Below are 57,234 nucleotides of genomic sequence, written 5' to 3' on the forward strand. Positions count from 1 at the left end.
CCACGATACCTTTTCGATTGGTACGGTAAAGGGTGGCTACAGCACCTATTGGAACCGGGGCAAAATCCATGAAACGCAGGCCGGATCGGTGGTGATCCTGAACCCCGAAGATGTGCATGGTTGCAACCCGGTGGCGGGGGCGGACTGGTGTTATGACATGCTGTTTGTCGACCCGGACTGGCTTTTGGATCTCCAGATTGAAATTGATGCCGATGCCGCGGGAAAGTTTGCGATGTTTTCCGATACGCTCAGCCACGATCCCTGTCTTTATGCCGGGTTGCTGGGGCTTGCCGATACGTTAAGTGATCGCGATACAGATGTTCTGGGCAAGGAAACGGCACTGGTGTCGTTCTTTGGTGATTTGCATGTGCAGCTTGACGGTACGGGCGTTCTGGACCGTCAGGTCAGCCTGCGGACCGGGGGCAAGATGGCCGAGGTTTGTGATTATATCCGCAGCCGATGCCATGAAAATGTCAGTCTGGATGATATTTGTGGGGCGGTTGGCTATTCACGGTCTTATTTGGTACGGGTGTTCAAAAAGACATTTGGCATGACGCCATATGCCTATTTGATCAATTGCCGCGTTCAACGGGCCCGCCATGCGTTACGGCGTGGGCAAAAGATCGCCGATGTCGCCCTTGAAACCGGCTTTGCCGATCAGGCCCATTTTCAACGGATGTTTAAACGCCTGATGGCGGCGACCCCGCGCCAATATGCACGTGCGCAGGAAATGGCCGCCTGATTTTCCCGACATAAAGTACATGGATGCCCGCCTTCGCGGGTATGACAAATTTGAGGGACGTTTCAAGTTCCCGTCATTCCCGCGACGGCGGGAATCTTTTTTAGGCTTGAGCTGTGTTGACGGTCTTCGGGATTATCCCAAAATCAAATACACTGCACTGGCCGCCAGCAATCCGGCCATCACGCGGTTAAAGGTTTTGATGCGGTCCGGGTTGCCCAGAAAACGGCCCAGAAACGCCCCGGCATAGGCCCAGCAGGCGACCGAGGCGAAGCACACCACAAAGTAAATCGCGGTAAATTCCCAGATCAGGGTCGGCGCACCAGACGCGGCATAGGCGCCCATCCCGGCGATGGACGCCAGCCAAGCCTTGGGATTAACCCATTGCATCAGCGCCCCGGTGATGGCCGAGGGGCCGGACCCAGCATCGCGTTTACCAAGTTCGCCGCTGCTGACAAACAGCTTCCACGCCATGAACAGCAAAAACGCCACCCCTGCCCATTGAATGATCGTGGTCATTTGCGGGAAGGCGGTTAGCAATTCATGCAAGCCCAGCCCGATCAAAAGCAGCAACAGGCAAAACCCCGCCGTGGCACCAAACACCAGACGCAGTGACGCACGGAAACCAAACTGCACCCCGGAGCTTAGAACGATGATATTGACCGGGCCGGGGGTGATGGAGGCGGCAAGGGCGAAGGCCGCCATCGACAGATACAGGCTTATGGGGATTGTACTGGTGGCGGCAAACATGGGGCGTTTCCTCTGATCGGCGTGGTGGTATTCTTTGCTGTCAGAATGGCGCATCGGGTGCCGGGTTTATTGAACGAAATTGCTCTTTTGCTGTTTTCATTCGGACATTCAGATCCCAGGTCAAAAAAAGCGCAACGGAACGATGGGTTCGGTTGCGCTAGTTTTTGGCCGTCAGTGGTCTGAACCCATTCGGGTTCGTTGGTAGGTCGGTCGTAGACTGGTTCTAACTCAGTTCCATCAACAGGCTTGCGCATGAGGCGGCAATTTCATCTGTTGGTGCATCGCTGCCGGGCATGGTGGCCCAGCCTTTGGCGATGACGAAATCATCCCGCTTATATGAGCTTTCCTCCTTTAAGGCGGCAAGCTGTTCGGTTTGATTGTTGGGTGTGAGCATTTTGAACTGGGCAACGCAAATAGGGGCCATAGCCGCGATTGCCGATTGTTTGCCGCTGTCGTCTGCCATCTCTTGTGCTGTACTGCCCGATACGACTGTATCGGTGCTAAAGCCGACAATCGTGATGAGGGCCGCACCGATAATGCCGCCCCATATTCCGGGTTTGACCCATGCGGGGATTGTAACTGGCATAATAAAAATTCCTTACTTCAAACGATGATAAAGTATTTTACATCGCGATATGAAATATAAGGGGAACATGATTTTAAAATAATAGCGAAAGAATTATATTTTTATATTAAATGAACCAATGTAATTGGCGAAAAATTATTTTAAATGAAATCAAAATTACTTAATTTTATTTTCGATTATTTTTATGTTTTTGATCAGTTTGAAATGATCGACGCGATCCATGTCGCGCCCCCGGCAATCAGAGTATAGCGCACTGCCTTGCCAATGGTGACAAGGATCAGAAACGGTACAAAGCGCACACGCATGACACCGGCAAGCAGGGTCAGCGGATCGCCAATGACCGGCAACCATGCCAAAAGCAATGACCAAAGCCCGTATTTGCCAAACCAGTGTGACGCCCGATCCAGCGCATCGGGGGAGACCGGAAACCATCGGCGGTTTTTGAAGCGATCAACAAAAAGGCCGAGGGCCCAGTTGACCGTTGATCCCAAAACATTCCCGGCTGTTGCAACCGCCACCAACCCCCACACAGCATGATCGCCCGATGCCACCAGTGCGGCCAAGGCCGCCTCGGACGTGCCGGGCAGGAGGGTGGCGGATGTGAAGGCCGACAAAAACAGCCCGACCATCACTGTGAATGTTGTGATCATGAGGTTCGATTAGCGCGGATTGGCGCACCCGTCCAGTGATTAGAATTTCACGCCAGCCCGTTGCGTGCGTCATTCAACCAACCAGGATTTAAATCGTGTGAGGATTGAGACATGCAGGTCACCCGGGCCAATAGTAATGCGCAATTCCTGTTGGACGGGAATGCGTATTTTGCACGGCTTCATCAAAGCCTTGATGGTGTGATTGCGGCGGGTGTGGGCGGCAATCGGTTCGTGCGATTGGCATTTTGGCAGATTGCACCTGATGCTTTTCTGCCCGGTTATGGCGGGGGTGCTGGCGCACTTTTGATCGACAAGCTTGAGGCCATTGCACGTTTGGGCATTCGGGTAGAAATCATTGCCTGGGCCGGGGCGCAGGTTCTCAATAACGTTGTGCCTGAGATGAAATCTGGCTGGAAGACGCGTGCATGGGTTCAGCAGGTCAATAATCGCAACGCGGGTGCTGGCGCCTATCGGCCCATTCAGATCTATATGGAATCATATGGGCGGCGGACTTTTGGGATGAGTACGCATCAAAAAATTGTTGTTCTGTCGAATGGTGCTTTGAAAGAAGCCTATGTCGGGGGCATGAACATGGCGCACAAATATCTGTCGTCAGATGTGCATGATCCGGAAAACTGGTGGCACGATGCGGCTGTTCGTGTCACCGGTCTGATTGTCGATGATATTGAAGGCGAATGGGTGCGGCGCTGGAACAAACAACAAGCGTTGCTGGCACCTGCGGCAACAATCGGTGTAGCCGGTGCTGACCCTGCCAATCTGACGATTACGATGATGACGACCAACTCGGAAGCCAACCCGGCGGAGCGTGATATTCGCGCAGGATTGCAAGCAAGGATCGCTGCGGCTGCGAACTATGTCTATCTTGAGAACTATGCCTTAACCGATCCATCTATTGTCGAAGACCTTGCGACCTTTAAGCAGGGCGGGGGAACCGTCATTCCGGTTGTTAACCATCCGGCAAACACGACGATGGACGGTTTCGAGGCGTTTTCCTATCTGATGTATTACACCTATGTGGAGTTGGCGCTGGCCGATTTGAACGCGTTTGATGCGGCAGACAGCTGGCGCGGACGCCTCGGCCCATTAACCAACTATGTCGCCGCCGGTGTGGTTGGCGCACATGTTGATAAGGCGGGCTACAACCCGGCCAACATGGCGACACTTAATCCTGCGACGTCATATAGTGTCGCTTTTAATGCTGGGCCAGGGGGGGCGCCAAGGCGTATTGGGCTTCGTTATATCTGGGATATTACGGCCAACAATGACGTGATGTTCGCGCCCAAGACATATCGACATAACGACCCGACGAAATGGACATATCCGCATTCGAAAGTTGCAATCATCGATGATCAGTACGTGATGGTCGGTACCAGCAACTGGACCTATCGTTCCATGCAGTATGACGGCGAAATCATCCTTGAAATTGATGATGGGGCGTTTGCGCAAGCCGTCCGTGCGCAACTGTTTGCACACTGGCAGATGCCCGGTGCGGCTGCTGCTGGCGGGGCTGCGGGTGTTGGGGCTGCTTGGTTGCTTGATGCTACGGCAAATCAGGTTGCATGGACGGGGAATGCATTCGCCCTGAGTGAAACGCGGCTGGTTCCGTTGGCGTTTGACGATTTTATACATCCGATTTCCCGGGAGGCTTGGAGAAAGAGTCTTTCTTCCGCCAGCCTGGCATCAATCGGATCATCGTTTTTCTAAGGTTTTATCTGAACACGGCAAACAGATTTAAGAGGAGAAAGTCATGGCGGATGGTCTTTTCGTGCAATTGAGCAGCCAAGCTTGGTCGCAATACAAATCGGTGACGTCACGCGACACCAGTTATCTCACGCTGCTTGAGCCTAAGTATCAGACCTTTTTGTCTGCTGCGGGCAAGGTCGATGCGTCTATGGCAAAACTGACGACACCGCCAAAGGCCGATCAGATCAGCCCTGTTGCGGATGCTGTCACCCTGATGGAATCGGCTCAATCCGGAATTATCCAGATCATCGAGAAATTTGTGCAAATGGATGCGCAGGCTGTAAAAAGCACCGGGACGGTCAATCAGAAGACCCTGTCTGACAAGAATGCGCAGGAACAAAGCACAGATCAGGACTTTCAGCTCGCGATTGATGGTGTCGTCTATCAGGCGCAAGTGCGGCTGGCCGCCGCAAGCGCAGAAGTGTAAGCAACTGCGATAGGGCGGCCAAGACCCAAGCCCAATACACGAGCCCGGCTCGCTTGAAGAATTATGATTTCAGCGAAAACTTACGCACATCAAGCGGTTCGGCAAGGATTTCATCTTTGCTGTCGGCAAAGGCGCGCAGGTAAGGTTGTTCGAAGTGAAGGGCGAGATCTTCTTCGGACCGCCAGTTTTCATAGGCCATCCAGACCGCAGGATCGTCCTTGGACTGGTGCATGTCATAACTGATGCAGCCTTCTTCGGCGCGCGATGGTTCGACAAGGGCCAAAAGGCGTTTGCCAAGTTCTTCTTCCATGCCCGGTTTTGCACGTGAAAAGACGACGAGAGTAAGCGGGTTTGACATACGGGTTTCCTGATTCTGAATAGTATTTTTTGATGGGCAGGATCATCGGGCGACACCGCTGATCGGGCAACTGTTATTTGCCAACCGGCAAAAGAAAGGCCCGGTGCAGGGGAACACCGGGCCTGTAAGTGCCGGTCGGCTGTTGGGGGATGCCGACCAGCAGGGGGGAACTTTAAGGTTAGGCAATGGTGGTGGTTACATCGACATTGCCGCGTGTTGCGTTTGAATACGGGCAGATGGTGTGGGCGGTTTCGACCAGTTTTTCTGCATCGGCCTTATCAAGCCCCGGAAGGGATACCTTTAGCGTTACCGCAAGGCCAAATCCACCGGCGGCACGCGGGCCAATGCCAACTTCCGCATTGACCGATACGTCGTTCGGGACCTTGATCTTGGTCTGGCCGGAGGCTGCTTTCATCGCGCCGATAAAGCAGGCGGAATAGCCCATGGCGAAAAGCTGTTCGGGATTGTTGCCCTCACCGCCAGCACCACCAAGTTCCTTTGGCGTGGTCAGTTTGACATCGAGACTGCCATCATCGGTTTTCGCACGGCCATCACGGCCACCGGTGGCAGAAGCATGCGCGGTATATTTGACTTCAACAGACATGGTTTTCATCCTTTGTTTGAACAGTGGTTCGGTGGTGGTGAGCGCCCGGCTGTCTAGGTTCGTTCCCAGATGATATGTCGCCGGGAGGCGGCGGGCGCAACTGCACCCGCCTGAATTAATGTGAAACTTTCGTGATCACTTCCCGTGAAGGGCGGTGTGCAGATACTGTCCGGCCTGGGCAATCGCGCCTTTGGCGGCCGGGGTGTCAGCCAGTACATTGAGCATGACAAAGTCGTGGATCGTACCGTTATAGCGGGTCACGGTCACATCAACGCCAGCCTGTGACAGTTTCCGGGCATAGGCTTCGCCTTCGTCACGCAGAACATCATTTTCAGCCGTGATCACGAGTGCTGGTGCCTGACCAGAAAGTTGTTCAGATGTTGCATGGATCGGGGTGATTTTCGGATCCGTGCGATCAATTCCTTCGGGCAGATACTGGTTCCAGAACCAGTCCATTGCCGGTTTGGTCAACCACGGGCCATTGGCAAACTCGGTATAAGAGCCATTGTCAAAATCGGCATCGGTGACCGGATAAAACAGGACCTGTGCCGAGATGTCCGGCCCGCCGCGTTCCTGTGCCAACAGGGAGACGACCGCTGTCATATTGCCACCAACACTGTCGCCGGCAATCGCCAGACGGGTCGGGTCAACATTAAGCTGTTCGCTGTGCTCGGCGACATATTTGGTCACCGCATAATCCTGTTCGATGGCGACCGGATAGTGGGCCTCGGGGGAGCGTTCATAATCAACAAACACAAGGGCTGCATTGGCACGGACAGAGAGTTCACGCACCAGTCGGTCATGGGTGCCAGTATCGCCCATTACCCAGCCAGCCCCGTGGAAATACACAATCACCGGCAGGCGGTCGGTATTGCCCTGTGGGCGGATGATCCGGACCTTGGTCGCACCCGTCGGGCCAACGGCAAAGGTGGTGTCGGTGATGTCAACGGCCGGTTTGGCAATCTCGCCGGACTGGGCACCCGACAGAACGTCGCGGGCCTCGGCCGGGGTCAGGGTGTAAATCGCCGGGCCACCTGATGCCGACAGGGCATCGATGAATTTCTGGGTGGTGGGTTCAAGAACCGGGTCGGCCAGTGCGGTGGTGGCAGACAGGGCGGTGGTCAAGGCAATCGCAGCAGAAGCAACTTTGGTTTTCAGCGGGCTCATGATTTCGATCCTTTTAAGGGGCCGTCTTAACCGGCCGGTGTTTCGTTTTGATGATTGTGTTATCGCATACGATTTAATCGTGAACGATATAAAAATGAGAATGCCAGCTATGCGAATAAATCGTTTGTAATTTAATCGTGTACGATTTAAATTAATCGGCTTTGAGTCGTATAGCAGTTGCCGGTGCGGGTCTGTCTGGTCATTTTTGGTGACCTGTACAGCCCGGATTTCCCAGCATCAGGTCGGCCGGATATTTCAAAAACGGGATGAAGCCAATGGATGACGCGTCAAAAGAAGACTTTCTGGATCTTGAAAAGTTTCTGTGCTTTTCGGTATATGCGGCCAGCCATGCCTTTAACCGCATCTATAAACCGCTGCTTGATCGGCTTGGCCTGACCTATCCGCAATATCTGGTGATGGTCAGCCTGTGGCAGGAAGACGATCAATCGGTGCGCAGCATCGGGCAAAAGATGTTTCTTGAGTCCAGCACGCTGACCCCGCTTCTTAAGCGGCTTGAGGCAAATGGCCTCGTCGTGCGCAAGCGTGATCCGGAAGACGAACGTTCGGTGCGGGTGCGCTTAAGCAATGAAGGCAAGGCATTGCGTGAAAAGGCCGAGGAAATCCCGGCCTGCATCCTTGATGCGACCGGGCTCGACATTGAAACCGCAAAACGGTTGAACCGTGATTTACAGGAACTTCGCACGCAGCTTGAAAGTGGTGCGAAGAAGCTTTAACGGACCTAGGACGCCTGTGCCTTCTTACGGTCGCGGTGATAGGTCAGCGCCCAGCCAAGGGCGGTTTTAAGTGCTGCTTCGGGCAGGGGGGTGCTGATCGGTAAAATGATCGCCCGATTGCCCTCGCAAGCAAGATCGGCTGATAAAAGACTGCGTGTGCGGTCAATCAGGTCGGTCTTGCAATCAAAGAACACCATCACCTGATTTGGGGACTTTTCCTTCCAGTCGGCGCGGATGGTGATACCCGATCCTGATTTTGCTCGCCATGCCGGTTCACCCCATTTCAGGCTTTCGTCCAGCGTGCCGATACTTGCCTCATCCCCGGCGATCTCAAAGATCCAGCGCCGGAGGGTCAGAAGCATCTGACGCGGTTTGTCGGGATATGTGGCAAATTTCGCCGCCACATCGGTGGTGGCGAAATCAGGGGGCATCACCATAATCATTCTTTCCGTGCTGAGTTACATGCTGCCTATCTGGTTGCTCAGGGTTTGTATCAGCAACCAGACACCGACCACGACAAAGGTAAGATGCTGCATCAAGACCGCTGGTGCGACCAGGCTTCTCATTGATCGTGCAAGAGTGCCAATGGCATGAAGGGCACGGGCGACAAACAGAATAAGTGCAACCAACCAAATGGTGGTTGAGGTTGCAAGCACCGCCTCAAGGGCCAGAACAAGCAGAATGCACATCGGGGCATTTTCGATGAAATTGCCGTGCGCGCGGATACGGCGGCGCAACACCAGATCATCGCCATCGCCATGGGCAAGGCGGAGTTCAAGGCGGCGCAGGGAAACGTACAGGCTTAACGCTGTCAGCATCAATGCAAAAAGTGCGGTCAGGCAGATCGTCACGGGAAGCGGCAACATGATGCGGTGTCCTTGTGTGGATGGGGCGAAATGGTTGCGGCAATTCAACCACCGAATGGTTCAGGTATCAACAAAATGAAAAAGGCGGCACCGTCACATGGTGCCGCCCTGATAAAATGTTTGGTCCTGACCTTAGATATTGCGCAGGCGATCAAGGAAGTTTCTGACCTGTTCGTCAAGGTTGCGCGCTTCTTGTGCCAGTTGGGTTGCCCCGGCCTGGACATTTGATGCGGCATCCCCGGTTTCGCGCGATGTATTGCGCACGATTCCGATGGAGGAGGATACTTCGTTTGTCCCCGCTGCGGCCTGTTGAATGTTGCCAGAAATTTCGGCGGTGGCCGCCCCTTGTTGTTCAACCGCCGATGCAATGGCCGTGGCAATTTCATTGATGCTTGAAATCGTTTCGGTGACCCGGCCAATTGCCCCGACGGTATTGTGGGTTTCTGACTGGATCGAGCCGATTTGCTGGGCGATTTCATCGGTGGCCTTGGCCGTCTGATTGGCAAGGTTTTTGACTTCTTGTGCGACCACGGCAAACCCTTTTCCCGCTTCACCGGCACGGGCGGCCTCAATCGTGGCGTTCAGAGCCAAAAGGTTGGTCTGGGCTGCGATATCACTGATCAGGCTGACGACTTCGCCAATGCGATCGGCTGCCTCGGCAAGGCCGGTCACCATGGTGTTGGCATTGGATGCCTCGGTCACGGCGGTATTGGTGATGTCCGATGACTTTGCCACCTGGGAGCTGATTTCCTGAATGGAGGCAGACAGTTCTTCTGTGGCCGATGCGACGGTTTGAACGTTTGCACTGGCCTCATCGGCGGCTGCGGCAACGACAACGGCCTGTTCGGAACTTTGATCGGCCGCCGTACGCATCCGACGCGAGACCTGTTCCATGTTTTCGGCACTGTCAGACACATTGACAACAATACCGCCGACAGACTTTTCAAACTCGTCGGCCATCTGATGGCGGGTCCGGTTGCGTTCATCGCTGGCACGTTTTTCGGCGTCGAGCTTTTCCCGTTCGGCTTTTTGCATGCCAGCCGATGCTTCCTTGAACGATTCAAGTGCCTTGGCAATTGCACCGATTTCATCGGATCGATCCAGATAGGGAATCTGGACGGAAAAATCACCCTGTTGCAGATGGTCAATAACACCCGCCACACGGGTCATCGGACGGGCAACAAGACCTTTGGTTAAGAACAGAATGACGCCAATCACAATCACCAACAAGACCACCCCGCCAATCAAGGTCGCGTTGCGCAGGTCATCGGCCGGGGCGAAAACGGTGGCCAGCGGTACATTGACAACCACACCCCACTTGTTCGGGTATCCGTCAATTTCGACGGGCACAATCATGTGCATGGTCGTGGCGTCATCAATTCGGCGCGGTTCGCCCGACTGCATGGCATCTAGAATGGCAGTCTGAATCGCGTCACCCGGATCAAGTTTGGTGCCGCGAATGTCGGCATTTTCATGTGCAACCCATGTGCCTTGCGCGGACACAAGATTGACCGTGCCGGTACCAAACGGGGTCAGTTCGGCAAACCGTTCCGACAGGGCGTTGAGTTCAAGATCGGCACCGAGAACACCAAGGAACTTTCCGGTCTGATCCTGCACCGGATAGACGAATGAGGTCAAAACCACGTCGCGTCCCTGAATGTCATAGGTGATGGCATCGGTGACATAGGGCTGATTGGTGGCCTTGGGGGCGGTGTAGTATTCGTTTACTTCGGGGTTATCAAGACCGGTCAGGTGATAGGGCGTAATGCCATCCCCGAAGTTATAGTAATAGGTCACATATTGACCCGTCCCGTCGCCAAACGGTTCGCCTTCGCCCTTGTAATCTGCATCCTTGCCGTCAAGCGCGTTGGGTTCAAACCCCGACCATGCCCCGGCAAGGGACGGATTATCGATCAGGGTGCGGTTGAGGATTTCGTTATAGGCCGCGCGGTCTGTGCCGCCCTGTTCGCGAATGGCGCGAAACGCCCCGGCAAGGTTTTGCGCCACCGACATCCCGCCATTCAGAACGTGACCGGCCTGTTCGGCGTGGTAAAGCGCAACCGATCTGGCTTCACCAACGGTGAGTTCCTCGGTGGTGTTGCTGGTTTCAAGCGTTTGAAGAAAAATACCAACAATCAGGCAGGCGGCAATGGCAAGCGCACTGACAAGTGTCAATTTCGCGCCCAGCGACAGGTTAGAAAAGCGCATCAAACCACATCCTTTTCGGCCTATGCTTTTGGGTGATATTAGAGATATGGATATGCATCCCAAAGTTTCAATAACTTGGTGAAAAGCACAAGCATTTCAGTCGCCCGGCCTACACTTTAGGATCTGAACCCATTTTAAACATTCAATTGGGTTCAGATCCTAGGACCGGACCCGTCAGATAGCAGCCAATTTTAAGGCGTGGTGGGGAGAAGGATTTATGAAATCTTACTGTTGGGCTTCTTTTTGGCTGCTTTGTCGGCAAAGATTGCATCCGCTGGAACGGGTTTGCTAAACAGGAAACCTTGCAGTTCGGTGCAGCCCATTTCGCGCAAGAAATAATACTGTTCTTCGGTTTCGACACCTTCGACCGTGGTATGCAGGCCAAGCGAGCTTGCCATTGCCAGCATGGCCTCGACCAGGGCGACATCGTCGGCTTTGCCCGGAAGGCCTTTGACAAATGCCCGGTCGATTTTAATACGCTTGATCGGCAGGCTTTTGATCGAGCGCAAGCAAGAATACCCGGTGCCAAAATCATCAATGGCAAGCGAAACACCGACTTCGCGCAATTCGTGCAGCATGCGGATCATACTGGTTTCATCCTGAATCATGCTTTCGGTGATTTCGATTTCGAGATATTCCGCCGGCAATCCGGCAACAGCCAGTGCATGTTGCACCGTTTCGGCAAAGTTGGGCATCTTCAACTGACGGACCGACACGTTGACCGCCATGGTGATTTTCTGATCAAGCTCATCCTGCCAGCGCCGGGCCTGTAGGCAGGCTTCGCGCAGCACCCAGTCGCCGATTTCAATAATCAGGCCGCTTTGTTCGGCCACCGGGATGATTTCATGCGGGCCGAGCAAGCCACTTGTCGGATGGTTCCAGCGCAGAAGTGCCTCCACCCCGACAAGGTCGCCAGTATGGGCATTCATTTGTGGTTGGTAGTATAAAACCAGTTCGTTGTTTTCAAGCCCGCGCCGCAATTCCAGTGACCGGGTCATATAGCGGGTTGCGGTTTCCGTCATTTCCGACTGATAAAACGCATAGGTCCGCCGTCCGCGGTCTTTTGCCGCGTACATGGCGGTATCGGCCAGCCGGATCAGATCCTGTGGCGACAGGGCGTTATCAGGATACAGCGAAATCCCGATGCTGGCCGACAGGGTCAGTTCATGGCCGATAATGTAAAACGGGCGTTGCAGTTCATTGATGATCTTCATTGCAAGATTGGCCGCCGCCGTGGCGTTCTGGATGTTCTCACGGATGATCATGAATTCGTCGCCACCAAGGCGTGCAATGGTATCGGCGCGCTCGGTAACCGCCTTGATCCGGGTTGAGGCGATCAGCAAAACCTGATCCCCGGCCGCATGGCCCAGAGTGTCATTGATGTTTTTAAAATCATCAATATCAAGAAACAAACAGGCGACAAGTGCGCCAACGGGTTCGCTGCGTTCAATCGCACGGCTCAGGCGGTCGGTTGCCAACAACCGGTTGGGAAGGCTGGTCAGCCCGTCATACTGCGCAAGATAGTGCAGTTCTTGTTCGGCCTGACGGATGGCGGTGCGGTCCGATACGATGGCAACAAAATGGGTCAGTTCGCCGTCGTCGTCTTCAACCGCGATAATCTGTGTCGCCAGGGAAATCGGGTTACCCTGAATATTGCGGGTTTCGATGTCGCGGTGCCAATGGCGTCTGTGGCGCAATGTATGAAACAGGTCTTGATAAAAACCGGCTGAAAATTCCTCAGGGGCCAGGAAGTAGGGTGGTTTGTCCAGTGTGCCTTTGGGGCCTGTGCCGGTAATATGGTAGTAGGCCTTGTTGGCATTGGTGACATTAAGGTCCGGATCAAGGATCAGGATACCGTCCTGTGTCGTTTCATAGACAGCCATGGCTTCGCGCAACTTGTCATTGGTCATGCGCTGATCCGTGATGTCCTGCATCATGCCAATAATGCGGTGCGTGCCATTGCGGTCATTAGAAAATGATTTGCCGCGTGCGCGCAGCCAACGCTGCTCTTTATGTGCGTTGATGCTGCGGAATACGACATCGTAAAAATCACCGTGCTGCACGGCATAGGTGAATGCCTTATGTACACTGTCGCGGTCCTCGGATTCCACCCGCTCAAGGAAGGCATCCCATGTTTCGGTCACTGTTTCGGTTTCCTGGGGTGTTTGGAAATTGCCAAGACCCGTGCTGTGCATTTCGCGCGTGTTGACATCAATTTCCCAGCAACTCATTTGAGCCGCGGACATCGCCAGCGACAGGCGTTGCTGACTTTCGCGCAGGGCCATTTCGGCAACCCGGCGTTCCAGTGCCATCTGTATCGTGGCATGCAGTTCGCGTTCAGAAAACGGCTTTAACAAGAAACCATAAGGACGCGTTTTCTTGGCGCGCGCCAAGGTGGCATCTTCGGAGTGGGCCGAAAGATAAATCACCGGGATCATCAGATCGGGTGGAATGCCAGCCGCCGTTTCAATACCGTCAATGTCGCCATCAATGCGGATGTCCATCAAGATGATGTCAGGTGGATCGCGCTCAATCGCTTTGAGCGCGTCATAGCCAGCACTGTGCGCGGAGGTTCGATCATAGCCGAGTTTTTCAAGTTGCTTGCGCAAATGTAGCGCAATCACTCTTTCATCTTCGACGATCATGACATGAACCGTTTTTGGCATTTATCATTCGTCCTGTAAGGTGAATGTGATGTGAAAACGTGTCTCAGGGGACGTATCGATGGTGAGCTGTCCACCAATTTGATCGACAAGAAGTTCAATCAGCTGAAGACCCAAGCCGGAGCTTTTGCCGATGGAAAAATCGTCTGGAAGACCGTGCCCATTGTCAGAAATGCACAGTTCGACGTCACGATCACCATGCATTTTGGTGGAAATCAGGATGTTACCGGCATGACCATCGCGAAACCCGTGTTTAAGCGCATTGGTGATTAACTCATTTGCAATCAGCCCGCATGGCACAGCCTGATCAATGGCCAATTCCACCTCGGCCAGATCGCATTTGACGCGAACACGATCAAGATCAATGTTGTAGGCGGCAAGCAGTGACGAAACCAGACTTTCACAGAAGTTGGCGAAATCAACCTTGGCCATATTTTCGCTTTGATACAGCGACTGGTGAATTTGCGCCATTGATCGCACGCGGTTGCAGCTGTCAATCAGGGCATCGCGGGCTTGTTTGTCGGCAATCGAGGCTGTTTGCATGTCCAGCAGGCTGTGAATGATCTGAAGGTTGTTTTTGACCCGGTGGTGGACTTCAGAAAGCAGGGTTTCCTTTTCCTTGAGCGACCGGGCAATTTGTTCTTCGCGGTGTTTGCGTTCGGAAATGTCGGATATGGCGGCAAGGATCAGTTGACGATTGCCGCTGGCAATTGGATTGAGGCCGATTTCGACGGGAAATTCGCTGCCGTCCTTGCGCAGGGCAAAAAGATCGCGCCCCGGTCCCATCGGACGGGCATTCGGGTTTTTGCCGTACGATCCGCGCAAATGCGGGTGACCTTCGCGAAAACGTGTTGGCACAAGCATCTCTATCGCCTGACCGAGCAGTTCGGATCGGGCATACCCAAAAATGATTTCGGTTTGCGCATTGACCATTTCCATGCGGCCTTCGGCACTGATCAAGATCATCGCATTGGGGGCGTATTCAACAACGCGTTCAAATCGCTGATCAGCACTATTTGCTGGTATTGCGTCTATTTCGTCCGGCAAAACCTTGTCGCTGTGCGACATTGGTGGAACCTCAAAACTGCTCTGATACTTGAATTTACGTATTCATCGTCACTAACATATTCACGTTTGGTGCTTTCCTGCCCCGGAGTTTTGGGCGCCTGACAAGGACAGTGTTCGATAGCAGAGACTTTTGGCACCTTAGCTGCATATTTGCGGTCGTGGCGGTGAATTCAACTACACTTTAGTGTGGGATTTTTGCAATTTAAGAGGAAAATAGCCTATGAGAATACATGCTCAGAGAACGGTATCCGGTATGTCGCACGTCGCGGGTCATTTGGCAGCCATGCGCAACAGATGCTTGATCTGAGGTGTGGTGCGGTATAGCTTCGCGCACGCACGGGATCCGGGTGACCCTGCGCCGTCAAGATTTCCAAAGAATTCAACGATCCAACTGACAAACAAGGTTTCAAAAATGACAGCCGATCTTCGAGATGCCGCACTTAACAGCAACGTCTGGGCCTTTCAGGAAGCCAGCAAGCTGGTCAAGCGGTATAAACAGAAGGCGCCTGAAAAGGGCTATGTCCTTTTTGAAACCGGGTATGGTCCATCGGGTTTGCCCCATATCGGCACCTTTGGCGAAGTCGCGCGCACGACCTATGTGCGCCGCGCGTTCGAAACCATGTGCGATATCCCGACCAAGCTTTTCTGCTTCTCCGATGATATGGATGGTCTGCGTAAGGTGCCCGACAATATCCCCAACAAGGAAATGGTGGCCGAGCATCTTGGTAAGGCATTGACAAGCGTACCTGATCCGTTTGGCACGCATGAAAGCTTTGCCCATCATAACAATGCGCGGCTGTGCGATTTTCTTGATGGGTTTGGCTTCGAATATGAATTCAAATCATCGACCGACTGTTATCGCTCGGGCATGTTTGATGCGGCTTTGTTGCGTCTTTTGGAACGCTATGATGCGATCCAGAAAATCATGCTGCCGACGCTTGGCGAAGAACGTCAGGCGACATACAGCCCGTTCATGCCGGTTGAACCGGGCACCAACAAGGTCCTGATGGCCAAGGTGACCGAGCTTAAACCCGAAACCGGCAGCATTGTTTACGAACATCCTGAAACCGGTGATTTGGTTGAAACGCTGGTGACGGGTGGTAATTGCAAACTGCAATGGAAACCCGACTGGGCGATGCGCTGGTATGCGCTGGGTGTTGATTATGAAATGGCCGGTAAGGATTTGATCCCGTCGGTTGAGCTTGGCAACAAGATCGTCAAGGCACTTGGCGGCACCCCGCCAGAGGGCTTTAACTACGAGCTGTTCTTGGACGAGAACGCCCAGAAAATCTCGAAATCCAAGGGCAATGGTCTTTCGATGGAAGACTGGCTGAAATATGCGCCGGAAGACAGCCTGTCGCTGTTCATGTTCCAGAAACCCAAAACCGCCAAACGTCTGTATTTTGATGTCATCCCGAAAACTGTGGATGAATATCTGACGTTCGCAGAGAAGCTCAAATCCGAAACCGACCCGACCAAGATTTTGCAAAACCCGGCGTGGCACATTCATGCCGGGACCGCGCCGGACCGTGAAATTCCGCTGTCCTTTGGGATTTTGCTGAACCTTGTTTCGGTCTGCAATACCGAAGACCGCGATCTTCTGTGGAAGTTCATTTCGCGTTATGCCACGGGCGCAACGCCGGAAAGCTCGCCGTATTTGGATAAGCTGGTTGGCTATGCGATCAACTATTATCGCGACTTCGTTAAACCGTCGAAAAAATACCGCGCTGCGACCGAGGCCGAGCAGGCCGCACTGAAAGACCTGCGCGACGCACTGTCAAAAATCGAACAGGGTACGGAGCCGTCAGACATTCAGACCGAAGTTTTCACCGTGGGCAAAAACCACAATTACGAAAACCTGCGCGAATGGTTCAAAACGCTTTATGAAATCCTGCTCGGTCAGGAACAGGGTCCGCGCATGGGATCGTTCATCGCTCTTTACGGTCTTGATGAAAGTGTTGCGCTGATTGATCGTGCGCTTGCAGGTGAAGACCTCAGCGCCTGATAAAGCCCGCCCATCATAAGATCAAAACGACAAAGGCCCGCATTGTGAAAATGCGGGCCTTTTTAATGTTCAGGTATATAGCGTTTGCCCCATTAGGTCGGGGGCAAATAACGCCGCCAGCTTTGACCCTCAAATGGGCTTAATACGATGTGGCGGGCTTTTTGCCAGCCAAAGCCAAACGCCATGACCAGACCGCCCACAACAAAGCAGACCAGTGCAACCGTGATGGATTGATCAATGGCGGCTTGATTGAAGCCGGAATTGGCCAGATAGCCGACATAGATCAGGCCGCTGATGATCGGCGACCGACGGTCGAGAAACAGCGAAAACAGCATGGCGATGATAATTACCGGGATCATCACAAGGGCGGCGGCATCAAACAGGGCCGCAACCGAATGAATGGTCATCGGTGCGCCGATGACATAAAGCCAGAAGGCACATTCGGCCCAGCCATTAACCCGCTTGGGGTCCTTGGTATCGACCACCACGCCCAAGGCCAGCAACAAAAGTCCGGTCAGCGTGATCATATAATCAAGATACTGGTTCAGGCTTTGCCCGAACGCGGTTAAAAGCAGCGACCACAACACCCCGACAATGCCAAACGCAATCAGGGCAAACGATACCGGCAGGCGATAGCGCAGGAAGAATCCGACCTGAAAGGCAAAGCCGATGATGGCAACCAGAAGGGCGGTGTTGACCGATGTGCTGCCGAACGACCAAACGTCATCAAGATTGAAAAATTCTGCCGATGTTCCGACCATGCGCATATAGAGCATCACGGCATAGATCATCAATGTCGCGCACAGCGAAACCATGATGACGATTGAGGGCAATGTCGCCTTAAGCTTCCCCGCGACATATTCCGCCAGTACGACGAACCCCGCCATGGCAACAAGTGGCGCGATCCAGAAAACGGCATCGTTGGAATAAAGACCCCACAAAATGAACCAGCCGATGCTCAGCACGGTTATGCCCAGTGCAAGGAAAATGTCGTTCATCCCACGAAACAGGGTAAACTTTTCGGTTTCAATCGCCTCTGGCGCGTGGCTTGTCAGGAACTGCGCAAGGGTCGTATAGGCCGCGCGATCCAGTGCGCCTGCAGATACGGCGGCTTCGATATCGGCAAGCGAGTATTGATTGTTTTTCACAAATCGGCTCCGGCCAGGCTTTTATGCATCTGTTGTACCAAGGGGCATGGATGATCGCCCTTGGTCTAGGGACTGTGTTGATACACGGTCATACCTTTGGACGCAATTTTCCAAAACTCTTTGACGCCTGTTACGGTTCCAGCTCGCCATCAATAGATGATAAACAGACTGGGGTGCATATCGTTCAATAAATACCGTCGTGATCGTGTACCCTTGAACGATTGTAAGATCACGAAACAGGATACTTTCAATGGGGATGTGGCAAAAATCAATGATCGCCGTGGCGTGCAGCAAACCGTTGCGGGCAATTGGCGAGGCGATTGGACATAAAACCGGGCTTGCGGATCAATTTGTCAGTGCGCGGGATGTTGCAGGGCATGTCGCACGCGCCGAGGCGTTGGCGAAGGATGGCATACGCATTTCAAGTTTTTATCTTGGCGAATATGTCACGGATTTAAGCCAAGTGCGCGAAACAGCCGGGCAACTTGAAGCACTAATGCCCGCGCTTGATCACGCGGGTCTTGATGTTCACATTTCCATCGATCCGTCGCAATTGGGCTATATGCAGGATCAAGCGATTTTGGATCGCAATGTTGATCATCTTGCTGCCAAGCTGAGCGAAATCGGCGGTGAGAAAGGCCATCGGACCCTTCGGCTGATGATCGACATGGAAGATATCGACATGGTCGATGATACTTTGCGCCTGCACCATCGCTTGGCCGATGGCGGATACCAAGTGGCGCAAACGTTACAGGCGCGCCTGCATCGCACCAAAGCCGACCTACGGGACATGATAAAGCGCGGGGCAATGGTACGTTTGGTTAAGGGGGCGATGGCCTCGCCCGATGATGTGGCTTTTACCAAGCGCCAAGATATCGACGAGAATTACCTTCGCTTATCGGCCATGATGTTGTCCGCAGAAGCCATGCAAAATGGGTTTTTCCCGGTGTTTGGGACACATGATCGCAAGTTGGCATGGGCCATCATCCAAAACGCAAAGGAACAAGGCTGGTCGCCGGGTCAGTTTGAATTTGAAATGCTTTACGGTGTGAACCAGCCATTGCAACGCGAATTGGTCGCCGAAGGCTACCGGTTGCGCCTATATGCGCCGTTTGGCAAAGACTGGTGGGCCTATGCATGGCGCCGGGTTGGTGAAAACCCGCGTAATATCCGACTGTTGTTGCGGTCCGGCCTTAACCGATAATCCATGCGAAACACCGCCACCTGATTTTGGCGGTGTTTTTATGGGCTTGATTGATCAGGTGTAGAAGGTGTATTTACTAAGTTAGTTAACTTACTTATCTATGGTCAGGATCGGAATCGAAAACATCATGGCTGGTAAAATGAGCCCGGCACAAAAACGCCAAAAACTTGCCCGTGCGGCGATGAATGTGATCTGGCGCGATGGCTATCACGCCGCCACCATTCAGACCGTTGCGAAGGAAGCAGGCTTACCTGCCGGGGGCGTGTTTTATCGGTTCCCGAAAAAGCATGATCTGGCACAGGCGGCGATGGAAACCATGGAAGGCGAGTTTACCCCGCTTTTGGCGACCATCGCGCCCGGCGGCACGGCACAAAAGCGTGTTTCGGTATTTTTTGATTATCTGGATGCCATGACACCGCGCCGGGTTGCGTACGGCTGCCCGGTGGCCAAGCTGATGCTTGATATTCCGGCAGATGACGGTTTTGACGCCACACGTAAAACCGGACAGGCTATTTTCACATCCCTGATAAACTGGCTGGCCGATAACTTTACACAAGATGGCATATCGGATTATACCGCCCAAAAAGCGGCACGCCGGATCATACTGCGTTGGCAAGGGGCGATTGTTTTGGCGCATGCGATGAAGGACCGCACCATTCTTGATGACGAGATTGCGGACCTTCGCCAAACGGCGGAAAGGATGCTGACCGCGGGAGCGGCATAACCTGCCATCATGAAACCAAATTCTGTTGATGGTATTGTTGTCCCCGAACGTCATATAAACAAAGACAGTTTCTGGTTGAAGCAAAGGGACCGACATCATGCAGATAGTGAAAACCGCCATCGCGGGCCTTCTGGTGGGAATGCTGGCGGCCTGTGCCAGTGGGCCAAAGGTCTATATCGATGCCGACCCGGCCGCCGATTTCAGCCGCTATCAAAGCTTTGCCTTTTTCGAAGGGGCGGGAAAATCGGCTGAGGAAAAATACACAACCCTGTCAGGTCAGCGGATCGAGGATGCCATCAGCACGGCACTTGAAGCACGCGGATACCGCGTTGACATCAACAACCCTGATTTCCTTGTGAACTTCCATCTCAAGACCGAGGAAAAAACCCAAACCTCGCCACCGGTCTACATGGGCGGATATTATGGGTATCGCGGCGGCATGTATGTCGGCTGGCCGGGCTATACGGAGCCGGGATACACCAGCACCTATACCGAGGGCACGCTCAGTATTGATTTCGTGGATCGCCGTACCAACCAGATGATCTGGGAAGGAACTTCTGTTGGGCGTGTGACCAGCTCAACACGTGATGCGCCCAATGAAGCCGTGCGCACGGCAGTGGCCTCGATCTTTGCCAAATACCCCTATGTCGCGGGCAGCAGCGTGCCGGTTGCGCCGACGCAGTAAAAGACGACAGGCCTGTATAGGGCATGAAAAAAACGGGCCGGAAATTCCGGCCCGTTTTGCATTTATAGCGTCGTCATTTAGCACGCGGTGGATCAGTCTGCGCTGGCTGCGGCAAAGGCCGTATAAAGCTCCTGTGCGCGGCGCGTGATCGGGCCGGGTTGCAGGGCGCGCTCATCGAGTTTCACACACGGGGCGACTTTGTAATAATTGCCGGTACCAAAGATTTCGTCGGCGGTTTCAAGCTCGCTGTACGCACAGGTTTTCTCAATCACCTCGACACCATCTTTGCGCAGAAGCGTAATGACGCGCTGACGGGTCAGGCCGTTAAGGAACGTGCCGTTGATCGCCGGGGTATAAACAACATTATCCTTGGCAAAGAACAGGTTGGCGTAGGAAAATTCGGCAACATTTCCAATAGGGTCCAACATGACACCTGTGTCAAAGCCGTCATTGTTGGCTTCGGTCACAGCGCGCCCGACATTGGGATACAGACAGGCTGCCTTGGCCTCGGTCGGGGCACTTTCGGGCGATGGACGGCGGAAGCTTGATTTGCGCGCACTAAAGCCGGTTTGCACGGCTGCGGGCATTTCAGTCACCGAAATGCACAAAACAAACTGTGCACTTTCAGGCACTGGCGCCAGAAATCCTTCGCCACCATAGACAATCGGTTTGATATAAAGCGCCAGTTCCGGATCGAATTTTTTCACCCCTTCCTTGACCAGTGCAACGATTTCGTCGGTGGTGATGGCGGGCTTTAAGCCCATCAGGTTGGCCGACCGGATGACACGGGCACAATGGGGATGAAGATCGGGCATTTTGCCGTTCATACGGCGCGCACCGTCAAACACGGTCGAGGCCATCCAGACACCATGGGTTTGCGGGCCCATGATGTTGGGGTTGCCTTCATGCCATTCACCCTTGAACCAGGTCCAGGTGGTGACGGTGCTGTCGGTGGCGGCGTGGCCCATGATGTGCTCCTGATGGTCTTTGGGATTGCCAAGGCGGGCCTTGGTTTTTCGGTGTTGTGGCTGTTGTCGTATCTGTGGGGCAGTCTGTTATGTGGGCATCAGAATAGGATTTTTGCCCAAGGCGGGTCAAAGAAAAATAGACAGTAAGCGCGACCTATATATTCGATATGACAGTTTTATAAAGTTGTCGAAACGTGCACACGTGTGCGTTGGCTGCTGCGCTGGGCTATGGTATGTGTGCTCTAGTCAATCGGTGTGTCGTAAGGAACTTGCCCGTATGAGCGGTGATCGCCAGAAACCCGGTAACGGGGCGAAAAAGAAGGCGCATCAAGTGGTGACGTCTGCTGATGTTGCGCGCGAAGCGGGGGTGTCGCGGTCAACCGTGTCGCGTTGCATGGCCGATGATGAGCGCATTTCCGAGGCGACCCGAAAACGCGTTCAGGAAACGGCAGCCCAACTTGGCTATCACGTCAACAAGATCGCCAGTTCAATGAACCGGCGCAAAAGCGACCTGATCGGGCTGGTAACATCCGGGCTGACGGACCCGTTTCGCATTGAGTTTCTTGATTGCCTGATCAGCCAGATCCAGCAATCGGGATATCGCCCCTTGGTGATTGATGTCTCGGACCCGGACCAGATGGGGATATCGATGCTTAATCTGCTGCAATATCAGGTGGCGGGGGTTGTTGTAACGTCGGGAAGCCCGTCCCCGGAAGTGGGGACTCATTACCTGAAACGAAATGTTCCGGTTGTTCTTGTCAATCGGGCAGGGCGTCTGGAGGGGGCCGATGTTATTAACTGCGATAACGTGCACGGGGGCGAACTGGCCGCAGATATGTTGCTGAAAAGCGGTAAAAAGCGCCTTGGTTTCCTGAATGTGCGGGGCGGTACCTATAGCGGCAATGTCCGCGGGGAGGCGTTTGTTTCACGGATTGCACCGCGTCTTGCGGACGGCGAGATCAGTTTTACGTCGCTTGTCTGTGACAGTGCGGATTATGACGGTGGATTTCATGCCGGGCTCAAATATCTGGCGGGTGGGGAAAACACACCTGACGCGATTTTTTGTGCCAAGGACCATATTGCCCTTGGCCTGATGGATGCGGCCCGGTTTGAGCTGGGGCTGACGGTCCCGGGCGATCTTGCCGTCATTGGCTTTGATGATATTGCTGCTGCCCGTCAGGGTGCCTATCAACTTACCACAGTGCGCCAGCGGGCAGACCAACTGGCCGAAATGACAGTGGAGCGGTTGCGCCGTCGCATCGGAGGCGACGATCTTGGCGATGAACGGCTTGTTTTGCCCGTTGAATTTATCCGCCGGCAGACTGTCTGATTCCTGACGCCATCCTGTAAAGATTGGGACTCGTGAAGAACCGGACTTTTCATGCGCACGTGTGCATATAATTCGGTGCATTTTGTGCCATAAGACAGGCAATCTCATTCGGTCTTCTGATGTCGTATTCTATGATTAAATTGTTTTAAAACAATGTGTTGTCTTTAATCCGTAGAATGGAAATTCCAAAGAATAGAATTTTTTTGTTATTTTCGAAGTTCTGTGATTAAATCCTCGCAGCACGTGATCCGCACCCTGATTGTGCACACGTGTGCATTCAACGAAATGCAAACGGGAGGAAACCCAAATGACGTTTAAAAATACTCTTTATGCTGGTGCTGCTTTTGTCGGACTGGTTGTTGCCGCTGTCGGACCTGCCAATGCGGCGGGCCGTCTTAGTGTCATCTGCTCGGCCGATAACGAATGGTGCGAGATGATGGAAACCGCCTTCGAGCTTGAGCATGACATCGACGTTTCGATGGTTCGCAAAAGTTCAGGCGAGGCCTATGCGCAGGTGCGCGCCGAAGCCAGCAATCCGAAACTTGATATCTGGTGGGGTGGTACGGGTGATCCGCACCTGCAGGCCGCCGCAGAAGGTCTGACCGAAGAATATACATCGCCGCAACTAGGCGATCTGCAAGACTGGGCCGTGCGTCAGGCCAAGAATGCCGATAACAAAACGGTCGGTATTTACGCCGGTGCGCTCGGCATTGGCTATAATAACGATCTGCTTGCCAAAAAAGGCCTTCCTGCGCCGAAATGCTGGAAAGATCTGGCTGATCCAGCCTATAAGGGCGAAGTCCAGATTGCCAATCCAAGCTCGTCTGGTACGTCCTACACGACGCTTGCCACACTTGTGCAGTTGTTTGGCGAAGAAGAAGCTTTCGACTTTATCAAAGAGATGCACAAGAACGTAAATCAGTACACCAAATCGGGTTCTGCCCCGATCAAGGCGGCTGCGGTTGGCGAAACCACGATTGGCATCACCTTCATGCATGACATGATTGCCCAGATCAAACAGGGTGCCAATTTGACCGTGGTGTCCCCGTGCGAAGGCACAGGGTACGAAGTGGGCTCGATGAGCATCATCAAGGGTGCACGTAATCTTGAAAATGCAAAAATCTGGGCCGAATTTGCCCTGTCTGCGCGGACGCAGTCCATTGCCGAGGACGCGCATAGCTATCAGGTGCCGTCAAACAAGGAAGCCCGCATTCCTGATGGGGCGCCGCGCTTGGATGATTTGAAACTCATTGATTATGACTTTGCCAAATACGGTGATGCGGAAGTCCGCCGTCATCTGCTGTCGCGTTGGGATGACGAAGTGAAAAACGCGCCGCAATAATCGGCCTTTTTCCTTTTTCCGGACATCAGTGCAGTTCCGCCAACCCATCTGTGGGCGGGACTGCCGACCTTGACATTCTGCACGCGGGAGAATTTTGGTGAACCGAATGCTTTGGATCTGGCTGGCCATCGGCTGGATTGGATTTGTCATATTTCCCTGGTATCAGCAGGAATACGGCTTCTGGACGTTGGAATGGCTGTTTGATGGCTATCCGACCTACGTCGATTATGCGCCTGCGATCCTTCAGGCCACCTTGCTTGATAAATACTGGTTGTTGCCAGTCGGGCTTTTCCTGTTGGGGCCCTTGTTGCTTGCGCGGCAAGGACGCGCGCATCCGAAATACGCACAGATATTGATCATCAGTGGCCTTGGCGGGCTGATCTGGATGGTGGGGCAGGGCTTTGCCATCGGGATTTCCGGGTGGAGTTATGGCTGGCTTGAAAGCCTGTTTGGCCCGCTTGATATGCGTCAGTACGGATTGGGCTATGGGGCACTTCTGATGGCGGCCAGCTATCTGATCATATTGTGTACGGGGCTTGCTGCTGCTGGTGCCATGCGCGGCGATGTCTTTGTGACCTCCGCAATTGGGACAGTCGTTGCACTTGTCGCCTTGTTTGTCTTCTTCCCGGTCGCACGCATTCTGGGCAGTGCCTTTGTGGATATTGACGGGGCTGTTTCCGGGGCTGCCTTTGTGCGCAATTTCTTTGACGACAGCGTTTGGGGGCTGGGTTGCCTTGCGGGTGGGGCCTGCGGGGTGGCGTGGAATACCGCATTTCTTGCGATCCTGACGGCGGTTTCGACCACGTTGCTGGGGCTTGCCTTTGCGCTGGTCGTGACGCGCACAGGGTTTCGATACAAGAAATCGCTGCGTGTTCTGACGGTTCTTCCGATTATTACGCCGCCATTCGTGATTGGTTTGGCATTGATCCTTCTTTTTGGCAGATCGGGCGCTGCGACGCAGTTCGTCTCTGATCTCCTCGGGGTGGAGGCGGGGCGTTGGCTTTACGGCCTCCCTGGTATCTGGCTGGCTCAGACCCTGTCCTTCACCCCGATTTCTTTTTTGGTGCTGATCGGTGTTGTCGAAGGTGTCAGCCCGTCGATGGAGGAAGCCTCCCAGACGTTGCGGGCGGGGCGCTGGAAAACCTTTGTTATGGTGTCTTTGCCCCTGATGCGTCCGGGGCTGGCCAATGCATTTTTGCTAGCCTTTATTGAAAGCATGGCCGATTTCGGCAATCCGATGGTTTTGGGGGGCAATTATGAAGTCCTTTCAACCGAAATATTCTTTGCGATTGTCGGGGCCCAAAATGATGCCGGGCGGGCGGCTGTTCTTGCACTGGTTCTGTTGTTCTTTACCCTGTCGGCATTTGCCGCACAGCGTTTCTGGCTGGGCCGGAAATCCTATGCAACGGTTTCGGGTAAGGCAGAAAGCGGGGCACATATCGGTCTGAACCCGGCGTTGCGCCGTTTGGTCTATTGCACGGCGGTGCCGTGGGGAATCTTTACGGTGGCTGTGTATGGCATGATTTTCTATGGCAGCTTTGTGACGCGCTGGGGCTTTGATAATACGCTGACCCTGGACAACTATGTTGACGCGTTTGGCATCGGCTGGAGCGAGCATGGCATCGTTTGGACCGGGGCCGCATGGGACAGTTTCTGGACGACGTTGAACATCTCGGCGATTTCTGCGCCATTGACGGCGGCCGTGGGATTGACGACGGCTTATCTTTTGGTGCGTCAGAACTTTCGTGGCAAAAGCGCCTTTGAATTTGGCACGATGTTAAGTTTTGCCATTCCCGGAACCGTGATTGGTGTCAGTTATATTCTGGCATTTAACGTGCCACCGTTTGAATTGACCGGAACCGGGGTGATCCTTGTGATCTGCTTTATCTTCCGCAATATGCCGGTGGGGGTGCGCGGTGGGATTGCCGCAATGAGCCAGCTTGACCGCAGCCTTGATGAAGCATCGCTCACGCTGGGGGCAAACAGTTTCACCACATTCCGTCGCGTGATCCTTCCGCTGTTGCGCCCTGCGATTGTTGCCGCCCTTGTCTATAGTTTCGTGCGCGCAATTACGTCTGTGAGTGCGGTGATCTTCCTGGTGAGTGCCGACCACAATATGGCGACATCCTATATTATCGGTCTTGTGGAAAACGGGCGGTACGGCGTGGCAATTGCCTATTGCTGTGTCCTGATCGTTGTGATGTTGGCGGCCATCCTTGCGGTGCAAGGGGCCATCGGCAAACGCAAACTGCGCCGTGAAGATCGCATTGCGCCAGATCGTCTTACACCAGACCGCGTTAGCCCTGCTGGCGAAAATCTGAAAGAGAAGCATTCATGAAAATCAAAACACGCGCAGGTTCGGTCGTGTTCGAAAATGTCACCAAGACTTATGGTCTGGGGGCGGTGACCGCGATCGACAATGTATCCTTCACGATCAATCCCGGCGAACTGGTGACGTTGTTGGGGCCAAGTGGCTGTGGCAAAACCACAACGCTTCGCATGATTGCCGGTCTTGAACATGCAACGAAGGGCAAAATCCTGATTGGTGGCAAGGATGTCACCCAACTTCCTGCAACAGACCGTGATGTCAGCATGGTGTTTCAGTCCTATGCACTGTTCCCGCATATGACCGTGCTTGAAAATGTGGCGTATGGTTTGACGGTGACGGGCGTTGCCAAGGCCGAAGCCCATGAAAAGGCCGAGGAGGGCCTCGATCTTGTCGGGTTGGCCGGTTATGGCAGGCGGTTGCCGTCCGAACTTTCGGGCGGACAACAGCAACGTGTTGCTGTTGCCCGTGCGCTGGTGCTTGAACCCGAAGTCCTGTTGCTTGATGAGCCACTGTCGAACCTTGATGCCAAGCTTCGTCGACAGGTGCGAACCGAAATCCGTGAGCTTCAGCAAAAACTTGGCCTGACGGCGGTCTATGTGACCCATGATCAGGAAGAGGCCCTTGCGGTATCGGACCATATTATTGTGATGAACCGCGCGGTGATTGCGCAACAAGGCACCCCGCGCGAACTCTATGAACAACCTGCGTCCGGCTTTATTGCCGACTTTATCGGGGATGCCAATTTGGTCGGGGCCGAGCTGGTGGAGATTGATGGCGACATGGCCCATATCGAGATTGGCGGGCTGCGACAGACCTTGCCGCATCGGGGCTTGGGCATTGGGCCGGTGAATGTTGCTGTGCGTCCTGACGCGATTGAGCTTTCTGCGGTGAATGGGGAAAGCGGGCAATCATCGCTAAAAGGTCACATTACCCATGCAGCATATCTTGGTAATCAGATGCAATACTCCGTGACGTCGGACATCGGTGACCTGTTTGTCATCGATCCGCACATTGATGCGCCGATTGCTACCGGGGACGAAGTTCGTATCGGCTTTTCAGGGCGTGGCCTTGCGGTGGTTCCCACCGATGAATGATCAACAATAGAACAAACAGGCAGGGATAAAGTGAACAAAACAGCATCCAGAATTGACGTTGAATCGCGGCTTGAACATGCTCGGGATGTCATCCGTGCGGCGGGTAAACGCGCCATGGACTACTACGACGGAACGGCCGGTGATCTTGAGATCGAGGTCAAGGCCAACGCGCTTGATATGGTCAGTATTGCCGATAAAAATGTCGAGGCGATTATCCGTGACCGCATCGCCGATGCCTTCCCCGAGGATGGGTTCCTTGGTGAGGAAATGGGCATTGAGCAGGGTGAAAATGACTGTCTTTGGGTGATCGATCCAATTGATGGCACGGCGTGCTTTGTCAGTCAGATGCCGACCTGGTGCATTTCGGTGGCCTTGATGGTCGGCAATGAGGTGGTTTTGGGCCTGATTTACCATCCGTGCGGCGATGAGCTGTTTACCGCGATGAAAGGCGAGGGCGCGTATGTGAACGGCGAACCTATAGAAGCAAGCAAGGTCACCAAGGTCAGCGATGGCTTGTTGGGGCTGGGCCTGTCGCATCGCACCAAAAGCGATGTAATCGTGCCGGTGATGACGCAACTTCTTGACCGCGAAGGCATGTTCATCCGCAACGGGTCGTGTGCGTTGATGATGGCTTATGCGTCTGCCGGGCGGTTGATCGGTTATTATGAGCCACATATCAATCCGTGGGACTGTATGGCGGGGATTATCCTGATGACCGAAGCCGGGGGCTGGACCAATGATTTCCTGGGCATTGCCAATGTTCTGGAAGACGGCGGACCGATCCTGGCGGCCGGGGCCAATGTTGCCGATGAACTGGCCGAGATGACCGGGGTCAAACGCTAACGCAACGGGCCTAAGGTGCGATCATTGACGGATGCACGCAACGATCAAAAAGGTGGGCTATTCGCCCGCCTTTTTTTGTAATACGCGCCGTTCTTCAAGCATCCGGTGTTCAAGGCGGGAAAGCTCGCTATTGATGGCCGGAATATCAAGTGGTTTGGTACAATGGGCATCAAATCCGGCGTCGCGGAAGGCCACGAGATTGTCATTTGAAATATCCGCCGTCAGGGCCAAAACAGGGATGGTGGCCTTGACCGGGTCTTCAAGCTGACGAACAAAACGGGTGGCCTCAATGCCGTCAAGGACGGGCATATGCACATCCATCAACACCGCGTCGAAATCTTCGGCGGCAAGAATATCAAGGGCGATCTGCCCGTCGGCGGCGGTGGTAACTGTGTGGCCCTGCAGTTCAAGCAGCTTCTGCGCAAGAATACGGTTGATTTCGATGTCCTCGACCAGAAGAAGTTTCCAGCCCCGCGCGCGCGGTTCTTCGGCGAACGCGTTTTCGACATTTTGGGCATCGGTATTTTCAGATGCCGCACCTTCGCTGCTGCGTGGCAGTGTCAGGTCAAACCGGAACGTGCTGCCATCGCCCTCCTTGCTTTCGACGGTGATCGCACCGCCCATCGCCTGAATGATCTTCTGACAGATCGCAAGGCCAAGCCCGGTCCCGCCATAGCGCCGGGTTGTCGATGTGTCGGCCTGTGCAAAGGCCTCGAAAATAGAATCCAGTTTGTTTTGCGCGATGCCAATACCATCATCGCGCACCGCAATGCGCACCGACAATGTATCGTCGGTGACCGTCAAGGGGGAGACATCAATCGTGATGTTGCCAAACTTGGTGAATTTCACCGCATTGGACACAAAGTTGGTCAGCACCTGTTTAAGGCGTACTGGGTCGCCGACCACCCAGCGCGGCATATCGGTGGCAACATTCAGATGCAGTTTGTTTTCTTGCGCGCGTGCTGGGACCAGCATCATCGACGATACTTCCTCGCAGACCCGATGCAGATCAAACGGCACTTCTTCAAGTATGAGTTTTCCGGCTTCGATCTTGGAAATGTCAAGAATATCGCCAATCAGCGACAACACATGCCGTCCGGCACCTCGGATCGTCGCCAGATACCCGCGCAGGGTTTCCTGTGCCGGATCATTGCCAAGGCTGTCGGACGCCAACTGCGTATAGCCAAGGATCGAGGTCATTGGCGATCTGAATTCGTGGCTCATATGGGCAATGAATTCCGATTTTGCCTTATCGGCCTGCTGTGCCTGGTTCATGGCACTTTCAGCTTCTTCGCGCGCGTCTTCAAGTTCCCGGGTGCGCAGCGAAACCAGATCGACAATCTGGCGTTCTGTTCGGGTCAGGGACCGCAAATAGATCATAAGAAGGATGGATACCGTCGCGCCAAAAATGAAAATGGCCCACGGTTGCCAATACATAAGACCGGCATATTGTGCATTTTCTTGATGCAGGTTGATGGTCCAGTCACGATAGCCAAATGTGAAGTTCGAGATGTTCGGATTGAACGGAATGGCGCGTTCATCGGCAAGGTGTTTAGCCGCGTAGTCGGCCTTGCGGTTTGAATAGATAACCCGTTTGCCCTCATCGGCATCAAAATCAGCCAGATGCAGTTCGTAGTTTGATGGCAAACGCGCAACCCGTGCCGCCCGGGTAATCATATTGGTCAGGCGCAATACACCAATCGCAATACCAAGGGGCGGGCCCCCTTTGTCACGCCGGTTTTGCACACCAAGCAAGGCCAGAGACGTGACAACGGCCGAGTCTGATCGAAACAGGTTAAGCGGTTCGGTCAGGGTGATGTTGCCGGTACGCAAAGTGGTTTCAAGTGCGCGTTTGCGGACCGGATCACTGGCAAGATCAAAGCCGATTGCCTGTTCATTTCCAGATCGCGGAAAGACATAGAAAATTGGAAAATACCCGTCATCCCGCAAGGGTGAACGGGTGAGTTTTCCGCCCTGAAGGTGGCGGATTTCGAAATCTGCGACGCCGCGCAGATGGGCGTTTTCTTCGATCAGATTACGCGCCCGCCCTTCGACAAAGGGTGCCCATTCAAGGGCCGAAATGCCGGGCCGCCGGCTTACCCATGGGGCAATCATGGCATCAAAGGTATTAAACGATACGTTGCCATGAACATCAAAAAGGGTGCGCACAGCCACCAGAGAATCGGTCGCCCGGCCCAGTTCTTCGCGCAAGGACGCTTCAAACGCACGGCGATATTGTTCGGTTTGCGCACTGTCGGCCTCGCTAAGCTGGACATAGGTGTACCAACCAGCAACGGCGGATATGCCAAACCCGAGAACAGCAACGATGACGGCTAAGTTACGGCGCAGACGGTGAATGTCATGCGACATTTTGCCATCCCGTGCGCGGGTTGTGACCGATGACATTTTCTCAAGTCCCACCGCCAGCAAAATGGTCACGAATGTGACGGCAATGATGTAGCTGTATGTTTCACCAGGGCCGGTATTGAAGTTCTGGCTGACAAAGCCACCGGTGCCAAAGGACGTAAAGACAATGATGTTGATCATGATCAGGGCATTGATCAACGTGGCGCCGAGCAGGCCGAACCGAACTGCTGCCCAGATGACAAAGGGCAGGGAGACAAAAATAAACAGGAATTCCGGCCGTGACATGATTGGCGTGATCTGGATGATCGAACTGACGATCACGGCGGCACATGAAATGAAGGCCAGCTCAAGATAATAGCCAAGACGGCGGTTTTTCCAGGGATGGTTGAAAAGGCGCAGGATCAGTGGGGTTCCAACCAGCGTTCCAACCGTGCCTGAAAGCACCCAGCCTTCCCAGACGGTGCGAAGGTTTTGCACATCAGTAACGCCAGTGATCAGCGCAACGCCACTTCCGATTGTCGCCGATATCAATGGTGCCCCCAGCGCACCGATGAGCAGGAAAATAATCAGGCCGCGTAACGATGACAGCGGGCTCGTGCCACTAAGTCGGGCGACAAGGGCGGCGGGGACGGCTGTGGAAAAAGTTGTACTTGTTGCAAACAATATCGCGGTAAAAAGGGAAAAATCGCTTGCGAGGGTGAGCAGCATAGACCCGCAAAACACCGCAGGAACATAGCGCCAACCCCACATGATCAGGGACGCAAGGGCAATGCCCGTCGGCAACCAGATCAACCACTGGGTTGTGTCATGATACGGAAGAAGGAAACCTGCTTTCCCGGCAAGGAAATACGCGATGGCAATCGCCAGAAAGCGAATTATGTGGTGGCGTTGCACGGGCAAATAGCGTCCTTTCCCGGTGTAGGGTGAGCTACCCTAATGTAGGGGGTGGAAGTGCTTTTTTGAATAATGTATTTGCCGTGTGGGCAATATTATTTTCGCGGACCATCGGGTTTGCGCCTATTTACTGGCTGCACCATAAAACGCGCGCCACCCAATCAAGGTCTTTGGCGGCAATAAACCGGTCCTCATAGGCCGGGTTGAGCGATTTAAGCTCCACGCCAAGCGCCCCGCGTCGGACCAGTTCCTTGGCCATGACTTCACCCTCGGTGGTTTTGACCACAACCCGGTCTTGTGGGCGGATGTTTGACGCCGGACTGACAATGATCAAATCACCATCGCGAAACACTGGCGCCATCGACTCACCTGAGATGCGAAGCCCATAGGCGGTCGGATCATGCATGGCGGGAAAGGTGATGTCTTCCCATGCGCCACCAACCGGATAGCCCGCATCATCGAAATACCCCCGATTGCCAGCCTGGGCAAAGCCGATCACCGGGATACGCCCGGCGCCATTGCCATCCACCAGTTCGGAAAACTCGCGAAAACTGACATCGGTGACCGATAAAACCTTGGAAATGCTTTCGGTCGACGGCCAGCGCGATTTGCCCTGATTGGTGGTGCGTTTGGACCGGTTGAATGTCGTCGGGTCAAGCTGTGCCAGACGTGCCAATCCCGACGGGGTTAAGCCGTGGTCGGTGGCAATCTGATCAAGGGCGGCCCAAATTTGTTGATGTCGGATCATGCCCCATCCTAGCAGGCCGTGTGCCCAAAACGGAAGGAATTAATTCCTGTAAACAGCGCAAATAATGCCTGCCGTTCGGGCCAGTGTTTTAGCCGTTATTCGGGATTAATCGGCAGAGCACTGATGTTATCAAACAGGTCGTGTTTTCCCATCTGACCGCCTTTAAGCAGCATCGGTAAGCCATCAAGATATGGCGTGTCAGCATGTGCGCGGATGATCGGGGCACCAGCATCAAAGTCAGCAGCAAAAGACAGGCTGTTGATCCCAAGTTCCTGCACCGCAAGGCTTGATGTATCGCCCCCGGCAATGGCCAAAAACCCAAGGGCGGTGTTTTGGCAAATCTGGGCAATGAAGGCCGCACTGGCACGCGCCAACGCGTGACTGCCAATGTCGTGATTGCGATCATCGGACAGCGATACCAAAAGGTGCTTGCCCGCGTTCAGGGTCGACAGGCTATCGCCAATAAGGTCTTTGACCCCGGCGGGGTCAAGCAGGTCTTTCGGCGCGATGCTGCGTTTGATGTAGGTGCTGGTATTTTCGACTTGTCCGGCGGTATGGGACGACCGGCTTCCGGCAAAGGCAAAGACCGGCCCCGCACGACGGGATGCTTTGGCCCCGCTTTGCGCTGTTGGAGAAAAGGATGGAAACAGGGCCTGCGCGACACTGCTGGCGCCAACGCACAGGGTCGGAACGGTTTTGGCAATGTCGCGGATGGCGTCCCCGATGGTCAGAAGGTCAGTGTCATCGGTCACATCAAACAGCGTTTCACATTCCCCGGCGTCCAAACGACGGCGGATTTCATCGATCAGGGCAACGCGGCCCTTGCGAATGATGGTAAAATCAATCAGGCTGATCTTGGGCCAGCCTTGCGCGGCAAGGTGGCGGCACAGATTGGCTTCATGCATCGGGGTTACCGGGTGCACCGACATCACCGGATGACGGTCAATGCGGTAAATATGCCCGTTGCCCGCCCCGGCGAACAAATTGCCCATCAGGCAGAACCGCCGCAATGATGGCTGCCCGCCAATAACCGCCTTCCAGCGTGTGCCGACCGAGTGTGCGTAACGGTCCGCAATGGCGGCAATGTTGCCGATGTCCGGGCTACTGTCGAATGTTGAGCAGACTTTGAAGTGATAGAGACCGCACTTCGTGCGTGCCAGCGCATCGGCAAGGGGGCCGATGGTCGCAACGCTGTCATCGACCGTAAGGGCACGAAGCGACGTTGCGACACCAATGGCATCCAGATCGTTTGTACTGTCCGATGGTGCCGGTGCGTTCAAATACAGGCGCGTTGAAAGTCCGGCCCGCGCCAGCGTTGCCAGCGTATCAGAAGCACCGGTGAAATCATCAGCACAGAAAACGATCTTGGTCATGAGATGTCTAACCCCGCGCACCATAGAATGTCAGGGCCTCGGCCAGTTCGGAATGACCCGTGGCATGTTTTTCAAGGCTGACGCCTGCCTCGCAGGCGTCCCATGCTTGACGCAGGCTTTTGATCCCGGCACTGGGGCCCGATGGATGGGCCAGAATGCCGCCCCCGGCAAGAAACATGAAATCAGCCGATCCGACCGCCTCAAAAGTGGCCGGAATGGTACCGGCCCATTGCCCGGATGAGAAGACTGGCAGAACGTGGTCTTCGTCACCATTGCCCGGTGCCAATGGCTCGGCACAGATTTGGGCGGATGCCTGTACTTCGCTGTCTTCGTCACAGAATTTGCCACCCATGCCATGCACATGCATATGGTCCATGCCAGTCAAACGATACAGCGTCTGATAGGCCGGAAACGCCATGCCGATCAGTGGATGGCGCGACAATGCGCCAAAACCATTGCGATGCCCGTGCAGCACAAGGTCGGTCGATCCGCGCAGAGTTTGCAAGGCCGATAACCCGGTCCAGTTCATGCTGACCATGGCGCACGATCCGCCGTTTTCGGCGATTAAATCAGCATGGCGGCGCATGGCATCAGTTTCATCGGTAATGTTAAAGGCAATCATCACGTCGCGCCCGGTGCGGTCGCGATAGGCCCGCACCCGTTCCATGATGGTCGGGATGCGGTCCGTGATCGGGGCGGATGCCGGATTGGCGCAAACTTCATCATCCTTGATGAAATCGACCCCGGCTTCGCACAGCTGTTCGACCATATCGGCAATGTCATGGGTACGAAGTCCGACATTGGGTTTAATGATCGTGCCAAAGAACGGCCGGTCATGAACCTTCATCCGGGCACGTGTGCCCTTGGTCCCGGCAACCGGATAATCATATAAATCGCGATAGGACTTGGGCAGTTTGATGTCCATCAGCTTAAGCCCGGTGACCTCGCCCAAGTCATACAGATTGCCCGAAACTGTGGCCGCCAGTGTCGCCAGATTGTGCCCGATATTATCGACGGGAAACCCAACCCGGACTTCGGCGCGGCGGTATGGGCCAGTGATGCCGCGTGCGGTCAGATACGCACTTTGCAGGCTGGGATGATCAGCCGGGGCCAGTTCACGGATCGACAACACACGTGCCGAACAACGTTCGCGCAGTTCGTCGGTTTCCCCGGCAACGCGCACAAACGTGCCGCTGCTTTGCTCACCAGCAATGATGGTGGCGATTTTTTCGGGCTCGAACGGTGTTTCGATCAGATATCGGGCTTCAATCAGGTCCATGGCTCAGATTTCCGACAGCGACGGGAAAGGACGGATCGGGTCTTTGCCGTTCCAGCCAATCGACGCCTCATAAATGGATTTGAACAGGCGGCCTTTGGGGCCGACCACTTCGGACAGCTCAATCACCGTGCCCGGATGCATTTCCTTATCGAAATAGACAAACCGGCCATTGTCCCCGACCTTGCCGCTCATTTTGATGTTAAAGCCCTTGCTTTGCATCAGGGCCAGATCGTTGTCGAAATCTTCGGTCCAATAGGCAACATGTTGCAGGCCGGTGTTTCCAGCCTTCTGGAAGTCGCGATACATTGACGGCGCATCGTTGCGCGTCTGGATCAGTTCGACCTGAACATAGCCGGAATTGGCAAGGGCGACCGAGTTATGAACGTCGTAGGATTTGCCGTCATACTGGTAATCTTCGATCGGCACCTTGGGGTTATAATACCACGGGCCGACACCCATCGTTTCGGCCCAATAGTCCATGGCCGCTTCGATATCGGGCACAACGTAACCGAGCTGGCGAATTTCGCCGAGAAATCTGCTCATGTTTCCTCACTTAATCCAGAAGGTTGGGCAACCAGACGGAGATCGCCGGTATGCAGGTCACTGCAAGCAGCGACAAAAATAGGGGAAGAAGGAAGGGCAACCCGCCCCGGATCACCCGGTGCAGCGGCATCTTGGCGATGATGCTGACCATATAAAGGCTCATGCCGACAGGCGGGGTCAGAAGCCCGATCATCAGGTTGAGCACAAACACGATACCAAGTTGCAGCGGATCAACGCCCGCCGCCATCATCGCCGGTGTTATGATCGGGGCGATGATCAGGATGGCGGCAATTGATTCCAGGAACATGCCGACCACCAGCAACAACACATTGACAATCAACAGCAACACCAAAGGATCGCTTGAAAGTCCCAGCAAAAACTCGCTGGCGGTGGCGGGCAGGCGGTCCATGGTCAGAACCCAGGCAAACAGGGCGGCGGTCGACACAATGAACAACACACTGCCGGTCGCATCGACCGTATCGCGTGCGGCCGTGATCACCCGTTTAAGGTCAAGCTGGCGATAGACAAATTTACCAATCAAAAGCGCATAGGCCACCGTGACACCGGCCACTTCGGTCGGCCCGAAATAGCCCGAGATCAAGCCACCAATCAAAAGAACCGGGGCGGCCAGGGCGGGCAGGGAAATGACGAATTTGCGCGCAAAGGCGGCAATCGAAAATGTCACTTCATCGCGCGGCAGCTTGTAAATCCGGGCCATCACGGCGACCTGCGCCATCAACAGCAGGGTGATCAGAACGGCGGGGACAATCCCGGCAATCAGCAATTTGACCGCCGATACATTGGCGACCGAGGCAAAGATAATGATCGGAATGCTGGGCGGGAAAATCGGCCCAATGGTCGCCGCCGCCATGGTGATGCCCGATGCAAACTCGGCGGAATAGCCCTGTTTGCGCATCATCTTGATCTGAACCGCGCCCAGCGCGCCAATATCGGCCAAGGCCGCACCTGATACGCCGGAAAATATAAGGCTGACCAGAACGCTGACCTGTGCGGTCCCGCCCCGGATCCAGCCAACCATCATGCGCACCAGTTCAAACAAATGATTGGTCACACCCGACAGGCTCAAAAGATTGGCGGCAAAGATAAACAGCGGCACGGCCAAAAGCGGGGTTGAATCCAGCGCATTGACCGTGCGCTGGGCCAGAACCGTCATCGGCAAGTTAAACAGGATCATCACGGTGGCCGATGACAGCCCAAGGCACACCGCAATCGGCAGGCGAATGATCATGAGTGCCAGAAACAGGATAAGAAGCGTTGCACTCATCATTTCTTGGGATCCTTGGACGTATCTTCAGCCAGTATTCCCGCTGACATTTCCTTGGCGATGGCATCGGCAATCGGATTGCCGCTTTCGGCGTTCCCGTCTTCGCCTTCGTAATCCGGGGCGGTTTCGGTGCGCGTGATCAGCCGATAGAGTGCGACGATCAACAAAAGGACAATGGCCATCACCACCGGCGCATAGACCGCGTAATTTGGCATGCTCAACGACGGGGTGGTGAATTTGCCCGCCCGGCTTAAAAATTTATAAAGTGAAAACAGGAAGATACCGGCAAAGCCCGTGATCAGCGCATAATTGGCAAAGCGCAAAATCGCTTGCCCGCGCGCATGCAAGGCACTGTACAGAAGGTCAATCGCGATATGACGGTTATGCAGCATCAAGGCCGGAACCGCGAAAAACACCAGCGCGACATTGGCAATGCGCGATAGCTCGTCCGCCCACGGCAGACCAAGATCATACATATTACGCAAGATCACCTGACCGACGACCAGTACCGTCATCAAGGCCAGCATCACCATGGAAAAGGTGGTTAAAACCCGGCAGATACGGTCCAGCCCCCGATAGATCGGGGAGTTCCTGTAAGGCATGACGAAACCTGAAATGATGGGCAATGAAAGTCACGGTAAGGGCGGCTCCCCCGGAAAAATATCCCCCGGAACCGCCCTTTGGTGCGATTATTTTACAGCAGCGATTTCTTCGAAATACGTGGCGTATTTTTCGTCAAAGCGCTCATGCACAAGCTTTTCAACACCTGCGCGGAAGGCCGCAACATCAAGCCCGTCATCCGGGCCAATGATCGTCATGCCAGCTTCCTTAAGCTGCTCAAGATCGCCTGCCTCGCTATCAAGGATCATTTTCGATGCTTTGTGACGCACGGTTTCCGCCGCCTTTTCAATGCCAGCCTTCACGTCATCGGGGAAGCCCTGCCAGATTTCCTCGTTGATCACGACGATTTCGGCGGCCGAAATATGGCCGGTCAGCATCATGTGTGACTGCACATCATACAGTTTATGGACCAATGCAACATTGACCGGATTTTCCTGGCCCTGAACGATGCCAGTGGCAAGGGCGGTCGGAACTTCGGACCAATCGACGGGAACCGGTGCTGCACCAAGGCCCTCAACCGCGGTCAGATACACCGGGGACGGGATGGCGCGGATTTTAACACCGGCCAGATCCGCCGGGGTTTTGATCGCACGGTCGGTGGTCAACTGACGGGTGCCAAAGTAAAACGCATAGAGCACACGCATGCCGGTATTGTCGATCAGGCCCTGATTAAGCTTTTCCATGACGGGTGAATGAATATCGACAACATTCATCAGGTGATCATAGTCGCGGTACAGATACGGGATATCAAGCACGCCGAAATCTTCATAGAGCGAGCTGATGGCACCTGCCGTATTGTGCGAAAGTGCGATGGACCCCATCGAAACGCCTTCGGCCAGTTCCTGAATCTTGCCAAGCTGGGACGACGGATAGACGTCAATCTTGACCTTGCCGTCGGTGTTTTTGGCGACTTCTTCGGCCAGCCAGTCGGCCTGAAGCCCGACAATGCTGGTCGGGGAATTCATGTGGCCGTAATTAAGCTCAATTTCTTGCGCCTGTGCGCCAAGCACCATGGCATTGCAGGATACGGCGGCGGCGAAGGTGGCAACGATATGCCGGAATTTGATGTGCCGGAATTTGGTGTCAGTGACCATGGTTTCCTCCCTGATGGTCTATGATTGCTTTTAGCTGTTTTCCGCGTTGGGTTGTTTTTATTTTTGCTTGAATAATCTCAAGGTACGTGAAAGTTTATCCATCATCAAACATCATTAAATGATGCGTTTTGATGTTTTAAGGATAAAAATGCCAAAAACAACCGGGCCGATCATTAAGGATATTGCCGAGCTGTGCGGGGTGTCACCCGCCACGGTCGATCGCGTGTTAAACAAGCGCCCCGGTGTGCGTGAACGCACCGCAAAGCGCGTGTTGCAGGCTGCAGGCGAACTTGGTTATTTGCCCGAAACCGATATGGTCGAAACCTTCCGACCCAAACCGATGCAGGTGGTGTTTTTACTGCCATCGGGGACCAATCCGTATTTGCGGCTTTTGGGCGACCGGATCAAAACCGCGGCCGAGGCGACCACGGGCCAGAACATCCGCGCACGGTGCTTTTTCATTGACGGGTTTAACCCGCAACTCCTGTCCGAGGCCCTCCGCCAGCATGGGCAAAAGGCCGATGGCATTGCCTTTATGGCGATTGACCATCCGCTGGTGCGTGAAACGGTGTCTGAATTGCAAGATGCCGGGAAACATATGATCACGGTGGTGTCTGATATTTCCGGCGTGCCCCATGCCGCCTATGTCGGGCTTGATAACCGCGCCGTGGGCCGAACAGCGGGCTATATGCTGGGCCGGTTCATGGGGCCAAACCGCGCGGGTAACCCCCATCGCGGGCGCGTGGCACTGATCGCGGCCAGCCGCACTTACCGCGCGCATGAAGAACGCGAAATGGGCTTTTTAAGCCTGATGGAAGAAGCCTTTCCCGGCATGTCGCTGGTCGCGGCCCGCGAAGGCCACGATGACCGCAGCGAAAACTACCACCACACCATGTCCCTGCTTGAAGAATATCCTGATCTGGTCGGGATTTATAATGTTGGGGGTTCGTCCGACGGGGTGGCACGTGCGCTGCGCGAAAGTGGCCGGGGCCGCGACATCATCTTTATCGGCCATGGCCTGACCCCTGACACCCGCCGCTTTTTGCTTGAAGACATCATGGATGTGGTGATCACCCAAAGCCCCGGCGCGATTGTCCAAAATGCGCTGCGCATTTTCGACAATCTGCGCAATGGCAGTGACCCAAACGCCGATGTCGCCAAACTGACCATGGAAGTGGTGGTAAAAGAAAACCTGCCCTGAGGTCAGGGCAGGTTTAAGCAGGTGATGTCTATTGCCGGTGCTAACCGGATTAGAACGGCATTGAAATGCGCAATTCGACCGACGATGTGTCGGTGTCATCATCGTCATTAGCCACCGACATCATGTGGCTTACGGCCAGTTCACTGGTCAGAGGGCCACTGTCAAAGCCAAGACCGGTGCGGATGCGCTGGTTGCCATACTCATTAAGGTTGCTGGCAAAGAACGGTTTGACGATGCCCAGATTGCGCCCGTCATCGTCGTAAAGGGCAAAGCCATAAGTCACCGTGCCGCCGATGGTGTATTCGTTGTAATCGGTCCGCCCGGCCAGATAGCTGGCCTCAAGTGCGGCGTTCAGGCCGGTGGCCTGATCGGAAAGACGCACACCACCCCCGATATTGAAGGCGGTTGCATCATCGTTGATTTCATCGGTGAAATCATAGATCACCCCGGTTTCGGCAAACGGCGTGATGGTTAGACTTTCTGTCGGAAACAGGTCATAGGATGCCTCGACCGACGGGTTGATCTGACGGGTGTTTGACCGTGTGGTGCCAACGGCGGTGCCATCGCTTTCGGCGTAGCTGTCGACGGTTTTGCGCGCCGCGATCAGGCCAACCGACGGTGTGATGGCAAAGAACGGCAATTCTGAAATCGGTGTCGTCCGATAAGACCCGCGAAGGGCGGCGTACCACAGTTCAGACTCCGTATTGCCCTGTACCGCACCACTGTCACGGGTGGTGTCGATATCCCCCTGACCAAAGCCTGCTTCGGCAACCACATTGAGGTTGGCGATTGGGCGATAAATGGCATAGGGCGAAACGACCCAGCCTTTTTCCGCGTAAGTGCCCGAATTGAAGCTCGTCGTTAAGTCGGTGTCATTATAGCCAAGCGACATGCCCGCCGTCAGTGCCGGGGTCAAGCTGTAATCCAGCCCGATATTATAGCCCCAGACATCGCCGTCATAGCGGCTATCGGTTGTGCCGGAAACATAATCGTTCTCGACCGAGGTAAACGACCCATGGCCCCAAACGGTGACGGGGGATGGGGTTCTAAATGCCGACCGTCCATCAATGCCGCCCGCACCGCCGACCGTGCCCTGATCTGTCGGGCCAAGACCAAGGGCGGACAAACCTGCACCGGCCGAGCTGTCAAAGCTGCCCATCATGGCCATCCGGCGTAGTGCATCATCGCCATCGGTGATGCTGGTACTGTTGCTGTGAGGGCGATTGTTGTCGGAAAAGGGCCCCGTCAGGTTGCTCATTAGGCTCGTCGTATCGTCGTCAACAGTGCTGCCGGCAGGTCCGGTCGCCCCACCAGCGCCGCCCCCGGTCACAGCCGAAGCGCGCGCGCCGATATTTTGCTGGATCACCGTGGTCTGCGAGCGTGAAACCGCGGAAATCACGTCTTTGCTGGTGGTTTCGTTTGAGGTGTTTGAGCCGGAGCTTTGTGCCGTACAAGTGACTGCGAAGGTCAGATTTGCAGAACCTGACGGATCATTTAAAATAAGTTGGGCGTTCGAATCGGTCGTGCTTGCCGTAAAGTTAAAGACTTTGGAGCCACCATTTGCAAGCGCTTCGCCGCTTGCCCCACCAGAGGTGACGTAGGTCGTATCGCTGCCTACGGCATATGCAATGCCGATATTTACCGAACTTCCGGTTAAGTTCTGAACGGTAAACGAATAGCTGTCACCCGTATTCCCCTGTCCCGTGAGCGACAGTTGGGAATAGGTGTTGCCGTTTACTGAGGCGCAAAGGTTCGTTGCTGCCTGAGCACGTGTCGCTAGAAAAGACGCGCCGCATAGCCCTGCTATGATTGCAGAAGCTGCAACAACACCGTTGCGCTTTTGGGTTGTAAAAATGTTCATGACCTTCCCCGAAATCGCCCTGTTCAATGCTAGGTTTAGAAAGGATGGCATTGCTTGTCCAGAGGAAACCAAAAGGTGCCATGCATTTTCTTAAGGATTGATTTTAAAAAGGTTCTTCTTCTCAGGAGTGTTTTAGGCAAGGACATTGGAAACTCTTGCTGCTTGGCAACATGATACATTGCATCGGACTTTTTTTGCAAAGACGCACTACCATTGGTTGGGTGAAGGGGGATGTTTGAAATGCTACTCTTTGTCGGGAGCCGGGAAACGCGCCTTTTTAGTTTGCTTAGCTAAATAGGAAATTAATCCTTTACAAAAAGAACAAAAGGGGATTATAGCTTGTGCATCAACACCGGAATTGCATCCGGAAGTAGCCGTGATTTTATCGGGTTCGGGCATCAAACGGCCTTGCACAAGCAGCCGTCGCACAGCGCATCACGCCGATCTACGATACCGTCACGATAAGGGGAAATCACTGATCAACAGCCATCAAAGGTGCATGGAAAAGCCATGCGCCAACGGTCAGTCACATCCTTTTGCCGCCGGTTTGGCATAACCGACTGGGTGGCGCGTTGCCGGTGTTGGGGATGAGTTCAACATGCAGGAGGGCGACGTGACCGAACAGAGACTTTTTCCAAAACCCCTGTCAGAACGGCCCATCACGCCGTTTGCCAGCGCCGAGCAGGCGTGGTTCTGGTTTGTGCGCTGTCAAACAGCCCGCATCGAAGGGGCGCGCGTGATTGCCGATGCCGGTGAGGTGGTGCGCCCGTGCGATCCTGATGATGTTTATAACGCGGTGATGCGTCTTAAACAGGGCGGGGCTTTGACCGACCGGCATTTGCAGGTGATTGAATATTACGGACTGGTGGAACGGTTGCCCGATCCGCGCGACCTCCGCGAACAGCCCAAACATGATCTGTGGTGTGCGACCATGGCCGCCCTTGAACCCGAATTGATTGCGCGTGACATCGTTGAGTTGCGCCCGCCCGAAACCTTTGACAATGAAGATGTCATGATCGAAATGAGCGGGGATTTATCACCATGCGGGATGTAGGTTTTGAGGGCACCGTTAGCGTAAAAACCGTTGGCGGGATGGCGCGCGACTGGGTCGATCAATCGGCTTCAGGTCGGGAGGTTTCGGTGCTGGTGGTGTTTGGCGATGCGCCGGAAAAGCCGCTGTTACGTATCCTGAAACCCGGATTTCGCCATTGCTTTGTACTGGTGTCGGGTGCGCGGGCCGGGGAATGGATTTGCCTTGATCCGCAAAGCCATCGCATCCGGTGCGAGACGTGGTGTTATTCGTCGCTATTTGATCCGGCATCCTATTATCGGGCGATTGGCCATCATTGCGTTTGGGCCGAGTATCCGCGATCATTGCCGCGCAAAATCCGGCTGGGCCCGATGAGCTGTGTCGAGATGATCAAGCGGCTGTTGGGCATTGGCGGTGTTTGGATTGTCACCCCGCATCAGCTTTATCGCACCCTTGTGAAACGCAGTGAAAGCACGGAAAAATCAGGTCAGGTACATTTTTCTGAAAAATGTTCTTGATTTGTTCTTTTTAATGTGACATAACAGACAAATCAACACCACACCTGCGCCCGCATGGCTTTTGGCCCTGCGGGCGTTTTTGTTTTCGGCGGTGGGGAATATGTGGCGGGAGGTTCCCGCCTTCGCGGGAATGACGCTTGTTCCTTGCTGTCGTTTTGGGCGTCGTCATCCCCGCGAAGGCGGGGATCTTGTGCCGGATGCTCATGCTCATATCAGGAGGCCCCGATGGGAAGTTTGTTTTCGACACCCAAACCAACAGCAACACACGCCCCTTCGGCAAGCCAAGCACCAACGCCAACGCAAAGTGCTGACAGTGCGCAGGACGCAACCCGCACCGCCCGTCAAGAAGCACTGGAACGTCGGCGGTATGGCCGGGCCAGCCTGATTGCGACCGGGCACCGCGGGGTGCTGTCGGACCGGATCAGCCGTGCGGTGAATGGGGCGGCGGGCGGCAAAAATCTGTTGGGGGATTAGGGCATGGCGAGAAAGACAAAGCGAACCTATCGCAAGCCAGGAATGAACGCAGGTGGCGACATGTCGACATTGGCCGGGGCATCGACTGGGGCCTCGACTGGGGCCTCGACCAGTGCTTCGACCGGGGCATCGGGGCAGCTATCTGGACAGGCGACAGGACAGGCGAGAGGACAGGGGGGCGCGAATACCGGGATGACGATCAGCCCCCATCGCAACACACCGCAAAATGACCTTTCGGTTTCGGTCTTGCGCCAACGCTATCAGGCGGCCGTGGACAAACGCCGCACGTGGCTGGCCCATTGGCAGGACTGTTATGAGTTTGCCCTGCCACAACGCAATGGCGCGGCCCTGCAAACCAGTGGTGGCAAACGGCTGGATCGGGTGTTTGATGCAACCGCACCCGATGCGGTCGAACAACTTGCCGCGAGTTTGATGGCCGAAATCACCCCGCCCGCCGGTGGCTGGTTTGATCTGGAGCCGGGCGGCAATGTTGCGGGCGGGGATCGGGCGGTTTTAACCGAACAACTCGGCCGCGCGGTTCGGATTTTACAGGGGCATTTTGACCGGTCCAATTTTGCCGTTGAAATGCATCAGGCCTTTTTGGACCTGGTGACGGCGGGCACGGCCTGCTTGCGGCTTGAAAGTGATGATTTCAAAAGCCCGTCGGCCTTTCGCTTTGCTGCCGTGCCGTTACGTGATCTGGTGTTTGAGGAACGGGTTGATGGCAAAATGGATGCGGTGTTTCGCACACTCAGCCTGACCCGATCTGACATTCTCGCCACCTGGCCCGATGCCAAACTGCCCACCATCGCGAAAGGGGAAGATGAGGCGCAGGGTCAAAAACGCCACACCGTGATCGAGGCGGTGATGCCCCATGGTCCGGAACGCACTGGCTATGGCCTTTGTGTGTTTTATGCCGATGGGGGTGGCGGTGGGGGTGGCGATGGTCCGCACACCGCCAGTGATGACGTGCTGTTTCGCGATCATTTTGATGTCTCGCCCTATGTTGCCTTTCGCTGGATGAAGGCGCCGGGTGAGATTTATGGCAGGTCGCCTGTGATGAAGGCGCTGCCCGATATTAAAACCGCCAACAAGGTGGTCGAACTGGTGCTTAAAAACGCCTCCATCGCGGTCACCGGCATTTGGCAGGCCGACGATGACGGGGTGCTTAATCCCGCCACCATTCGACTGGTACCGGGAAGCATCATTCCAAAGGCGGTCGGATCGGCGGGGTTAACGCCATTGGATGCACCGGGGCGGTTTGATGTATCCGATCTGGTCTTAGGCGACCTTCGTGATCGTATCCGGCGTTGCTTGCTGGCCGACCGGTTGGCGCAGGTCGATCAACCGGGCATGACCGCGACCGAGGTGCTTGAACGTGCATCGGAAAATGTGCGGTTGCTCGGTGCCACCTATGGCCGGTTGCAGGCCGAATTGCTCTATCCACTGATCGCACGCGCCCTTTACATCCTCGCCAAACGCGGGGAGCTGCCCGACATTCCGATTGATGGCGATGTGGTCGTTCTGCGCCATGCCGCGCCCTTGGCACAGTTGCCAAAACGGGTAAAGGCCGCACAGGTGCTTGATTGGGTATCGCGCATCGCGGGACTTGGCCCCGATGCGATGAACGAGGTTGATGTGCCCGCGATGGTCCATTGGCTGGCCGATCAGTTTGGCGTGCCCGAGCACGTCTTGCGGCCCCATTTGCCGCCTGAGGTTTTGGAGGGCACATCATGACCGGCTGGGATTGGTTTGACCCTGACACTGCCGCAAAAGAAAACGATGCCGGCACACACTGGCAGACCTGCTTTGCCAGCGATGCCGGACAGCAGGTTTTACGCGATCTTGAAACACAATTTGTCCGGTCATCCTTGGGCCCGGATGCCGGACAGGCCGCCCTTTGGATGCGCGAAGGGCAGCGTGGATTGGTGTTACAGATAATGCGGCTGGCATCACGCGAAACGGGGGAGTGACGATGCCTAAAATAGCGGTATGGAACGAACGTCATTCCCGCGAAGGCGGGAACCTCGACCCACAAGCTCAATCTTTCGCAAACCTCATAAACGGAGAACCGGCATGACAACCATTCCGGCACAGGAAACAGATTTAGAACCCACGACAGAAATCGCAACAGAGACACCCCCAAAAACGGGCCCTCTGGTCGATTTCGGACTGGACCAAACACCGGCCCCCGATGTGATCCCAACCGCGCCGGAGGATGTCGAGAGTAATCTGGCGATCATTCCCGACAATCCCGATGACTATGCGATTTCGGTTGATGAGGGGTTGGGCGGGGTTGATGCGGCGTTGAATGAACGCCTGCACAAGGCCGGGTTTAACAATGCGCAGGCGCAGCTTGTCTATGATCTGGCCGGGGAAATCATTCCCTCGATGGTCGAACAGGTCCAGCAGGCCGGGCAGCGCGCCAGTGACCGGGCGGCCTTGGTGGCGGAATTTGGCGGCGCGCAGGCATGGAAATCCCTGGCCCCTAAGATCGAGAAATGGGGCCGTGAAAACCTGCCCGATGCCGCCTTTGATGCAATGTGTCAAACCGCAAGCGGGGTCAAGGCCCTGCATCGGTTGATGACGGCGGGCAAAGAAGCCGGTTTGGGGCGCGCCGACACATCCGAACCAACCGCCGGAATGCGGTCTGATATTCAGCACAAAATGAACGATCCGCGCTACTGGCGGGATCGCGATCCGGTGATTGTTGCCGAAGTACAGGCGGCATTTTCCCGCCTGCATGACTGAAGGATGCGGTTAAGGTGGCGGCCTTAGTCGGTTTGCTTTTGTCCGCTGGTCTTAAGGTCGGGCAGGGGTTGATCGGCGGCGGTTGGATAGATCGATACCGGGATATACGCCTGCCCGTTTTGAAGGGCGGCATTGGTCATCAGCATGATGTCGCGCAGATCGTCACTTTCAAGCGGGATGCCCTGCTCGGTCGCACAGCCACCATTAAGGGCCAGGTCGGTTTTGGGGCCATCAGCCGCCCGATTGAGCATCACGGATGCATGTCCGTCACGGTTTAAAAGGATGTCCTTTGCAACAATGCGGTAATCGCCGTGATAGGCGGAAAGATCGCCGTTGCGCACGACATCGCTGCAAAACGGATAGATTTCAAGCGGGCGGAAACGATCCGCGTCATGCACCCAAAGCGCGACCGCACCATTATCGGTCAGGATTTGCACCGCGACGGGCACCCCGGCGCTCACACCCAGTTTGCTGAGCTTGTTTTCAAGCCGGGCGGGAAGCGGTTCCTGTTCGTCGGGTTGGCTGCCAAACAGCAGGCCGATCCGGTGGGTGACATTTTCAAAATAGGCCGGGATCGGGGTGAGTGGCAGCAGGAAATACGCAGCTGTACCGATCCCGATCAGGACAATCAAGGCAAACAGTTTTCCGCGCAACGTCAAGCTCCAACTCAAAATTCAAGGGGTGGGCAACTGCCCGAAAAACACATCCGGTCTGCTTGAAACCCGACAGATCAAAATACCCCCGAAAAGTCCGGGGGCATCCATTGCACATAACAGCCAAACCTTGACCAAAAGATGACCGGATCGCGGTGGGAATATGACGTGCCTGAATGTCAGGTCACAGGATCAACCACAGGATCAACCAAAGGGGAAATAAACCAATGAGCGATACAATCGATCAAAGCTTTGTCGACCACTTTCAGGCCGATGTGCATCAGGCCTATCAACGCATGGGATCAAAACTGCGCAATACGGTGCGGGTCAAAAACAGTGTGAAGGGGGCAACCACCGTTTTTCAGAAAGTCGGCAAGGGCACGGCCACCACCAAGGCGCGCCACGGCAAGGTGCCGGTGATGAATGTCGATCACGAGGCGGTGCGCTGTGATTTGCGTGATTACTATGCCGGGGACTGGGTTGATGCGCTCGATGAGCTTAAAATCAACCATGATGAAAAGATGGTTCTGGCCAATGCCGGGGCCTATGCGTTGGGCCGTAAAACCGACGAGTTGATCATCAATGCCCTGACCACGGCCCCCGATATCCTGCCCCATAATACCGACGGCATGACGCTTGATAAGGTGATGATGGCGTTTGAGGGGCTTGGCGACCGCGATGTGCCCGATGACGGGCAGCGTTATGCGATTGTCGGCTGGAAACAATGGTCGGAACTGCTTTTGATCGATGCGTTTTCACGCTCCGACTATGTCGGCGATGATGATTTGCCGTGGAAGGGAACGCAGGCCAAACGCTGGCTCGGCACCCTTTGGATGCCCCATTCGGGCCTGCCGGTGGCAAGCGGTATTCGCTCGTGCTTCTGGTATCACCGCACGGCCATCGGCCATGCGATTGGATCGGACGTGCAGTCCGACATCACCTGGCATGGTGATCATGCCGCGCACTTTGTGAACAACTCCATGAGCCAGGGCGCAACGCTGATTGATGGCGATGGTGTGACCTGTTTGCAGGCTCAGGAATAAACAGACGTTCTAAACTTTCAGTGAGCATGCGGCGCGAGACCCCCGCTTTCGCGGGGGTGACGGTGCGTAAGGCCGGTGCATGGAACGGATGTCATTCCCGCGAAGGCGGGAACCTCGACCCGCAAGCTCACCCCAACATTGACCCAACAACAGGAGCCCCCAATGGCAGAAGGTTTCAAAGCCAGAAACCTCAGTGTTCTGGCATATGCCAATGGCTTTACGCTGTGGCACTACATCACCCCGGACGTCGCGGCTGACGTTGATACCGCCGATTACTTTGCTGATGCGCGTGACATGCTGCGCGTCGGCGATTTCATCATCGCCAACACCAACCGCGACGCCACGATGTCCGGCGGCCTGTTCGTTGTCGCAAGTTCCGGGGCAGGCGGCGTTGATGTCCGCGATATGACAGCAATTGGCACCGGCAACACCGACTGATCCCAACCTTATTCTCTCTCTCTTCTTCCTCCCTCAACCTCGCCCCGGCAGTTTTCTGTCGGGGTTTCTTTTTACCCAGTCAAAGGAATGAAAATGATGACCAAGGTTAAGGTTTGTAGCGAATTCGATGTTGATCAACTTGCGGGGATGTTCGAACCTATTTCATCGATTTCGATCTTCGCCGGTTCGGAAATACCTACTGGTTTTTTGAACTGCGATGGTGCTGAAGTCTCCCGTGAAGATTATGCAGAGCTTTATGCGCTCATTGGCGATATCTGGGGTGAAGGCGACGGTTCTACAACTTTCAATTTACCTGATTTGCGCGATGAATTTATCCGGGGAGCAACCGCAAGCAACGCAGTTGGCGCCATGCAGCAAGACGCTATGCAGCAGATAACGGGTAGTATCGAAAACGTATACCTAAATACCACATACCCGAACGCGCAAGGCGTTTTCTCAGCAAGTTCTTCTGTTGCAGACAAGATTGTAAACTCTTACGGCTCAGGGGCCAAAATTGTTCCTTTGGAATTCGATAGTGCTATGTCGCCTGATGCTCGTACTGCAGACGAAACGCGGCCGCGTAATGTTGCCGTCACTTTCGGGATCAAAGCATTTCATCCGGTGGCGGCATCCAGCTAAGTGCATTTAGTACCCCCTGACCCCGGCAGCATCCGTTGCCGGGGTTTTCTTTATCCAACCAAGGAGACTGCTTATGCAGGGATCTACCCCAGTGGAATGTGAAGTTCTGAATGTCATTCAGGGGGCCGGTATCTGGCCTGATTGTGATGACAAAACCCAGCTATTGCAGGCGATTGAAAGTCTGATCACCAATGGCGGTTCGGGCGGTGTCGGTGTTGTCACCGGTAGCGAAATCGGATCGGTTTCCGCCTTTGCCATGCCAACCCCGCCGGAAGGCTGGCTGGTTTGTGACGGCTCGGTCATCTCACGTACCGAATATGCCGATCTGTTTGCCACCATTGGCACGCTTTGGGGGCATGGTGATCAGGTCTCGACCTTTAACCTGCCAGACCTTCGCGGTGAATTCGTGCGTGGCTTTGATGCTGGGCGTGGTGTGGACATCGCGCGTTTGTTTGCTTCACAGCAAGACTTTGCAATTGAAAACATAACTGGGCGTTTTGGTGGCAGCGGATTGCGTGACGGCAATGATATTTATGAGGGTGTATTCGGGGACAATACCAACGGCTTGCCGTCAAATGCACCGGCGGCTTCAAGCTATGCGCCATATGGAGTGGACTTTGATGCTTCACGAGTTGTGAGTACAGCCAACGAAACCCGCCCGCGCAACATCGCAATGACCTATGCGATTAAGGCGTTTTATCCGACGTCGGCATAAGCTTTGAAATGACACCCGATATCCCCGGCAGACCTTGTTTGCCGGGGTTCCTTTTTTACCCGAGTTGGAGAATTGATATGCAGTGTTTGAGCCCGGTCGAAAGCGAAGTTATGAATGTTGTCCGTGCGGCAGAGATCGCACCGGATCGCATGGACGATACCCAGTTGCTTCAAGCACTGGAAACGTTGTTTGGCGGTAACGCTAGCAACAACCAGAATGTTGAAGTTCTTCGTCTTCAGCACAAGACAGCGGCTGGGGGTAACGGTGGTCCGTCTGTTTCCGGCAGTTGGCAGGACCGAAACATCAATTATGAAGAAGAAAATTCTATTGCGGATGCGAGTACGGATATTGCCAATAATCAGTTTGTTTTGGGGGCGGGTACTTATGTTGTCGATTTTGTGCAGCAGTTCCATAAGACAGGCGTAACACGTTCTCGTCTTCAATCTGTAGCAGGTGATCCTGTTACGATTGATAGTACGACGGGGCATGGTGGTTCAACAGGTCAGAATAGTTTCATGCTTGGCGTTTTCGGCCGCATCATCACGCTTACCCAACCAACGACGTTCAAGCTGCAGTACCTTTGCAGTGACGATCGTGTAACAAACGCGTTGGGTGTTGGCGATCCTGATTCAGGCCTGCCGGACATCCATATGGAGTGTGTAATTCGCCGCATTGCCTGAGACGAATAGGTCGGTTCTAACGGTTTGACTCCTTGCGGAGCCCGGTTTTCCGGGCTCCGTTTTTGTTTGGGGGAAATGATGGCGTTGAGTGATGTGGCGTTGTGTGCACGCGCATTGGTGATGATTGGGGCGGCGCCGATTTCATCTTTTGAGGAAGACGTGGCCGAGGCCGAGATTGCCCGGATGCTTTATCCCACCGTGCGTGACGGGATGCTGGCAGGCTATCCGTGGCGGTTTGCCGGGCGGGGGGCTTGGTTGTCGCGCTTGGCGGACGAAGATGCGTCGGTATCGCCCAAGGATTGCAGTACTCTGTTTGCCTTGCCGCGCGATTTTATCCGCCTGCTGTCGCTTGAACATGAGGGTGGCAAGATTGCGCAGTTCGAGTTGCGTGATCAGGCGGTGCAGGTGGCCGGTGACAGTGCCTATTTGTCCTATGTCGCGCGCTTGCCAGAGGGCAGCTTTCCGGCGTGGTTTGATCTGGCGTTGATGGCGCGATTGGCAGCCGAGTTTTGCCTGCCGCTGACCGAAAGCAGTACCCGCGCGGAGTATCTTTTTAAGCGTGCCGAGGACCAATTGCGCGAAGCAAGGCTTGCCGATGCGCAGCAATCGACACCGCATGCGATTGAGGATTTTTCCCTTATTTCCGCGCGGGGGTAGGGGACGAGCCTGTTGCGGGAGATTCCCGCCTGCGCGGGAATGACGGCGTTCAATTTCATTTTTTGGGCATCGTCATCCCCGCGCAGGCGGGGATCTCGAGCCACATCTCAATAACCTGACTTAACCTGAGTTTTTCATAATTGCAGGAGCCCCATATGGCACGCCGCGTTCTTGAGAAAAACACGTTTTCGACCGGGGAACTGGCACCGGAATTGTGGGGGCGGTCGGATTTGAATGCCTATGCCAATGGGGCGGCGCGGTTGCATAATGTGTTTGTTGAGCCGTCGGGCGGGGTGCGCCGGCGGCCCGGTGTTCGGTTGATTGATAAATTGCCCGGTGCGGTGCGGTTGATCGCGTTCGAGTTCAATACCGAGCAGGCCTATATCCTGGCGTTTGGCGATTATGAGGGGCTGGTGTTTAAGGATGGCGTGGCGACGCACCGGTTTGAAACGCCGTTCGGGGTCGCGCATCATGATCTTTTGAACTGGACGCAAAGTGCCGATACGTTGCTGGTGGTCCATCCCGACGTGGCGCCGATGCGCTTGACCCGCACCAACGATGTGTCCAATCCGCAAACAGGTGGATGGGAAATGTCCAAATGGGCGTGGCGCGAAAGCACCTATAAAACCCGTCAGCCCTATTACAAATTTGGTGAGCCGGCGTTGACTGTCACCCCGTCGGGGACAAGTGGCACGGTCACGCTTACCGCCAATGCCGATCTGTTTGTGGCAGGCCACGTTGGCACATTATGGCGCATTGCCGGGATTGAGGGCGAAATCATCGCCGTTGCCGATGCGCGCCATGCGTCGATTACCCTGAAACAAAACCTGCCCAACGCCAATGAAACCAGCGATGTCGAAGAACAGGCTTTTTCCGATGTCCGGGGCTGGCCGCGCAGCGTGACGTTTCATCAGGACCGCATGGTGATTGGCGGATCGCGTGATTTGCCCAACCGGTTGTGGATGTCGCGGTCGGGTGATTTGTTCAACTTTGATTTGGGCGAAGGGCTCGATGACGAGGCAATTGAGTTTGCCCTTTTGGCCGATCAGGTCAATGCAATTACCGGGGTGTTTGCCGGGCGGCATTTGCAGGTGTTTACCAGCGGGTCGGAATGGATGGTGACGGGTGATCCACTGACCCCGGCCAACATTCAGATCACCCGCCAAACCCGGATTGGCAGCCAAAGTGCGCGCACCGTGCCACTGGTCAATATTGACGGGGCGACGGTGTTTGCCGGGCGCAGCGGGCGTGAAATTCGCGAATTCCTGTTTACCGATGTCGAGCAGGCCTATGGATCGGCTGATTTGGCGTTGCTATCGCGTCATCTGGTCAATCAGCCGATGGATCAGGCCTATGACGCGGATCGTCGGTTGCTCCATGTGGTGATGGCTGATGGCAGTCTTGGTACCTTGACCCTGTATCGCAGTGAAAACATCACCGCATGGTCATCGCAATCGGTGCAAGACAGCGCGTTTCGCGCCGTGGCGGTGTCGGGCGGGGATGTCTATGTCGGGGTTGAGCGCGCGGAGCGTTATTTCCTTGGGGTGTTTGACGCGAATGCCGGTCTTGATCTGGCCATTGATCAGGCGCTTGAACCGGGGCACGTGCCGCGTCGCCATTGGGGCCATCTTGATGCGCTGGACGGGGAAACGGTGTCGGTCTGGGCGGGCAATCAGTTGATCCATGATCACCCCATTGGCGGGGGCACGGTGACGGTGCCCGATGCCGTGACGGCACTTAGTGTTGGCTTGCCCTTTACCCATGAAATTGCCGCCCTGCCACCCGCTGCATCGGATGGCACGCGGCCGCATGGCGGCAATGCGGTGCGGCTGATTTCGGCCACCTTGCGATTGCAGAAAACCGGGCAGCTTCGCATGGATACCGGGCGCGGATTGCGCGATGTGCGGTTGCCGGTTTCCACCGATGATGCGGATGATCAAGGAGGGCTTTATAGCGGTGATATCACGCTGCGCAGTCTGGGATGGCGGCGCGGCAGTGGCGGGACGGTCAACAGTGGACTATGGCGCATTGCCGGGGACCTTCCCCGGCCTTTTTTATTACTCGGTGTGGCAAGTGAGTTGGGGGTGAATGACTGATGGGTGGATTTTCATCAATTGTGCCAATGGCGGCATCGGTGCTGCAAACCGGGCAGCAGATTTCGGTCCATCAGGCCCGCCAGCAAAGTGCCGTGGCCCAGACCGAAGCCCAAAGAAAGGCCGATCTTGAGGCGATTGCCGCAACCAAGGCCGAACGCGATGTGGCGCGGGCCGAAGATCTGCGTGTTCGACAAGCCCGTGCGCGTGCGCGGCAAGGCGCATCTGGCCAGATGGCCGGGGGCAGCGGGTCGGCCAGTGCGGTTCTGGCCGGATATGAAAAGGCCGCCCTGTCCGATGCGGCGCTTGATGATGCCGAGGCCGCGCGCAACCGCACCCGGATCAATCAACGGGCCGACTGGCGCGAAAAGTCGCTATTGCGATCAGCACAGGATGACACGGTGGCACGGTTAAGCGCGTGGTTTGCGCGGCGTGATGGTTGGGGCGGATAACCAACCACGCGGATCGGATTTCGGTAAATCAGGGGACGGAGGGATCAGGGATATGGGGGCGGTTTTTACCAATCAAGCCACAGCATCCATCGGCTATCACGGCGATGGGGCACGCACGGATTTTCCATTCGGCTTTGATGTGTTTGATGCGGGCGATGTGCAGGTATCGGTCAATGGCGCGGTTGTGACCACCGGGTTTCACATTGCGCTGGCCACGCATGACGATGCCATCGGGGGCACGGTGCGGTTTGAAACCCCGCCGGGTGTGGGGGCCGACATCATTCTGGCCCGGATGCTGAAACTGCGGCGCCTCAGTGCCTATGGCACGGTTGGCAGCCCACGCGGCGATGCGCTTGATCGCGATCTGGATTATCTGACCGCCGCGCTTGGCGATGTGGATCGGGCCCTTGGCGGGACGTTGCGGTTGGGTGCGCCCGATCTGGGTCAGGCCAATATGACGTTGCCCGCCATTGATGCCGGGCGGGCTTTGGTCTGGAATGCTTCGGGCGACGGATTATCCAACGGACCAAAGGCCGATGAGATTGCCGGGGCCGGTCAAAACGCCGCCCTTGCGGGTGATGCCGCCAGCCGGGCCGAGGCCGCACAAAGCCGATGCGAAACCGCGCAAAAAGCGTTTGGGCAACAGGATGCCGGGGCGATGATCGACCTTGATTTTCGCAGCCAGAATTTGCTGGGCTGGGAGGATGAACGCCGGATGCCGGTGATTGATGCACCGACCAATCGCATCATGGATATTCGCGAAACCGGATCGCTGGTGCGCCTGTCAAACGGGGCACGTGCAAGTTTGCCGGTGGCGACCTTGGCGCGGAATGGCGTGCGCTATCGGTTGTTTAACGGTGATGGCACGCAGGTGGATATCATGGCGGCGAGTGGCGATGTGATTACGCCGGTCACCGGGGCGGCGGACACAACCCTTTATCCCCTGCCAATCCGGGGCGATATGGTCGATGTGATTTGTGATGGCGGGGATGGCTGGCGGTGGTTTGCCGCGCCGGTCCATGAAAACGGGCCGATTGTGAAACTGCTGCGCACCGCCGCACAGGACATGCCCGCCGGTGGGGCGTTTTTGATCGAATGGGATCAGGTGGCTGAAGACAGCCACGGTCTTTATGACAGTGCCGTTCATGGGGTTCGCAGCTTGCCGCCGGGCTTTTACCATGTTGATATCGGGGTGAAATTCCCGGTCACCGATGAGGTGGTGATGGTGAACCTCTATCTTGAACGGTTGGCGGGGGCCAGTTCTGGTGCTGGTGCCGGGGTGTGGTCAACCCATCTGCAATCGTCGGACATCACCGCCATTGGCACCGGGGCTTATCACACCTTGCGATTAAGTGGGGTGGCGCGGGTGAATGTCGGGGCGGCAAACGGCCTTCGGGTTCGGCTGGCGCACAGCGATGCGGCCACCCGCCAGATCAGCGAGAGTAATATCCTGACCTGGTTCCATCTGCATCGGATTGGTGGGTAGGGCTGTTTGAAACCCGTTATTTCCGTGAAAGCGGGAATCTAGACGTTTGGGCACGTAGGGCATGAGATTCCCGCCTTCGCGGGAATGACGTTCGTTTCATGTCGCCGTTTTACATGCCGTCATGCCCGCGTAAGGCGGGCATCCATGGTGCCGTTGGTTCGGTGTGGCGATATGAATTCCCACTTTCGCGGGCATGACGGGGACGTGCGGGTATCGGGCCGGGGGAACGCCAGAAACTGGCGATTTTCGACATTTTCAGTGATGGTTATCAGGAGGAAACGCACATGGGATTGCGGTATCAGCCGCTTGCGGCCTGTATGAAATTTGCGCGCGCCAGCACCAAACTGATCCGGGGGATGGACGGCGTGCTGAGCCCCCAGCCCATCGACGTGCCGGGCTATGAATATGATGCACTTGGCCGGGCGCGGGGGCTTCTTATTGAGGGGGCGGCAACCAATAAGCTTCGCTATTCAACCGCGTTTGACAATGTGCTTTGGGAAAAGAATGCCGGGATCAGCATCGGCCCAAGTGCGATTGCCGCGCCCGATGGAAGTGTGAGCGCAATGGCGCTTGATCTTCCGGGCGGGGCGGATGGACTTTATCAGAATGTCGGGGATTTGACGGTGGGCGAGGTTTACAGCTTTGCCGTCTGGATGCGGGCGGTGTCGGGCACGGCTAATGTCACGCTTGGCGGGATTGATGGGGCATCGGCGCAGGGATTTATGCTTGATGAAAACTGGCAACGGGTGTCGATATCCGAACCGGCATCGGGCACGATCCGATATCCGAAAATCAGCACGGCAGTTTCGGGAGTGCCAGCATCGGTGCTGATCTGGAATGCGCAGCTTGAAGCCGGGCCCGCCCCGACCAGCGATATTATCAGCGACGGCATTCCCGCCGCCCGCGCGCCTGATGACGTGCGGCTTGATCCCGGTGACTGGTTTGCCCAAGGGGCGGGAACGTTTGTGTTTGATCTTAAATTGCCGCCTGCGTGGGACGGGATTTGGCGGATCGTGCAGCTTTATTCAACCAGCCTGAGTGATGATCATCTTGACCTTGGCTATGACAGTGCGGCCGATCAGTTGCAGGTGAGCTTACGCAAAGGTGGGCAGCCGATTTTCGCCCAATCGCTGTATGGCACGCTCAACCCCGGTACGCGGGCACGCATCGCGCTGGCGTGGGAGGATGATGTGGTGGCGGTGGGGGTAAATGGGGCTGTGCTTAAAAGCTCGGATGGCTTTGCCATGCCGCGCACTTTTACCAACATTGTGCTGGGGTCCTATGACGGCATGGACAAGCATTTAAACGGGCATCTGCGCAATCTGGCCTATTGGCCGGAACGGCTTTCGGATGCGCGGCTTTTGGCCCTTTCAACCGTGTAAGGATGGGCGATGCGTGAACCAGAAAAAACTGATCCAGTCGCGACCTTGCGCGCCGATCTTCTGCGCGATTTGCCCGGTGATATCAAACGGGTGCGCAATGCCTATCGCCGGGCGGCACAGCAGGCCGCCCTTCTGCGCGATGCCAAGGATTTCACCGCCCATCAGACGGCCTGCAAGGCGGGGCTTGGGCATCTTGAAATCCTGATCAAGTTGTTGCGCTGGGCGTCGGATGGGGACAAGGGGGCCGATAGCCGGGCCGAGAAAGGCACATCACGGACGGGGGAGGATGTGGATGTTGAGAAATTGATTAAGGAGGCGCGGGTGGCGTTGCAATCAGGCTGATATTTCTGACGGCAGTGGTGGTGAGCCGCGAAAAATTACACGTATGGTTCTATTTCATTCGTGTCGGTTGTCATGAGTTTCATCAGCTTGGGGTGAACAAACAGTTTCTCTTTTCCGGGGCTGATTTCGTTCAGAACGCCAGCCTTGGCCAACTGTGTAAGGTAGGTGGAGGCGGTTTGACGTTTTGCAATATCGTGTTCGACAAGGTTGGCTATGCGACAATAGGGTTGTTCAAAAATGACCTGTATCAGTTCATGGCTATAAATTTTCGGAAGTGTTGTGCGCACATGCTCGGCTGTGTGATCCATGAGGTGTCGAATGGCGGCAATTTTTTCGCATGTCCAGATGGAGGTTTGTTC

55 protein-coding genes (2 of these 55 only partly in view) are annotated in these 57,234 nt (G+C 55.2%); 31 read left to right on the top strand and 24 right to left on the bottom strand.

Translation table 11 applies throughout. The annotated features are described in order from the left end of the window. Positions 1-742, top strand: the 3' portion of a protein-coding gene (locus K355_RS0110170) for an AraC family transcriptional regulator (RefSeq protein WP_022732032.1). The gene continues 110 nt to the left of window position 1, outside the view; the window shows 742 of its 852 coding nt (coding positions 111-852); its start codon lies off the left edge, out of view; the stop codon is at positions 740-742. A gap of 132 nt (positions 743-874) precedes the next feature. On the opposite strand, the gene K355_RS0110175 is transcribed toward K355_RS0110170, so the two are convergent. From K355_RS0110175 to K355_RS0110185, 3 genes are all read right to left on the bottom strand, one after another. Beyond that, positions 875-1,489: a LysE family translocator gene (locus K355_RS0110175; RefSeq protein ID WP_022732033.1), complete on the bottom strand. Its 615-nt coding sequence runs from the start codon at positions 1,487-1,489 to the stop codon at positions 875-877. Positions 1,490-1,712: 223 nt separating this feature from the next. Continuing rightward, positions 1,713-2,075 (bottom strand): hypothetical protein, encoded by a 363-nt coding sequence (locus tag K355_RS0110180; protein ID WP_028791500.1) that lies wholly within the window; start codon positions 2,073-2,075, stop codon positions 1,713-1,715. A gap of 194 nt (positions 2,076-2,269) precedes the next feature. Continuing rightward, positions 2,270-2,725 (bottom strand): YqaA family protein, encoded by a 456-nt coding sequence (locus K355_RS0110185; protein ID WP_022732034.1) that lies wholly within the window; start codon positions 2,723-2,725, stop codon positions 2,270-2,272. Positions 2,726-2,836: 111 nt separating this feature from the next. Between K355_RS0110185 and K355_RS0110190 the strand changes: the two genes are divergently transcribed. Next, positions 2,837-4,450, top strand: coding sequence for a phospholipase D-like domain-containing protein (locus K355_RS0110190; protein ID WP_022732035.1), 1,614 nt, complete (start codon positions 2,837-2,839; stop codon positions 4,448-4,450). Between the two features lie 43 nt (positions 4,451-4,493). Further along, positions 4,494-4,916: a hypothetical protein gene (locus K355_RS0110195; protein WP_022732036.1), complete on the top strand. Its 423-nt coding sequence runs from the start codon at positions 4,494-4,496 to the stop codon at positions 4,914-4,916. 61 nt (positions 4,917-4,977) lie between these two features. On the opposite strand, the gene K355_RS0110200 is transcribed toward K355_RS0110195, so the two are convergent. The 3 genes from K355_RS0110200 to K355_RS0110210 form a co-directional block, all read right to left on the bottom strand. Next, on the bottom strand, positions 4,978-5,274 hold the full coding sequence (locus K355_RS0110200) for a putative quinol monooxygenase (RefSeq protein ID WP_022732037.1): 297 nt from the start codon (positions 5,272-5,274) through the stop codon (positions 4,978-4,980). Positions 5,275-5,452: 178 nt separating this feature from the next. Beyond that, entirely contained in the window at positions 5,453-5,878 is a 426-nt protein-coding gene (locus K355_RS0110205) for an organic hydroperoxide resistance protein (protein ID WP_022732038.1), read from the bottom strand. 135 nt (positions 5,879-6,013) lie between these two features. Beyond that, positions 6,014-7,045, bottom strand: a complete 1,032-nt coding sequence (locus K355_RS0110210) for an alpha/beta hydrolase (RefSeq protein WP_022732039.1) — start codon at positions 7,043-7,045, stop codon at positions 6,014-6,016. Positions 7,046-7,320: 275 nt separating this feature from the next. On the opposite strand from K355_RS0110210, the gene K355_RS0110215 reads away from it, so the two are divergent. Further along, positions 7,321-7,779 carry a MarR family winged helix-turn-helix transcriptional regulator gene (locus K355_RS0110215; RefSeq protein ID WP_022732040.1) on the top strand — a complete coding sequence of 153 codons (459 nt, stop codon included), beginning with the start codon at positions 7,321-7,323 and terminating at the stop codon, positions 7,777-7,779. A gap of 5 nt (positions 7,780-7,784) precedes the next feature. Here K355_RS0110215 and K355_RS0110220 read toward each other — a convergent pair whose 3' ends face one another. The 5 genes from K355_RS0110220 to K355_RS23740 all read right to left on the bottom strand — a co-directional run bounded on the left by K355_RS0110220 (position 7,785) and on the right by K355_RS23740 (position 14,584). Beyond that, on the bottom strand, positions 7,785-8,216 hold the full coding sequence (locus tag K355_RS0110220; RefSeq protein WP_022732041.1) for a DUF1801 domain-containing protein: 432 nt from the start codon (positions 8,214-8,216) through the stop codon (positions 7,785-7,787). 21 nt (positions 8,217-8,237) lie between these two features. After that, positions 8,238-8,645, bottom strand: coding sequence for an MAPEG family protein (locus tag K355_RS0110225; RefSeq protein WP_022732042.1), 408 nt, complete (start codon positions 8,643-8,645; stop codon positions 8,238-8,240). 132 nt (positions 8,646-8,777) lie between these two features. After that, on the bottom strand, positions 8,778-10,853 hold the full coding sequence (locus K355_RS0110230; protein ID WP_022732043.1) for a methyl-accepting chemotaxis protein: 2,076 nt from the start codon (positions 10,851-10,853) through the stop codon (positions 8,778-8,780). Between the two features lie 215 nt (positions 10,854-11,068). Continuing rightward, on the bottom strand, positions 11,069-13,519 hold the full coding sequence (locus tag K355_RS23735) for a two-component system response regulator (protein ID WP_022732044.1): 2,451 nt from the start codon (positions 13,517-13,519) through the stop codon (positions 11,069-11,071). Between the two features lie 3 nt (positions 13,520-13,522). Then, positions 13,523-14,584: a sensor histidine kinase gene (locus K355_RS23740; protein ID WP_022732045.1), complete on the bottom strand. Its 1,062-nt coding sequence runs from the start codon at positions 14,582-14,584 to the stop codon at positions 13,523-13,525. A 412-nt stretch (positions 14,585-14,996) separates the two neighbouring features. Here K355_RS23740 and K355_RS0110245 point away from each other — a divergent pair, with 412 nt between their 5' ends. Further along, positions 14,997-16,589, top strand: a complete 1,593-nt coding sequence (locus tag K355_RS0110245) for a lysine--tRNA ligase (RefSeq protein WP_022732046.1) — start codon at positions 14,997-14,999, stop codon at positions 16,587-16,589. Positions 16,590-16,681: 92 nt separating this feature from the next. Here the strand turns inward: K355_RS0110245 and K355_RS0110250 are convergent, their stop codons facing one another. After that, on the bottom strand, positions 16,682-17,737 hold the full coding sequence (locus K355_RS0110250; protein ID WP_022732047.1) for a hypothetical protein: 1,056 nt from the start codon (positions 17,735-17,737) through the stop codon (positions 16,682-16,684). Positions 17,738-17,987: 250 nt separating this feature from the next. Between K355_RS0110250 and K355_RS0110255 the strand changes: the two genes are divergently transcribed. The 3 genes from K355_RS0110255 (at position 17,988) to K355_RS0110265 (ending at position 20,350) form a co-directional block, all read left to right on the top strand. Continuing rightward, positions 17,988-18,941: a proline dehydrogenase family protein gene (locus K355_RS0110255; protein ID WP_022732048.1), complete on the top strand. Its 954-nt coding sequence runs from the start codon at positions 17,988-17,990 to the stop codon at positions 18,939-18,941. Positions 18,942-19,068: 127 nt separating this feature from the next. Beyond that, positions 19,069-19,665 carry a TetR/AcrR family transcriptional regulator gene (locus K355_RS0110260; RefSeq protein ID WP_162142295.1) on the top strand — a complete coding sequence of 199 codons (597 nt, stop codon included), beginning with the start codon at positions 19,069-19,071 and terminating at the stop codon, positions 19,663-19,665. A gap of 97 nt (positions 19,666-19,762) precedes the next feature. Continuing rightward, a complete protein-coding gene (locus K355_RS0110265; protein WP_022732050.1) occupies positions 19,763-20,350 on the top strand; it encodes a DUF4136 domain-containing protein in 588 nt (195 codons plus the stop codon). A gap of 92 nt (positions 20,351-20,442) precedes the next feature. On the opposite strand, the gene K355_RS0110270 is transcribed toward K355_RS0110265, so the two are convergent. Then, positions 20,443-21,318 (bottom strand): branched-chain amino acid aminotransferase, encoded by an 876-nt coding sequence (locus K355_RS0110270; RefSeq protein WP_022732051.1) that lies wholly within the window; start codon positions 21,316-21,318, stop codon positions 20,443-20,445. Between the two features lie 277 nt (positions 21,319-21,595). Here K355_RS0110270 and K355_RS23745 point away from each other — a divergent pair, with 277 nt between their 5' ends. The 5 genes from K355_RS23745 to K355_RS0110300 all read left to right on the top strand — a co-directional run bounded on the left by K355_RS23745 (position 21,596) and on the right by K355_RS0110300 (position 28,256). Beyond that, entirely contained in the window at positions 21,596-22,648 is a 1,053-nt protein-coding gene (locus tag K355_RS23745) for a LacI family DNA-binding transcriptional regulator (RefSeq protein WP_022732053.1), read from the top strand. A 307-nt stretch (positions 22,649-22,955) separates the two neighbouring features. Then, positions 22,956-23,990, top strand: a complete 1,035-nt coding sequence (locus K355_RS0110285; RefSeq protein ID WP_022732054.1) for an ABC transporter substrate-binding protein — start codon at positions 22,956-22,958, stop codon at positions 23,988-23,990. Between the two features lie 106 nt (positions 23,991-24,096). Then, on the top strand, positions 24,097-26,328 hold the full coding sequence (locus tag K355_RS23750) for an ABC transporter permease (protein ID WP_022732055.1): 2,232 nt from the start codon (positions 24,097-24,099) through the stop codon (positions 26,326-26,328). Next, positions 26,325-27,413, top strand: a complete 1,089-nt coding sequence (locus tag K355_RS0110295) for an ABC transporter ATP-binding protein (RefSeq protein WP_022732056.1) — start codon at positions 26,325-26,327, stop codon at positions 27,411-27,413. Before K355_RS23750 ends, K355_RS0110295 begins: the two co-directional genes overlap by 4 nt. Positions 27,414-27,443: 30 nt before the next feature. Continuing rightward, positions 27,444-28,256 carry an inositol monophosphatase family protein gene (locus tag K355_RS0110300; protein WP_022732057.1) on the top strand — a complete coding sequence of 271 codons (813 nt, stop codon included), beginning with the start codon at positions 27,444-27,446 and terminating at the stop codon, positions 28,254-28,256. A gap of 57 nt (positions 28,257-28,313) precedes the next feature. Here K355_RS0110300 and K355_RS0110305 read toward each other — a convergent pair whose 3' ends face one another. The 8 genes from K355_RS0110305 to K355_RS0110340 all read right to left on the bottom strand — a co-directional run bounded on the left by K355_RS0110305 (position 28,314) and on the right by K355_RS0110340 (position 38,460). Continuing rightward, a complete protein-coding gene (locus K355_RS0110305; protein WP_114091506.1) occupies positions 28,314-31,517 on the bottom strand; it encodes an MASE1 domain-containing protein in 3,204 nt (1,067 codons plus the stop codon). Positions 31,518-31,644: 127 nt separating this feature from the next. Further along, a complete protein-coding gene (locus K355_RS0110310; RefSeq protein WP_022732059.1) occupies positions 31,645-32,265 on the bottom strand; it encodes a S24 family peptidase in 621 nt (206 codons plus the stop codon). Between the two features lie 95 nt (positions 32,266-32,360). Then, entirely contained in the window at positions 32,361-33,638 is a 1,278-nt protein-coding gene (locus K355_RS23755; protein WP_022732060.1) for a four-carbon acid sugar kinase family protein, read from the bottom strand. A 7-nt stretch (positions 33,639-33,645) separates the two neighbouring features. Next, the gene (locus K355_RS0110320; protein ID WP_022732061.1) at positions 33,646-34,917 is read right to left on the bottom strand and encodes a RuBisCO large subunit C-terminal-like domain-containing protein; all 1,272 of its coding nucleotides are present in this window, start codon (positions 34,915-34,917) and stop codon (positions 33,646-33,648) included. 3 nt (positions 34,918-34,920) lie between these two features. Continuing rightward, entirely contained in the window at positions 34,921-35,460 is a 540-nt protein-coding gene (locus K355_RS0110325; protein ID WP_022732062.1) for a VOC family protein, read from the bottom strand. A 10-nt stretch (positions 35,461-35,470) separates the two neighbouring features. Then, the gene (locus K355_RS0110330; RefSeq protein ID WP_022732063.1) at positions 35,471-36,748 is read right to left on the bottom strand and encodes a TRAP transporter large permease; all 1,278 of its coding nucleotides are present in this window, start codon (positions 36,746-36,748) and stop codon (positions 35,471-35,473) included. Then, positions 36,745-37,347: a TRAP transporter small permease gene (locus tag K355_RS23760; protein WP_081649498.1), complete on the bottom strand. Its 603-nt coding sequence runs from the start codon at positions 37,345-37,347 to the stop codon at positions 36,745-36,747. Before K355_RS23760 ends, K355_RS0110330 begins: the two co-directional genes overlap by 4 nt. A gap of 87 nt (positions 37,348-37,434) precedes the next feature. Further along, positions 37,435-38,460: a TRAP transporter substrate-binding protein gene (locus K355_RS0110340; RefSeq protein ID WP_022732065.1), complete on the bottom strand. Its 1,026-nt coding sequence runs from the start codon at positions 38,458-38,460 to the stop codon at positions 37,435-37,437. A gap of 148 nt (positions 38,461-38,608) precedes the next feature. Here K355_RS0110340 and K355_RS0110345 point away from each other — a divergent pair, with 148 nt between their 5' ends. After that, positions 38,609-39,661 (top strand): LacI family DNA-binding transcriptional regulator, encoded by a 1,053-nt coding sequence (locus K355_RS0110345; RefSeq protein ID WP_022732066.1) that lies wholly within the window; start codon positions 38,609-38,611, stop codon positions 39,659-39,661. 49 nt (positions 39,662-39,710) lie between these two features. Here the strand turns inward: K355_RS0110345 and K355_RS0110350 are convergent, their stop codons facing one another. Further along, on the bottom strand, positions 39,711-41,522 hold the full coding sequence (locus K355_RS0110350; RefSeq protein WP_022732067.1) for an autotransporter outer membrane beta-barrel domain-containing protein: 1,812 nt from the start codon (positions 41,520-41,522) through the stop codon (positions 39,711-39,713). Between the two features lie 613 nt (positions 41,523-42,135). On the opposite strand from K355_RS0110350, the gene K355_RS0110355 reads away from it, so the two are divergent. The 6 genes from K355_RS0110355 (at position 42,136) to K355_RS23770 (ending at position 46,295) form a co-directional block, all read left to right on the top strand. Continuing rightward, positions 42,136-42,576, top strand: coding sequence for a hypothetical protein (locus tag K355_RS0110355; RefSeq protein ID WP_028791508.1), 441 nt, complete (start codon positions 42,136-42,138; stop codon positions 42,574-42,576). After that, positions 42,564-43,070 (top strand): hypothetical protein, encoded by a 507-nt coding sequence (locus K355_RS23765; RefSeq protein WP_022732069.1) that lies wholly within the window; start codon positions 42,564-42,566, stop codon positions 43,068-43,070. The genes K355_RS0110355 and K355_RS23765 overlap by 13 nt, the downstream gene beginning before the upstream one ends. Positions 43,071-43,295: 225 nt before the next feature. Next, positions 43,296-43,544, top strand: coding sequence for a hypothetical protein (locus K355_RS0110365; RefSeq protein ID WP_022732070.1), 249 nt, complete (start codon positions 43,296-43,298; stop codon positions 43,542-43,544). Between the two features lie 3 nt (positions 43,545-43,547). Next, positions 43,548-45,281 (top strand): portal protein, encoded by a 1,734-nt coding sequence (locus K355_RS0110370; RefSeq protein WP_245562934.1) that lies wholly within the window; start codon positions 43,548-43,550, stop codon positions 45,279-45,281. Beyond that, the gene (locus K355_RS0110375) at positions 45,278-45,517 is read left to right on the top strand and encodes a Bbp19 family protein (protein ID WP_022732072.1); all 240 of its coding nucleotides are present in this window, start codon (positions 45,278-45,280) and stop codon (positions 45,515-45,517) included. Before K355_RS0110370 ends, K355_RS0110375 begins: the two co-directional genes overlap by 4 nt. A 103-nt stretch (positions 45,518-45,620) precedes the next feature. Beyond that, positions 45,621-46,295: a capsid assembly protein gene (locus K355_RS23770; RefSeq protein WP_022732073.1), complete on the top strand. Its 675-nt coding sequence runs from the start codon at positions 45,621-45,623 to the stop codon at positions 46,293-46,295. 23 nt (positions 46,296-46,318) lie between these two features. Here K355_RS23770 and K355_RS0110385 read toward each other — a convergent pair whose 3' ends face one another. Then, positions 46,319-46,948 (bottom strand): hypothetical protein, encoded by a 630-nt coding sequence (locus K355_RS0110385; protein WP_022732074.1) that lies wholly within the window; start codon positions 46,946-46,948, stop codon positions 46,319-46,321. A 227-nt stretch (positions 46,949-47,175) separates the two neighbouring features. Between K355_RS0110385 and K355_RS0110390 the strand changes: the two genes are divergently transcribed. The 11 genes from K355_RS0110390 to K355_RS0110440 all read left to right on the top strand — a co-directional run bounded on the left by K355_RS0110390 (position 47,176) and on the right by K355_RS0110440 (position 56,875). Then, positions 47,176-47,991 carry a phage capsid protein gene (locus K355_RS0110390; protein WP_022732075.1) on the top strand — a complete coding sequence of 272 codons (816 nt, stop codon included), beginning with the start codon at positions 47,176-47,178 and terminating at the stop codon, positions 47,989-47,991. A gap of 162 nt (positions 47,992-48,153) precedes the next feature. After that, positions 48,154-48,429 (top strand): hypothetical protein, encoded by a 276-nt coding sequence (locus tag K355_RS0110395; RefSeq protein ID WP_022732076.1) that lies wholly within the window; start codon positions 48,154-48,156, stop codon positions 48,427-48,429. 93 nt (positions 48,430-48,522) lie between these two features. Then, complete coding sequence (locus K355_RS0110400; protein ID WP_022732077.1) at positions 48,523-49,068, top strand: phage tail protein; 546 nt, start codon at positions 48,523-48,525, stop codon at positions 49,066-49,068. 73 nt (positions 49,069-49,141) lie between these two features. Continuing rightward, positions 49,142-49,783: a phage tail protein gene (locus K355_RS0110405; RefSeq protein ID WP_022732078.1), complete on the top strand. Its 642-nt coding sequence runs from the start codon at positions 49,142-49,144 to the stop codon at positions 49,781-49,783. Between the two features lie 8 nt (positions 49,784-49,791). Further along, positions 49,792-50,463 carry a hypothetical protein gene (locus K355_RS0110410; RefSeq protein ID WP_147250371.1) on the top strand — a complete coding sequence of 224 codons (672 nt, stop codon included), beginning with the start codon at positions 49,792-49,794 and terminating at the stop codon, positions 50,461-50,463. A 78-nt stretch (positions 50,464-50,541) separates the two neighbouring features. Then, positions 50,542-51,120 carry a phage connector family protein gene (locus K355_RS0110415; protein ID WP_022732080.1) on the top strand — a complete coding sequence of 193 codons (579 nt, stop codon included), beginning with the start codon at positions 50,542-50,544 and terminating at the stop codon, positions 51,118-51,120. Positions 51,121-51,275: 155 nt separating this feature from the next. After that, complete coding sequence (locus K355_RS0110420; RefSeq protein WP_022732081.1) at positions 51,276-53,216, top strand: phage tail protein; 1,941 nt, start codon at positions 51,276-51,278, stop codon at positions 53,214-53,216. Continuing rightward, positions 53,216-53,665: a hypothetical protein gene (locus K355_RS0110425; protein ID WP_022732082.1), complete on the top strand. Its 450-nt coding sequence runs from the start codon at positions 53,216-53,218 to the stop codon at positions 53,663-53,665. Before K355_RS0110420 ends, K355_RS0110425 begins: the two co-directional genes overlap by 1 nt. Positions 53,666-53,717: 52 nt before the next feature. Then, the gene (locus tag K355_RS0110430; RefSeq protein ID WP_022732083.1) at positions 53,718-55,151 is read left to right on the top strand and encodes a hypothetical protein; all 1,434 of its coding nucleotides are present in this window, start codon (positions 53,718-53,720) and stop codon (positions 55,149-55,151) included. 284 nt (positions 55,152-55,435) lie between these two features. Then, positions 55,436-56,533, top strand: a complete 1,098-nt coding sequence (locus K355_RS0110435) for a phage head spike fiber domain-containing protein (protein ID WP_022732084.1) — start codon at positions 55,436-55,438, stop codon at positions 56,531-56,533. Between the two features lie 9 nt (positions 56,534-56,542). Beyond that, the gene (locus tag K355_RS0110440; protein WP_022732085.1) at positions 56,543-56,875 is read left to right on the top strand and encodes a hypothetical protein; all 333 of its coding nucleotides are present in this window, start codon (positions 56,543-56,545) and stop codon (positions 56,873-56,875) included. A gap of 35 nt (positions 56,876-56,910) precedes the next feature. On the opposite strand, the gene fic is transcribed toward K355_RS0110440, so the two are convergent. Next, a protein-coding gene (fic, locus tag K355_RS0110445; RefSeq protein ID WP_022732086.1) for a protein adenylyltransferase Fic crosses the window boundary here: on the bottom strand, positions 56,911-57,234 show its 3' portion. The gene runs 783 nt beyond the window's last position; only the last 324 of its 1,107 coding nucleotides appear in the window; the start codon falls outside the window, past its right edge; it ends in the stop codon at positions 56,911-56,913.

Source organism: Thalassospira lucentensis MCCC 1A00383 = DSM 14000, from assembly GCF_000421265.1.
Taxonomy (GTDB): domain Bacteria; phylum Pseudomonadota; class Alphaproteobacteria; order Rhodospirillales; family Thalassospiraceae; genus Thalassospira; species Thalassospira lucentensis.

What these genes read in the sequence shown, in the direction of transcription:
- K355_RS0110195 (WP_022732036.1), top strand. Translation starts at nt 4,494, where the DNA reads ATGGCGGATGGTCTTTTCGTGCAATTGAGCAGCCAAGCTTGGTCGCAA.
- K355_RS0110430 (WP_022732083.1), top strand. Translation starts at nt 53,718, where the DNA reads ATGGGGGCGGTTTTTACCAATCAAGCCACAGCATCCATCGGCTATCAC.
- K355_RS0110420 (WP_022732081.1), top strand. Translation starts at nt 51,276, where the DNA reads ATGGCACGCCGCGTTCTTGAGAAAAACACGTTTTCGACCGGGGAACTG.
- K355_RS0110285 (WP_022732054.1), top strand. Translation starts at nt 22,956, where the DNA reads ATGACGTTTAAAAATACTCTTTATGCTGGTGCTGCTTTTGTCGGACTG.
- K355_RS0110400 (WP_022732077.1), top strand. Translation starts at nt 48,523, where the DNA reads ATGATGACCAAGGTTAAGGTTTGTAGCGAATTCGATGTTGATCAACTT.
- K355_RS0110395 (WP_022732076.1), top strand. Translation starts at nt 48,154, where the DNA reads ATGGCAGAAGGTTTCAAAGCCAGAAACCTCAGTGTTCTGGCATATGCC.
- K355_RS0110175 (WP_022732033.1), bottom strand. Translation starts at nt 1,489, where the DNA reads ATGTTTGCCGCCACCAGTACAATCCCCATAAGCCTGTATCTGTCGATG.
- K355_RS0110265 (WP_022732050.1), top strand. Translation starts at nt 19,763, where the DNA reads ATGCAGATAGTGAAAACCGCCATCGCGGGCCTTCTGGTGGGAATGCTG.
- K355_RS0110375 (WP_022732072.1), top strand. Translation starts at nt 45,278, where the DNA reads ATGACCGGCTGGGATTGGTTTGACCCTGACACTGCCGCAAAAGAAAAC.
- K355_RS0110365 (WP_022732070.1), top strand. Translation starts at nt 43,296, where the DNA reads ATGGGAAGTTTGTTTTCGACACCCAAACCAACAGCAACACACGCCCCT.
- K355_RS23765 (WP_022732069.1), top strand. Translation starts at nt 42,564, where the DNA reads ATGCGGGATGTAGGTTTTGAGGGCACCGTTAGCGTAAAAACCGTTGGC.
- K355_RS0110435 (WP_022732084.1), top strand. Translation starts at nt 55,436, where the DNA reads ATGGGATTGCGGTATCAGCCGCTTGCGGCCTGTATGAAATTTGCGCGC.
- K355_RS0110325 (WP_022732062.1), bottom strand. Translation starts at nt 35,460, where the DNA reads ATGAGCAGATTTCTCGGCGAAATTCGCCAGCTCGGTTACGTTGTGCCC.
- K355_RS23750 (WP_022732055.1), top strand. Translation starts at nt 24,097, where the DNA reads ATGCTTTGGATCTGGCTGGCCATCGGCTGGATTGGATTTGTCATATTT.
- K355_RS0110260 (WP_162142295.1), top strand. Translation starts at nt 19,069, where the DNA reads ATGGCTGGTAAAATGAGCCCGGCACAAAAACGCCAAAAACTTGCCCGT.
- K355_RS0110190 (WP_022732035.1), top strand. Translation starts at nt 2,837, where the DNA reads ATGCAGGTCACCCGGGCCAATAGTAATGCGCAATTCCTGTTGGACGGG.
- K355_RS0110180 (WP_028791500.1), bottom strand. Translation starts at nt 2,075, where the DNA reads ATGCCAGTTACAATCCCCGCATGGGTCAAACCCGGAATATGGGGCGGC.
- K355_RS23760 (WP_081649498.1), bottom strand. Translation starts at nt 37,347, where the DNA reads ATGCCTTACAGGAACTCCCCGATCTATCGGGGGCTGGACCGTATCTGC.
- K355_RS0110200 (WP_022732037.1), bottom strand. Translation starts at nt 5,274, where the DNA reads ATGTCAAACCCGCTTACTCTCGTCGTCTTTTCACGTGCAAAACCGGGC.
- K355_RS0110350 (WP_022732067.1), bottom strand. Translation starts at nt 41,522, where the DNA reads ATGAACATTTTTACAACCCAAAAGCGCAACGGTGTTGTTGCAGCTTCT.
- K355_RS23770 (WP_022732073.1), top strand. Translation starts at nt 45,621, where the DNA reads ATGACAACCATTCCGGCACAGGAAACAGATTTAGAACCCACGACAGAA.
- K355_RS0110230 (WP_022732043.1), bottom strand. Translation starts at nt 10,853, where the DNA reads ATGCGCTTTTCTAACCTGTCGCTGGGCGCGAAATTGACACTTGTCAGT.
- K355_RS0110340 (WP_022732065.1), bottom strand. Translation starts at nt 38,460, where the DNA reads ATGGTCACTGACACCAAATTCCGGCACATCAAATTCCGGCATATCGTT.
- K355_RS0110330 (WP_022732063.1), bottom strand. Translation starts at nt 36,748, where the DNA reads ATGATGAGTGCAACGCTTCTTATCCTGTTTCTGGCACTCATGATCATT.
- K355_RS0110415 (WP_022732080.1), top strand. Translation starts at nt 50,542, where the DNA reads ATGGCGTTGAGTGATGTGGCGTTGTGTGCACGCGCATTGGTGATGATT.
- K355_RS23735 (WP_022732044.1), bottom strand. Translation starts at nt 13,519, where the DNA reads ATGCCAAAAACGGTTCATGTCATGATCGTCGAAGATGAAAGAGTGATT.
- K355_RS0110220 (WP_022732041.1), bottom strand. Translation starts at nt 8,216, where the DNA reads ATGGTGATGCCCCCTGATTTCGCCACCACCGATGTGGCGGCGAAATTT.
- K355_RS23745 (WP_022732053.1), top strand. Translation starts at nt 21,596, where the DNA reads ATGAGCGGTGATCGCCAGAAACCCGGTAACGGGGCGAAAAAGAAGGCG.
- K355_RS0110410 (WP_147250371.1), top strand. Translation starts at nt 49,792, where the DNA reads ATGACACCCGATATCCCCGGCAGACCTTGTTTGCCGGGGTTCCTTTTT.
- K355_RS0110210 (WP_022732039.1), bottom strand. Translation starts at nt 7,045, where the DNA reads ATGAGCCCGCTGAAAACCAAAGTTGCTTCTGCTGCGATTGCCTTGACC.
- K355_RS0110320 (WP_022732061.1), bottom strand. Translation starts at nt 34,917, where the DNA reads ATGGACCTGATTGAAGCCCGATATCTGATCGAAACACCGTTCGAGCCC.
- K355_RS0110370 (WP_245562934.1), top strand. Translation starts at nt 43,548, where the DNA reads ATGGCGAGAAAGACAAAGCGAACCTATCGCAAGCCAGGAATGAACGCA.
- K355_RS0110225 (WP_022732042.1), bottom strand. Translation starts at nt 8,645, where the DNA reads ATGTTGCCGCTTCCCGTGACGATCTGCCTGACCGCACTTTTTGCATTG.
- K355_RS0110185 (WP_022732034.1), bottom strand. Translation starts at nt 2,725, where the DNA reads ATGATCACAACATTCACAGTGATGGTCGGGCTGTTTTTGTCGGCCTTC.
- K355_RS0110255 (WP_022732048.1), top strand. Translation starts at nt 17,988, where the DNA reads ATGGGGATGTGGCAAAAATCAATGATCGCCGTGGCGTGCAGCAAACCG.
- K355_RS0110295 (WP_022732056.1), top strand. Translation starts at nt 26,325, where the DNA reads ATGAAAATCAAAACACGCGCAGGTTCGGTCGTGTTCGAAAATGTCACC.
- K355_RS0110345 (WP_022732066.1), top strand. Translation starts at nt 38,609, where the DNA reads ATGCCAAAAACAACCGGGCCGATCATTAAGGATATTGCCGAGCTGTGC.
- K355_RS0110425 (WP_022732082.1), top strand. Translation starts at nt 53,216, where the DNA reads ATGGGTGGATTTTCATCAATTGTGCCAATGGCGGCATCGGTGCTGCAA.
- K355_RS0110245 (WP_022732046.1), top strand. Translation starts at nt 14,997, where the DNA reads ATGACAGCCGATCTTCGAGATGCCGCACTTAACAGCAACGTCTGGGCC.
- K355_RS0110440 (WP_022732085.1), top strand. Translation starts at nt 56,543, where the DNA reads ATGCGTGAACCAGAAAAAACTGATCCAGTCGCGACCTTGCGCGCCGAT.
- K355_RS0110310 (WP_022732059.1), bottom strand. Translation starts at nt 32,265, where the DNA reads ATGATCCGACATCAACAAATTTGGGCCGCCCTTGATCAGATTGCCACC.
- K355_RS0110390 (WP_022732075.1), top strand. Translation starts at nt 47,176, where the DNA reads ATGAGCGATACAATCGATCAAAGCTTTGTCGACCACTTTCAGGCCGAT.
- K355_RS23740 (WP_022732045.1), bottom strand. Translation starts at nt 14,584, where the DNA reads ATGTCGCACAGCGACAAGGTTTTGCCGGACGAAATAGACGCAATACCA.
- K355_RS0110205 (WP_022732038.1), bottom strand. Translation starts at nt 5,878, where the DNA reads ATGTCTGTTGAAGTCAAATATACCGCGCATGCTTCTGCCACCGGTGGC.
- K355_RS0110405 (WP_022732078.1), top strand. Translation starts at nt 49,142, where the DNA reads ATGCAGGGATCTACCCCAGTGGAATGTGAAGTTCTGAATGTCATTCAG.
- K355_RS23755 (WP_022732060.1), bottom strand. Translation starts at nt 33,638, where the DNA reads ATGACCAAGATCGTTTTCTGTGCTGATGATTTCACCGGTGCTTCTGAT.
- K355_RS0110215 (WP_022732040.1), top strand. Translation starts at nt 7,321, where the DNA reads ATGGATGACGCGTCAAAAGAAGACTTTCTGGATCTTGAAAAGTTTCTG.
- K355_RS0110270 (WP_022732051.1), bottom strand. Translation starts at nt 21,318, where the DNA reads ATGGGCCACGCCGCCACCGACAGCACCGTCACCACCTGGACCTGGTTC.